42 protein-coding genes (1 of these 42 running past the window's edge) are annotated in these 42,874 nt (G+C 40.2%); 9 read left to right on the plus strand and 33 right to left on the minus strand.

All coding sequences use genetic code 11. The features are described from left to right. Positions 1-264 carry the 5' portion of a cell division regulator GpsB gene (gpsB, locus tag HMPREF1519_RS00995; protein ID WP_002889860.1) on the minus strand. Its footprint begins 69 nt before the window's first position, so 264 of the gene's 333 nt are visible here — the first part of the coding sequence; the start codon lies at positions 262-264; its stop codon lies beyond the left edge, outside the window. A gap of 108 nt (positions 265-372) precedes the next feature. Continuing rightward, positions 373-888 (minus strand): DUF1273 domain-containing protein, encoded by a 516-nt coding sequence (locus HMPREF1519_RS01000; RefSeq protein ID WP_002889858.1) that lies wholly within the window; start codon positions 886-888, stop codon positions 373-375. Between the two features lie 76 nt (positions 889-964). On the opposite strand from HMPREF1519_RS01000, the gene recU reads away from it, so the two are divergent. Then, positions 965-1,561 (plus strand): Holliday junction resolvase RecU, encoded by a 597-nt coding sequence (recU, locus tag HMPREF1519_RS01005; protein ID WP_002883653.1) that lies wholly within the window; start codon positions 965-967, stop codon positions 1,559-1,561. Next, the gene (gene pbp1a / locus HMPREF1519_RS01010) at positions 1,561-3,852 is read left to right on the plus strand and encodes a penicillin-binding protein PBP1A (protein WP_037610669.1); all 2,292 of its coding nucleotides are present in this window, start codon (positions 1,561-1,563) and stop codon (positions 3,850-3,852) included. The genes recU and pbp1a overlap by 1 nt, the downstream gene beginning before the upstream one ends. A gap of 106 nt (positions 3,853-3,958) precedes the next feature. On the opposite strand, the gene pepC is transcribed toward pbp1a, so the two are convergent. The 14 genes from pepC to leuS all read right to left on the minus strand — a co-directional run bounded on the left by pepC (position 3,959) and on the right by leuS (position 18,600). Continuing rightward, positions 3,959-5,296: an aminopeptidase C gene (gene pepC, locus HMPREF1519_RS01015; RefSeq protein WP_037610671.1), complete on the minus strand. Its 1,338-nt coding sequence runs from the start codon at positions 5,294-5,296 to the stop codon at positions 3,959-3,961. A gap of 100 nt (positions 5,297-5,396) precedes the next feature. Next, positions 5,397-5,840 (minus strand): DUF805 domain-containing protein, encoded by a 444-nt coding sequence (locus tag HMPREF1519_RS01020; RefSeq protein WP_022495779.1) that lies wholly within the window; start codon positions 5,838-5,840, stop codon positions 5,397-5,399. A 15-nt stretch (positions 5,841-5,855) separates the two neighbouring features. Beyond that, on the minus strand, positions 5,856-6,677 hold the full coding sequence (gene nadE / locus HMPREF1519_RS01025; RefSeq protein ID WP_022495778.1) for an ammonia-dependent NAD(+) synthetase: 822 nt from the start codon (positions 6,675-6,677) through the stop codon (positions 5,856-5,858). An 11-nt stretch (positions 6,678-6,688) separates the two neighbouring features. Beyond that, positions 6,689-8,143, minus strand: coding sequence for a nicotinate phosphoribosyltransferase (locus HMPREF1519_RS01030; protein ID WP_037610673.1), 1,455 nt, complete (start codon positions 8,141-8,143; stop codon positions 6,689-6,691). A gap of 184 nt (positions 8,144-8,327) precedes the next feature. Continuing rightward, positions 8,328-9,629, minus strand: coding sequence for an ABC transporter permease (locus tag HMPREF1519_RS01035; RefSeq protein WP_080978423.1), 1,302 nt, complete (start codon positions 9,627-9,629; stop codon positions 8,328-8,330). Beyond that, a complete protein-coding gene (locus tag HMPREF1519_RS01040) occupies positions 9,598-10,281 on the minus strand; it encodes an ABC transporter ATP-binding protein (RefSeq protein WP_021143517.1) in 684 nt (227 codons plus the stop codon). The genes HMPREF1519_RS01035 and HMPREF1519_RS01040 overlap by 32 nt, the downstream gene beginning before the upstream one ends. Positions 10,282-10,492: 211 nt before the next feature. Next, entirely contained in the window at positions 10,493-11,203 is a 711-nt protein-coding gene (locus HMPREF1519_RS01045; protein WP_021143516.1) for a MerR family transcriptional regulator, read from the minus strand. Positions 11,204-11,284: 81 nt separating this feature from the next. Next, complete coding sequence (locus HMPREF1519_RS01050; protein WP_037610676.1) at positions 11,285-11,716, minus strand: DUF3021 family protein; 432 nt, start codon at positions 11,714-11,716, stop codon at positions 11,285-11,287. A 9-nt stretch (positions 11,717-11,725) separates the two neighbouring features. Further along, a complete protein-coding gene (locus tag HMPREF1519_RS01055) occupies positions 11,726-12,181 on the minus strand; it encodes a LytTR family DNA-binding domain-containing protein (RefSeq protein WP_037610678.1) in 456 nt (151 codons plus the stop codon). An 18-nt stretch (positions 12,182-12,199) separates the two neighbouring features. After that, positions 12,200-13,042 (minus strand): ABC transporter permease, encoded by an 843-nt coding sequence (locus HMPREF1519_RS01060; protein WP_037610680.1) that lies wholly within the window; start codon positions 13,040-13,042, stop codon positions 12,200-12,202. After that, positions 13,042-13,908: an ABC transporter ATP-binding protein gene (locus tag HMPREF1519_RS01065; RefSeq protein ID WP_037610682.1), complete on the minus strand. Its 867-nt coding sequence runs from the start codon at positions 13,906-13,908 to the stop codon at positions 13,042-13,044. The genes HMPREF1519_RS01060 and HMPREF1519_RS01065 overlap by 1 nt, the downstream gene beginning before the upstream one ends. 231 nt (positions 13,909-14,139) lie before the next feature. Further along, positions 14,140-15,405 (minus strand): acyl-CoA thioesterase/BAAT N-terminal domain-containing protein, encoded by a 1,266-nt coding sequence (locus tag HMPREF1519_RS10545; protein ID WP_037610684.1) that lies wholly within the window; start codon positions 15,403-15,405, stop codon positions 14,140-14,142. A 56-nt stretch (positions 15,406-15,461) separates the two neighbouring features. Next, the gene (locus tag HMPREF1519_RS01075; protein WP_037610686.1) at positions 15,462-15,917 is read right to left on the minus strand and encodes a MarR family winged helix-turn-helix transcriptional regulator; all 456 of its coding nucleotides are present in this window, start codon (positions 15,915-15,917) and stop codon (positions 15,462-15,464) included. Between the two features lie 181 nt (positions 15,918-16,098). Then, positions 16,099-18,600: a leucine--tRNA ligase gene (gene leuS, locus HMPREF1519_RS01080; protein WP_037610688.1), complete on the minus strand. Its 2,502-nt coding sequence runs from the start codon at positions 18,598-18,600 to the stop codon at positions 16,099-16,101. A gap of 193 nt (positions 18,601-18,793) precedes the next feature. On the opposite strand from leuS, the gene HMPREF1519_RS01085 reads away from it, so the two are divergent. After that, complete coding sequence (locus tag HMPREF1519_RS01085) at positions 18,794-19,561, plus strand: DeoR/GlpR family DNA-binding transcription regulator (RefSeq protein WP_037610690.1); 768 nt, start codon at positions 18,794-18,796, stop codon at positions 19,559-19,561. Continuing rightward, positions 19,554-20,363, plus strand: a complete 810-nt coding sequence (locus HMPREF1519_RS01090) for a Cof-type HAD-IIB family hydrolase (protein ID WP_037610692.1) — start codon at positions 19,554-19,556, stop codon at positions 20,361-20,363. The genes HMPREF1519_RS01085 and HMPREF1519_RS01090 overlap by 8 nt, the downstream gene beginning before the upstream one ends. A gap of 198 nt (positions 20,364-20,561) precedes the next feature. Here HMPREF1519_RS01090 and HMPREF1519_RS10750 read toward each other — a convergent pair whose 3' ends face one another. The 5 genes from HMPREF1519_RS10750 to pbp2a all read right to left on the minus strand — a co-directional run bounded on the left by HMPREF1519_RS10750 (position 20,562) and on the right by pbp2a (position 24,634). After that, positions 20,562-21,050 carry a phosphatase PAP2 family protein gene (locus HMPREF1519_RS10750; RefSeq protein ID WP_037610694.1) on the minus strand — a complete coding sequence of 163 codons (489 nt, stop codon included), beginning with the start codon at positions 21,048-21,050 and terminating at the stop codon, positions 20,562-20,564. A 130-nt stretch (positions 21,051-21,180) separates the two neighbouring features. Beyond that, on the minus strand, positions 21,181-21,720 hold the full coding sequence (gene nusG / locus HMPREF1519_RS01100) for a transcription termination/antitermination protein NusG (protein WP_002883644.1): 540 nt from the start codon (positions 21,718-21,720) through the stop codon (positions 21,181-21,183). A 200-nt stretch (positions 21,721-21,920) separates the two neighbouring features. Further along, on the minus strand, positions 21,921-22,097 hold the full coding sequence (gene secE / locus HMPREF1519_RS01105) for a preprotein translocase subunit SecE (RefSeq protein WP_002883656.1): 177 nt from the start codon (positions 22,095-22,097) through the stop codon (positions 21,921-21,923). A gap of 8 nt (positions 22,098-22,105) precedes the next feature. Further along, on the minus strand, positions 22,106-22,258 hold the full coding sequence (gene rpmG / locus HMPREF1519_RS10175) for a 50S ribosomal protein L33 (RefSeq protein ID WP_002886472.1): 153 nt from the start codon (positions 22,256-22,258) through the stop codon (positions 22,106-22,108). 48 nt (positions 22,259-22,306) lie between these two features. Next, on the minus strand, positions 22,307-24,634 hold the full coding sequence (gene pbp2a / locus HMPREF1519_RS01110) for a penicillin-binding protein PBP2A (protein WP_037610697.1): 2,328 nt from the start codon (positions 24,632-24,634) through the stop codon (positions 22,307-22,309). Between the two features lie 65 nt (positions 24,635-24,699). On the opposite strand from pbp2a, the gene HMPREF1519_RS01115 reads away from it, so the two are divergent. The 4 genes from HMPREF1519_RS01115 to HMPREF1519_RS01125 all read left to right on the plus strand — a co-directional run bounded on the left by HMPREF1519_RS01115 (position 24,700) and on the right by HMPREF1519_RS01125 (position 27,338). Continuing rightward, positions 24,700-25,569 (plus strand): RluA family pseudouridine synthase, encoded by an 870-nt coding sequence (locus HMPREF1519_RS01115; RefSeq protein WP_037610699.1) that lies wholly within the window; start codon positions 24,700-24,702, stop codon positions 25,567-25,569. A gap of 184 nt (positions 25,570-25,753) precedes the next feature. Further along, positions 25,754-26,086, plus strand: coding sequence for a TM2 domain-containing protein (locus HMPREF1519_RS01120; RefSeq protein ID WP_002889819.1), 333 nt, complete (start codon positions 25,754-25,756; stop codon positions 26,084-26,086). Then, on the plus strand, positions 26,086-26,391 hold the full coding sequence (locus tag HMPREF1519_RS10180; RefSeq protein WP_081721211.1) for a DUF2752 domain-containing protein: 306 nt from the start codon (positions 26,086-26,088) through the stop codon (positions 26,389-26,391). The genes HMPREF1519_RS01120 and HMPREF1519_RS10180 overlap by 1 nt, the downstream gene beginning before the upstream one ends. 101 nt (positions 26,392-26,492) lie before the next feature. Continuing rightward, complete coding sequence (locus HMPREF1519_RS01125) at positions 26,493-27,338, plus strand: superinfection immunity protein (RefSeq protein WP_037610702.1); 846 nt, start codon at positions 26,493-26,495, stop codon at positions 27,336-27,338. 84 nt (positions 27,339-27,422) lie between these two features. On the opposite strand, the gene groL is transcribed toward HMPREF1519_RS01125, so the two are convergent. The 12 genes from groL to HMPREF1519_RS01185 all read right to left on the minus strand — a co-directional run bounded on the left by groL (position 27,423) and on the right by HMPREF1519_RS01185 (position 41,603). Continuing rightward, complete coding sequence (gene groL, locus HMPREF1519_RS01130; RefSeq protein ID WP_014633644.1) at positions 27,423-29,042, minus strand: chaperonin GroEL; 1,620 nt, start codon at positions 29,040-29,042, stop codon at positions 27,423-27,425. Positions 29,043-29,086: 44 nt separating this feature from the next. Continuing rightward, positions 29,087-29,374 (minus strand): co-chaperone GroES, encoded by a 288-nt coding sequence (groES, locus tag HMPREF1519_RS01135; protein WP_002883604.1) that lies wholly within the window; start codon positions 29,372-29,374, stop codon positions 29,087-29,089. Positions 29,375-29,541: 167 nt separating this feature from the next. Beyond that, entirely contained in the window at positions 29,542-30,345 is an 804-nt protein-coding gene (locus HMPREF1519_RS01140) for an ABC transporter ATP-binding protein (RefSeq protein WP_002883592.1), read from the minus strand. Next, positions 30,345-32,285, minus strand: a complete 1,941-nt coding sequence (locus HMPREF1519_RS01145; protein WP_037610705.1) for an ABC transporter substrate binding protein — start codon at positions 32,283-32,285, stop codon at positions 30,345-30,347. Before HMPREF1519_RS01145 ends, HMPREF1519_RS01140 begins: the two co-directional genes overlap by 1 nt. Before the next feature lie 481 nt (positions 32,286-32,766). Beyond that, positions 32,767-34,629 (minus strand): proline--tRNA ligase, encoded by a 1,863-nt coding sequence (locus HMPREF1519_RS01150; RefSeq protein ID WP_156024865.1) that lies wholly within the window; start codon positions 34,627-34,629, stop codon positions 32,767-32,769. Between the two features lie 70 nt (positions 34,630-34,699). Beyond that, on the minus strand, positions 34,700-35,962 hold the full coding sequence (gene rseP / locus HMPREF1519_RS01155) for an RIP metalloprotease RseP (protein WP_002883638.1): 1,263 nt from the start codon (positions 35,960-35,962) through the stop codon (positions 34,700-34,702). A 16-nt stretch (positions 35,963-35,978) separates the two neighbouring features. After that, positions 35,979-36,773 carry a phosphatidate cytidylyltransferase gene (locus HMPREF1519_RS01160; RefSeq protein ID WP_037610707.1) on the minus strand — a complete coding sequence of 265 codons (795 nt, stop codon included), beginning with the start codon at positions 36,771-36,773 and terminating at the stop codon, positions 35,979-35,981. A 12-nt stretch (positions 36,774-36,785) separates the two neighbouring features. Further along, positions 36,786-37,535, minus strand: coding sequence for an isoprenyl transferase (locus HMPREF1519_RS01165; protein WP_002886457.1), 750 nt, complete (start codon positions 37,533-37,535; stop codon positions 36,786-36,788). A gap of 128 nt (positions 37,536-37,663) precedes the next feature. Beyond that, entirely contained in the window at positions 37,664-38,002 is a 339-nt protein-coding gene (locus tag HMPREF1519_RS01170) for a preprotein translocase subunit YajC (RefSeq protein ID WP_037610709.1), read from the minus strand. 125 nt (positions 38,003-38,127) lie between these two features. Continuing rightward, the gene (locus tag HMPREF1519_RS01175) at positions 38,128-38,844 is read right to left on the minus strand and encodes a YebC/PmpR family DNA-binding transcriptional regulator (RefSeq protein ID WP_002883635.1); all 717 of its coding nucleotides are present in this window, start codon (positions 38,842-38,844) and stop codon (positions 38,128-38,130) included. A gap of 155 nt (positions 38,845-38,999) precedes the next feature. Then, positions 39,000-40,577: an ATP-binding cassette domain-containing protein gene (locus tag HMPREF1519_RS01180; protein ID WP_037610711.1), complete on the minus strand. Its 1,578-nt coding sequence runs from the start codon at positions 40,575-40,577 to the stop codon at positions 39,000-39,002. A 153-nt stretch (positions 40,578-40,730) separates the two neighbouring features. Continuing rightward, on the minus strand, positions 40,731-41,603 hold the full coding sequence (locus HMPREF1519_RS01185) for a helix-turn-helix domain-containing protein (protein ID WP_037600167.1): 873 nt from the start codon (positions 41,601-41,603) through the stop codon (positions 40,731-40,733). 314 nt (positions 41,604-41,917) lie between these two features. Here HMPREF1519_RS01185 and HMPREF1519_RS01190 point away from each other — a divergent pair. After that, on the plus strand, positions 41,918-42,874 hold a 957-nt coding region (locus HMPREF1519_RS01190), incomplete at its 3' end, for an ISL3 family transposase (RefSeq protein WP_037610725.1).

Here is a 42,874-nt window from a genome sequence, read left to right on the forward strand (position 1 = left end):
TGAAGCCGAAGCAACATTAGCATTCGCACGTGATGGCTCACTTGTCGCACTTGCGTATGCTGGGCGACTAGCAGGAGCTGATGAAGTCTTAGCCTTCAGTTTTGCATTTTCTTCTTGCAATTCCTTAACCAAAGCAATATAGACACCGTAATCTTTGATTACATCGTCTAGAAACTCATCAACTTCTTTTTTATCGTATCCACGCATGCTTGTTTTAAATTCTTGTTCGTAGATTTTCTTGGGCGTTAAATTAATCTTAGCCATTTTTATTCTCCAATACTTGTCTTATCTAACTTACTAATACTTTACTGTCTAATGTTTTTATGATACAGAAAAAAAGATAAAAATGCAAGTTTAAAATTCAATTATATCCTATTCCGACATGACTTCATTGAGGTCATCAAAAGTCAGTCTAGATACGGGATAACCCCTTGCTTCTAACATCATACCGTAAAAATATTTCAGATTTGTTTCATTTTCAGGTTCATAAAATAAATAAGCCTGATCTGTATTGTCAATGAGAAACTGATTAAATTGTTTAAACTGTGCTGGAGATTGGTAAGCGGGGAAGCTGTACTTGACAAAATCAACCTGCTTAAAGGCTGCTAGTTTTGTTTGATTCGCTTCGTTCCAATTCTGACCATGCGTTTCAAAAGGGAAGAGGGTCGCTAACTTCAAAGGATAGTCTTTTTGAAGTTCTTTGGCTACTTCTAGTGCCCAAAATTCAAAACCGAGGTTCCCAGTAAAAATCATCCAATCCACACCATCATCCAAGAAACGCTTCAAATCACGTTTTATTGCTTTCTTGATAATGGTTACTTTAGGGTCCTTGTCTTTAAAAATACCGAGTTCAAAGCTCTTATAGCCAGTTACCAGTAGTGATGTCATTTGTTGTTTTCCTCGTTCATTTTATGGTATAATGAAATAGTCTTTATGCATATCTTATAAAGAAGAAGGGAAAGAAATGGTAAACTATCCCCATCAGATATCTCGTAAGATAGCACAAGTACGTCCTAAAAAATCAAATAGAGTTGACTTTGCCAATCGGGGGATGAGCTTTGAATCTGCTATTAACGCGACTAATGATTACTATTTGTCGCGTGGTTTAGCCGTTATTCATAAAAAACCTACCCCTGTTCAAATTGTCAAAGTCGATTATCCCAAACGCTCACGGGCGAAGATTGTAGAAGCTTACTTTAGACAAGCTTCTACTACCGACTACTCCGGCGTTTACAAAGGATACTACATTGATTTTGAAGCCAAAGAGACACGACAAAAGACATCCATGCCTATGAAAAACTTTCATGCGCATCAAATTGAGCACATGTCTCAGGTCATCAGTCAAGATGGGATCTGCTTCGTGCTACTTCACTTCTCGACGCTTAAGGAAACCTACCTTCTGCCTGCCAAAGACTTAATCGCTTTTTATCAAATTGATAAAGGGACGAAATCAATGCCTCTTGATTATATCAAAAAAAGAGGCTATGCAATTACAGAAGCAGCTTATCCTCAAGTTCCTTATTTAGAAATCATTGAAAAATTATTAGGTGGTAACACATAATGGCTAAATTTAATTTCAGCAACTTTAAAGAATCACTTAACGGTTTGACTAAACGTGCTAAAAACATCAAGGTCAAGCGTTCAGATTCTTCTCGCTATAGCAAAGGAAAACGCTCTGCCGCTTCAGACCAAAGTTTGGGCTGGCGTATTGCAAAATACGGATTTATTGGACTGCTCACTTTCTTTGTAGTCTGTGTCATCGCTGGTGGTAGCCTCTTTGCCTACTATGTTAGCAGTGTTCCTAAACTTACCGAGAACAAACTGCAATCAACAAACTCAAGTAAGATTTACGATGCTAACGGTAGTCTTATTGCCGACTTGGGAGCTGAGAAGCGTGAGAGTGCATCAACAGATGAAATTCCAACAACTCTAGTTAATGCCATCACCTCTATCGAGGATAAACGTTTCTTCACACACCGTGGGATTGACGTCTACCGTATCATGGGGGCAGCTGTTAATAACCTTCGTCGTAGCAGTACCCAAGGGGGGTCTACACTCGACCAACAGTTGATTAAGTTGGCTTACTTCTCAACTAACACTTCTGACCAAACCCTTAAACGTAAGTCACAAGAAATCTGGTTGTCACTCCAAATGGAGCGTCAATTCACTAAACAAGAAATCTTGACCTTCTATATTAATAAGGTTTATATGGGTAATGGTTACTACGGTATGAAGACTGCAGCCAAATCTTACTTTGGTAAGGACTTGAGCGACCTCTCTGTTGCCCAAGCAGCTCTTCTTGCTGGTATTCCACAAGCACCAACACAATATGACCCTTATGCTAATCCAGATGCTGCCAAAGAGCGTCGTAACACTGTTCTTAGTGAAATGTATGAAGACAAAAACATTTCTAAAGAAGAGTACGAACAAGCTAAAGCAACTGATGTATCAGATGGACTTCTTCCACTTACGAAGAAAGCTAGCTATGAGCTATACTTAGATAACTACATCAAACAAGTTATTGAACAAGTATCTACTGATGCCAATGCTGATATCTACTCAGCAGGTCTCGATGTCTACACTAACCTTAACCCAGATATTCAAAAATATATCTGGAACGTCTATAATACTAACGACTACGTATACTATCCAAACGATAGTCTCCAAGTTGCTTCTACTATTATTGATGTTACTAATGGTCGTGTCGTTGCCCAATTGGGATCACGTCACCAAGACGAAAACGTTGCACTTGGTACCAACCAAGCTGTTCAAACAGACCGTGACTGGGGTTCTACAATGAAACCAATCACTGACTATGCTCCTGCTATTGAAAAAGGTGTTTATACAAACACTGGTACGACTGTTTACGATAATCCTTACAATTTCCCAGGTTCTTCAACACCAGTTTACAACTGGGACCGTAAGTATTACGGAAGCATTTCATTGACTTATGCGCTTCAACAGTCACGTAACGTTACAGCCGTTAAAGCTCTCCAAGCTGCTGGTTTGGAATATGCACAATCCTTCTTGAAAGATTTGGGTATCGAGTATCCAGAAATGTACTACTCAAATGCCATCTCATCTTCAACATCATCATCAGATTCTAAGTATGGTGCATCAAGTGAGAAGATGGCCGCAGCTTATGCAGCCTTTGCAAATGGTGGTACTTACTATAAACCATCTTACATTAAATCAATCAAGTTTGAAGACGGTTCAACTAAATCATTTGATTCTAAAGGTGTCGAAGCCATGTCACCACAAACAGCCTACATGATGTCAAGTATGTTGAAACAAGTATTGACAGGTGGTACAGCAACTGAAGCTTATGTTCCTGGTACAATCAATGCTGGTAAGACTGGTACATCTAACTACGGTGACGATGAGTACTATAAAGTACAAAAAGAAAGTGGTGTCTATGCTGACCTTATGGTTCCGGATGAAACTTTCGTTGGATACAATACTAAGTATGCAATGGCGATTTGGACAGGTTACAAAAACCGTAAAACACCACTTTATGGTTCAGACCTTGATATCGCTAAACAAATCTATGGTGTAACAAGTAGCTACCTTAACCAGATGTATGGTGCAGGTTCTGAAGATTTCGATATGCCTAGCGGTGTTTATAATAATGGTAGCTATGTCTTCCTTACTGGTTCTTCAACATCAAATGTTTACTCTGGATCACTTGGAACATCTAGCTCATCATCAAGTTGGGACTCAAGCCAAAGCAGTGACTCATCAAGTTCACAAGATAGTCAACAGTACGGGCCTGATGCTTCAACAAATCCATCGACATCAGCCTCTAATGGCTCTGAACATTCAAATTCAAACACTGCTACAGCAGAAGAATAAGAACTAAAAAGGGTTATCCGAATGGATAACTCTTTTTTTACCGATAAATTTTAAAGAAGCTATGAAAAACCACTGGAATCATTTTCCAGTGGTTTCATCTATTGTCTTATTTTGAAGCAAGGGCTCCCATTGGATCCCAAGGAGCAAGTACTTGTGGCTCTGCTTCATAGGCTGCTAATTCTTCAGCTGTAAGGAAGTCTTTACGGACAACGATTTGATAAGTATATTCATCCATCCAGGCATCAGAAGCGACAAAGTAACCTTTTTGCCCAACCTTGTCTCCCCAAGAATTTTCAACCTTCCATTTAACTGGTTTGCCATCAGCATCCAAATCAACCCCAGTCAATACCATGGCATGAGTCATGAGAGATTCACTGTAGTCCAAACGTCCTGCCTTGTCTTGAGTCAAGTTAATATCCATGCTAGCTGTAAAATCGTAAACATTAGTTGCAAGAATACCTTTTTGGCGGTCTGAGACTTGACCAACATCTGAACCAAACCAAACAGTTTCTCCAGCCTTCATCTGTGCAATGGCAAGCTCTTTGAAACGATCCATTGGGAGGTTAATATAACGCACACTTGGCGCACCTACAACATTACCCAACATCTCAACAGTATAAGATTTTCCGTAAGGTTTATCAGCTGTTGGAGCGTTGATAACTGACACATAATCACTAAGTTTAAGACCCACATATTTTTCAAAGAAAGCTTGTGGTGTGATATTTTTCTCAGATTGATAGTTGTCATCTTTATCTCGGTAGGCAAAATCAAACTGACGTGGTGGTAAACCAAGAGTCATGGCAAGATAATTGAAAATTTCTTGAAGAAGCTCTTCCTTCTTAGCTTGAACAGCAGCTTGATCAGCACCACCAGCAATCAAATCACGCAAGATTTGAGCATCTTGACGAAGAAGCTTATTGAGGTATTGATTAAGCTCACGACTATTGCTTGAAGCTACAGATTCTGGATAAACTGATTTTGGCACAACACCATATTTTTCAAAAAGTGATACGACCATATCCCATTGTCCACCATCTTGTTGTGGGGTATCCAAAAGGAATTTAACCTTACGACTGCCAATCTCTTGATCTGCTGTAGCAATGATTTGTTCCAAGAACCAGTTCGATTTTTCATATTTGTCCCAGAAGAAGGTGTGGGCTTGAGAAAGCTCGAAACTTTCCAATTTAAAGTCTGAGATTAATTTATGACGGAAAGTATTTAGTGCCGCAAACATCCAGCAACGTCCTGAAGCCTTTTGGTTAGACACCTCATCTTTAGTCAAATCGATTGAGAAAACATGGTCATTCTCAACTTCTGATTGACGTGTTTCGATGGATTTGAGCAAGCCATTGTGAGTTACAGCATTTTCGATAGCACTGTACTTGGCATTGGCCTCATAGTCTGCAAATAGTTTATCTGTGAAATCTGTTGATAGTGAAGTCATAAGATTCCTCCTTTAAGCCTTATTCCTCTCTATTTTATCACTAATTTCTGAAAATTCAATTTAAAAATAACCCTAGGTAAAACCTAGGGTTATGACAATCTTATTCCACTTTATCAAACTGCGTTTCAGGTGCTGGTTTCGTTGGCTGACACGACATGATAAGGAGGACAATGCTTCCAATCAATGAGAAGATAGCCAAGATTGGTACAAGCCCTATATAACTTAGAAGTACCCAAGCCGGATGAAATCCTGCATCTCTCAAACGACGTATTTGTAGAGACAATTGAGGGATAAGTTCAATTAAGCTAAAAAGCATTAGTGGCCAAGCATAGGTAATAATTATTTTTTGCAGTTCAGTCGGATTATTCAACAGAGCTGGGTCACTAAGATCAACATTACTGAAGAAAGGAATAAGAACACAAAAAACAGTAAGAATAGTAATAATAATGACATTAACCAAGTAAGCCCACCAGTAGTCTGGACGATTCGAACGTCCGCTAAAGTCAAAGGCACGTTTCCAAAAATCAATATAAGCTTTGATCATAACTCATTTCTCCTCTTATTTCCAAAAATCATCAAAAATGGTGATTGGCAAGTGACGTTTGTGTTGACCTTTATGCCACCATGACTCAATCGTTTCCTGAGCTTTGGCTGAGACTTCCTTACCTTCAAGGTAGTCATCAATTTCACGATAGGTCACGCCAAGTGCTACTTCATCAGCAATTCCTGGTTTATCCTCTTCCAAGTCAGCTGTTGGCACTTTTTCATATAGGGCCTTGTCAGCACCAAGTTCTGCAAGAAGGGCTGCACCTTGACGCTTGTTTAGACGAAAGAGTGGCAAGATATCTGCACCACCATCACCAAATTTTGTGAAAAAGCCTGTAAGGTTTTCAGCGGCGTGGTCTGTCCCGATAACTGCTCCACTATTTTCACCAGCAACCGCATATTGGGTAATCATACGTTGACGGGCCTTGATATTTCCCTTGTTGAAGTCAGAAACAATGACACCTGCCTTGGCAAGTTCAGCAACCTGACCATCTACAGCTTCTTTGATATTAACCGCAAGACTCACATCTGGCTTTATAAAAGCAAGAGCATGTTGGGCATCATCTTCATCTGCTTGGACACCATATGGTAAACGAATGGCGATAAACTGATAGTCTTTTCCTGTCTCTGCACGGAGCTCTTCAATCGCAAGTTGTGCCAGACGACCAGCCAATGTAGAATCCTGACCTCCTGAAATCCCCAAAACATATGTTTTAAGGAATGGATGTTTGAGCATGTAGGCCTTCAAAAAATCAATGGATTTTCGAATTTCTTCCTTTGGATCAATGCTAGGTTTAACGCCTAGTTGAGCAATAATAGTTTCTTGCAAAGTCATAATTTCTCCTTTTACTCTGACAGGTCATGGGCTTTCTTACGGACATTATCAATCAAGGTCATCTTGTTATCCCAGACATCTTTAGCCAAGTCAACTGGATAATCTTGAGGGTTAAGCACGCGCTTATACTCATTCCAAAGTTCGTCCAATTCCTTAGTCGCATATGCCTTGATTTCATTAAGACTTGGTAAGTCATAGATCAGTTGACCCTTGTCGTAGATTGGAACCAAGAGTGGCACTGCATCAAAATCACGAACAGTCTTATTGATATAGGTATATGTTGGGTGGAACATATTAATTTCATCTAAAGCATTAACATCCGTATCTGCGAAAGTGATATAGTCACCTTCTGATTTGCCCTTAGCACGACTCGTAATACGCCAAACTTGCTTCTTACCTGGTGTCGAAACCTTCTCAGCATTATTGGACAATTTGATAGTATCATGCATGACTCCCTGATCATCCTCGATTGAAACAATCTTGTAGACAGCACCCAAGGCTGGTTGGTCATAGGCAGTGATAAGCTTAGTACCTACTCCCCAGACATCAATCTTGGCCTTTTGCATCTTCAAGTTGAGGATAGTATTTTCATCAAGGTCGTTTGAAGCGTAAATCTTGGCATCAGGGAAACCAGCTGCATCCAGTTGCTTACGGACCTGCTTCGATAGATAAGCCAAGTCACCTGAATCAAGACGAACACCCAAGAAATTAATCTTATCACCTAGCTCTTTAGCGACACGGATAGCATTCGGAACACCAATCTTAAGGGTGTCATAGGTATCTACAAGGAATACACAGTCCTTATGAGTAGATGCATAGGCTTTGAAGGCATCGTAATCATTGCCATAGGCCTGAACAAGAGCATGAGCGTGAGTACCAGAAACTGGAATGCCGAAAATCTTACCGGCACGAACATTTGATGTCGCATCCGCACCACCAATCACAGCTGCACGGGTACCCCAAATTGCTGCATCCATCTCTTGTGCACGACGTGTTCCAAACTCTAAAAGAGGAGCATCCTCAATGACAGAACGAATACGAGCTGCCTTAGTAGCAATAAGAATCTGGTAATTGAGGATATTTAGCAAGGCAGTCTCTACAAGCTGACACTGAGCCAAGGGACCTTCCACTTGGAAAATCGGTTCATTAGCAAATACCAAATCACCCTCAAGGGCCGAATTGATAGTCAATTCAAGTTTTAGGTTGGCTAGATAGTCCAGAAAATCCTCGGGATAACCTAAATCTTTTAGATAAGCAATATCAGTTTCTGAGAAAGTCAGACTTTCAAGATAGTTGACAATACGCTCCAGACCTGCGAACACAGCAAAGCCATTTTTAAACGGAAGTTGACGGAAATAAACTTCGAAAACGGCCTTTTTATTGTGAATACCTTGGTTAAAGTAAACCTGCATCATATTGATTTGATACAAGTCAGTGTGCAAGGTTAAACTGTCATCTTTATACATGGAATTCCTCCTATCGAATAGGTACTTCTTTTTTTGTTATTAATAGCCTGTATATGCTGACTATTATAGCATTTTTGAGCAATTGTCTCCACTTTTCAGAAAGTTAATTATTGTTTGGATTTTCCGAATTTTCTAATGCTTATTTTGACGAAAAAGAGCAGTCTAGGTAGACTACTCTTCATTTCTATTCATATCTTAGGGACTCGACAGGGTCCATTTTACTGATTTTACGGGCTGGAAGGTAGGCTGACACATAGCCCATCAAGAGTGAGAAGCCAAACATGATGAGAATTGATGTCAGATTTAGGTCAAACACCTTGCTGACACTTGGGTAGAGATGTGAAACAATCATGTTGGCCAAGCTTCCAATACCCTGCGATACAAGGAGGGCAAGAGCTAGTGAGATACCCGTAATCCAAAGTGCCTCATAAACAAAGATAGCTTTCACGTCACGATTAAGATAACCGACAGCCTTCATAACACCAATCTCTTTTGAGCGTTGCATAATATTAATATAGATGATAATTCCAATCATAACAGCTGAAACTAGGATAGCTTGTGACGAAAGGATAATCAAGAGGGCCTGGATCACACGGATGAATTTAATAATGACATCTAGGATGGCCTGCTGTGAAAGAACCAGATACTTCTTGTTTTTCTGCAATTTTTTAGTGACTTCCTTAGTCTTGGCTGGATCCTTGAGCTCCAAAAGCATGTAAGAGACTGTTTTGGTAAAGCCATTTTCTTTGAGCAATTCTTCCAATTGTTTGGCTGGCATATAGCTATTGCTCTCTTCAGCATCCTCGCTATCATCAACAATACGGACAATCTTAGTCTTGATATCCGCTACTTTAGTTCCCTCAGCAGTATTTTCAACAATCTGAGCTGAAATTTCTTTACCGATAAAGTCTTTAGCCTTGAGCTTCTTCCCTGTTTCTTGGTTGTAGCGTTTGACAAAACTCATCGGAAGGGTTAAGCCATTTTCATCTTCAGATTTAAAAGGTTTCCCAGCTGAAATTTTATCCTTATCATTGCGAGATGTAGAGATTTTTGTGTTCTTGTAAAGACTGATAACCTGAGAATAGTTAGGAAGGTCCTTACTGAAATCCATGGTCTTGCCATCAAGGGTAAGACTTGCCATGTTCATTCCAAAGGGACTCTCCAAATACTTAATGTCATCACTCTTAATCTGATTACGAATAAACTTCTCATCATCCGCATTTAGAACCCCTCTGGCTGCTGATTTAGCACTAAGACTGATCTGAATTTGGGATGGAATGTTGCCACCATCGGTACTGTCATTAATCATACCAACAATAGCATTTCCCAAACCAAAGGAAATTAGGACACCGATAAAACCAATGGAAGTTGCCGTCGCAATCAAAAGATTACGCCACTTACGTTCCATAAAGTTGTTCAATGACAATTTGAGCTTGTTCTTGAGGGTCAACCCCTTATTTTTCGATTGTTTCAACGACTTCACCATCCTTCATTTTAATGACAACATCCGCATAATCCGCCACTTCAGGGTTATGGGTTACGATAATCACAGTTTTACCTGCCTCGGCTAGCTCTTTAAAAATGTCGAGAACATTTTCCTGAGACTGAGAATCAAGAGAACCTGTCGGTTCATCAGCCACAATCATTTCTGGATTATTGACTAGGGCACGGGCAATGGCCACACGTTGTTTTTGCCCACCAGAAAGCTGCTTAACATTTTTCTTGATAAAGTCTCCGATTCCAAGACGGCTAAGCTCCCTTTCCGCAATCTCGGCCATCTCTTTATCAGTCATATTTTTAACGTAAAGAGGCATCTTGACATTTTCAAGGACTGATTGATGAGAGATAAGATTGAAATTTTGAAAGACAAAGCCAATGTGAGCCTTTCTAAAATAGGTCAAGTCACGCTCTGAAAAATCTCGCATGTTTTGATTTTTGAAATAAAGATTTCCTTGATACTGACTATCCAGACCACTAATAATACTAAGCAGACTGGTCTTACCACAGCCAGATGGACCGTAGATAGCAGTGATCTTTCCTGGTGCAATCTCAAGTGTAACATCGTTCAAAGCGCGCTCTTGGTTCGTACCGTCGAGATTATAGTACTTTGAGATGTGGTCGATGGTTAAAATGGACATGAGTTCCTCCGTAAATTTGGTTTAGATTAGAATTTGATTAGTTTCTATCTGATTACCTGCAAGAAATTTTCAAGCAAAATAACAAAAACCGTTAACTAATCGCCTTCTAAAACGATACATTAATTATAATCATTAAATGATTATAAAAATAGTGACATAAATGTCACTATGGCATGAAAAAAGCCAAAGTCCCTAAGACTTTGGCTTTAGTTTATTGACAATAAATACGAATAGCTTCTGCGAGAAAAGTGGCAGTCCCTGCTCCTCCAACTTTATCAATAAAACTAGAAAAGCGATTATCTGTTTGATACATCTGACCGAGACCAGCTAATACCGTTTGGTCACATGGATAAAAATGCTGACTAATATAGTCTTGTAACACCTTTACTTGCTCCTGAACACTATCATCCCCAGGATTATACTCCTTGAGCTGTCCAAAGGTAGACATGATTGCAGTCATCTCTTTTGTAACTTCAGGGAAGGATTCCTCTCCCTTAGCCGCAAAAGCTTGATAAGCTTCTGTCTGACCCCATCTAGCCTGAGCTTCTTCCTGAAAGGCTTCTACAGCTTTTTGATCAAATGCTTCAAATGACATTTCTTCTTCCTCCATTTGTAAGGCCTTGGCATGAGCTATGACGGCTTCTAAACGGGACCTTTTCAGCTCTAAGAGCTTAATCTGATCCCTAAGCGCTTGAACTTTGTCATAACCTGGTTGACCTACGATTTCCTTAATTTTTTTGAGAGGAAAGTCTAACTCACGGTAAAGCAATATTTCTTGCAAACGGACAACCGCATCGCGATTATAGTAACGGTAACCATTTTCAGCCACAACTGACGGTTTCAGCAAATCAATTTCGTCATAATAATGAAGGGTGCGTACACTGACACCTGATAGTTGGCTCACTTCTTTTACAGATTTCATTAGAACTCCTCTCTGATTAAGAGTATAGGCTATGACGTGGCGTGAGGGTCAAGAGGAAAAAGAGTATTTTTTTGAAGTTTACTATAATTTATTACTTTTCTTTTTCTGGCTTCGACGATGCAGTAAAGCTTGATTAATACGCTGTGTTCTCATATGCATTTGCCAAATGAGATAAAGCCAGATAATAATATAAACAAAAATGAAAACAATCCAGATAGCAGGGTTCGTTAAAGCCTCATACCAGCCTGATATCAGACAAGTCACTGTAAGTACAATCGCCGTCAACAAGAAATGCAAGACTACTCTTAATCTGTACGACATGCGGTCAAGCTCTTCCAAAATCCACGAGAGCATTCCCATTAAACCACTCATCATAAAGAGGGCTAAAATATTTCCTACACTAACTTTGGGATAGATAATCTGGGGAAATAATTGACCAAGTAAAAGGAGTGCAAGGTAAAAGAACGATCCCGTTCTCACGCCGGATACAAAATAAGCAATTAAACGTTTCATTGGTTCCTCCTACACCCCTAAATAATCCATCAAAGATTTGACATATTTTCGGCTGACACTAGACTTAACTCCACCTGTCATTTTAGCCATCATATTGCCAGAAAAACTATCCGATAGTGATTCCAAATGATCTATATTCATAACAGCATGACGTGATATCTGTAAAAAACTTCGACGATTGATGCGATGCTGAAAGTTTGTCAGTGTCTCTCTCATCGTATAGGTATTGTTTACGGTATAAATCGTTAACACATTCTTCTCAATCTCAGCTAGAATAATGTCATCAATTTTTACCATAACCAAATGATCATCCGTTTTAATAGGAATCACCACTTGATTTACAACTGAAAATTGTTCGAGATAATCCATTACCTCTCGTGCTTGATCAGACAATCGCTCTGCTTGGATGACCACACAGGGATCCTTTACCGAAATATCTGATTTTTCTTCAAAACGAAGTTTCATTCCTATTCCAACTCTCACTTATTTTTTCTGGCTAGTTCTTTTCACTAAAACAATCCAAAGAATACTTGCTAGAAGAATACCTCCTAACACTATAAGGTAAGTATTTTCCTTTGTCAACAAACCTTGCCACTTGAGCTGAACGCCCATTTTTTCTTGGAACTCTCGAAGAAGGTTATCTTGACCTTTAAAGGTCTCACTTAATGTTTCTTTCATGAGTACTTGCCGATAAAGTGATGCAATATAAGTTGCTGGAGTACATTTCATTAGTAGTTGTGCAAAATCAGGTAAAACGCCCAAAGGTACATAAGTTCCTACCAAAAAACCAGAAGCTGTCCCCACTATGGTCGCAAACTTCCCCAAACTGTCTACAGATTGGAAAAAATAAACAAAAATGGCATTCACTAAACTAGAAAGCAGGCTACTAAGCAGCATGATGAGGAGCACCTCAGGTAATAGAGAAAGGGTTGGAACTTCTCTAAAATAGCCACACATCAGTACATACATTAGGACTTGCATGGCAAAAGAAATGATGATTGCACTCGCTAGATACGAAAATGGTAACCGCCATTTCCCATGATTCGATAAATAAAGATCCTGATCTACTTGATGTTCACGGTCCTTTACCAACTGAGTCAGGGCAGCCAGACTCGTCGTTGTCCCTGTCACAGCCAGCGCCCCACTCATTAACCAATTATTTAACAAAGGACCACTATTGGGTAGCTGATTCCAAGCATCTGTTAGATTTTTTTGAAGAAAAATAATATAGAGAATAAAGGAAATCAAGGCTCCCAACAAGGAGAAGAAAACTCCTGAACGATTCCTGAAGTACAATAAAAAATTTCGCTTTAGTAAAGCTAGCATTAGCGAACCTCCCTTCCTGTAAGTGCAATAAAGGCGTCATCCATGGTCCCTGGACGAAACTCAAAATGGGCTATTCTATCTCTAACTTGTGCCAGGTAATCAATAGCTTCCCTTTCACTCTCGGGTTGAAAAACATACTCCATTTGACTTTGTTGCTCTACTGACATTCCCGAAGTTTTAAGACTTTCTATCTGCTCTATCTCCTTGAAACGAATCTTCAAGATGTTTTTTGCATACTGGCTCTTAATATCTAATGCCGATCCCTGAGCAATCACTTTCCCATGGTCCACAATATAAATCTGATCAGCTTCATCTGCTTCGTCAAGATAATGCGTGGTCAGTACAACGGTCATTCCCTCTTCTCTCTGCAATTGATAGAGCAAATCCCAAATAGACTTCCGAGTTTGGATATCTAAACCTGTCGTTGGCTCATCTAAGAACAGAATATCTGGTTGTGAGAGTAGAGCACGCGCAATGTCAACCCGACGCTTTTGGCCACCTGAAAGCGTCCCGTATCTCTGCTTTTGGAAAGCTGATAGACCTAGCCGACCAATGAGATCAGACACACGATTGGGTTTCAGTTCTTTATACTGTCTGGCACGAATGGCCAGATTTTCCCTAACAGTCAGCATCTCATCCAAAACACTAGTCTGGAAGACCACACCAATTTTAGTACCGGGTTCATAGATGATTTCACCTTGCGTTGGTTGTTTCAAACCAATCACCATGGAAATTGTCGTTGATTTCCCCGCCCCATTTGGTCCTAGAATCGCATTGAAAGTCCCTCTTTTAAATTGTAATTGAATATTATCAACAACAAGGTGGTTCCCATACCGTTTGCTTATGTTTTTAGCTTGTAATATCATGTTCTCTCTCCTTTTGATAGAACCAGTCTAGCAAAAAAGCCGTTTTTTAAACGGCTTTTGGGGATAAGTGGTCAAAATGAAGAGATGAGTGGCGAGATGGAAGAGATTAACAGTATTTTTCATAAAAATCAATTCCCCCAATAAAAAAAGACAAACTGACTTTCAATTTTAATTGCCGGTAAAACAGAACAAAATCTCTCACTATAAGAACCCATCAAAAGGGGGAATGAATTACTTTTTTATATCCTTTCCATAGGATTTGTAGCATCGCTTCTTCAAATGCCTATCAAAAAAATGAATCGTAGCCAACCAAGAATCCTTGCTCTCTTTCAGCAGTAAACGCCAATCTTTTCGATAGCGATGATTGGGTTGATAAGCCACTGTCAACATGTGACCTGTTTCATGGTATTTTTTAAATGTAATGTGGTGTCCTTTATAATGTGAAACAATATCATCAATTGCTGACGAGGCATCCCATATTTCATCAACAGTACTTCCGAGCAATAAGATTGGTGAATGCATTTGACCAATATCTATCCTAGCAGAGCAATCTTTAGGGAAGGATTTTTTTAAAAGTTTGCTGAACAGATAATCTCTAAGTCGAAACTTTTGATAAGGAAGTTCTTTTTGCAAATATGTCCAAGAAGAAGTATGAGAGTTCCATTTCCCTTTTATCCCTTCATATACCACATCAGAGGGTGAATTTAGTACCAAACATTGAACGTCATTAAAAATACTCTCCTCAGCTAAAACTAACTCTGCTCCCTTAGAACGTCCATAGAGTCCAATTTTTTCACTATCTACTTGAGGATGCTGACGTAGATAATTCTTTGCTTCCACAAGACACTCTAAAGGAATACATTCCAAATGTTTTGGCAATCCCTCTAAACCAAAGTAGGCAACTGCTAGGCAAATATAACCTCTAGAAGATAGAAGCTGAGCTATATTCTGTGTCTTTTCAATCCTTCCTTCACTACCGCTCACAATAATCAATGCTGGTGCGTTTATTGCCTTTTTATCATAAAAGAGTCTCCCTTGAAAATTTTTCCCGTAAATATCTTGATGACTAATTTGCGAACTCATGTAATGTCTTGTGAAAGTTCTCTCTGCGACGACAGTATTACCTTGTATAATTTTGATTTCCACAAAAAAGTGATCTAATAAGGGAATTTTAGAAAGAGAGTTTGGAAGTTTCTTTTTCCTATTGGTCAAAGGTTTGGCATTAAAGAATAACCCCATTGTTGCAATATCTTCATAAGAGCCAGAACAAGATGGAGTTTGTGAAATATCAATAATACCATTCTTATCTGATACAAAAGTCGCTGCTGATTTCCATAAAACATCATGAGCTAAAAGCATGGGAGCATTGATACAATAATAATCGGATAAATACATTTCGACTCGATATATTTCTCTTGGTTTTAAGCCATCGATGACAATATTAAAAGATTCGTCTGCTAAATCAGACTCTGAGATCAGTTCAATTTTTATATTCATATCTTCCTCTTTTTGTTAATGTGATTAACAATATAGTTTTTAAATTACCGTGATTTTTACCACGGTAATTCTTGCCATACCTTTTCAACATCATCCATCAATTTCATAACCATTTGAAGGTCCTCCTCACTATAGTTTTTTAAAACTGAAAAAATGGCTGTCTCAATATGTTCTTGTTGCTCTTTATGAATGTTAAAAACGTCAACCCCTTTTTGGGATAATATCAGATATTTATTTTTTTCATTATCCGGTGCAAATTCAAAAGAAACGAGGTCTTTCTTGATTAAACGTCTAACACTCTGAGTAATGGCACTCCTAGAGACTTCAAGTAACTCAGATAATTTCACTAGATTCACAGGCTGATTGCGACCTATTAGGTCAATCAAATGGACTTCATTAATAGTGATTGATTTATCAATACTGTTCCTATGCTGAGCCTTTTTCAACTGTTCAAAAGCTAAAGCAAAGCTGTTAAAACGATTATTAAACTTATGTAGTTCTTTCTTATTCATAGTGTCTCTCTTTTGTTAATGATATTAACAAAACCACTATTTCTTGTCAAGCCGAACCTAAAAAATCCTCCAGAACTAAGCTCCGAAGGATTTATTTTTATTTCACAACAATATTAACGAGTTTATTAGGCTCAAACAGTTTGGGAAACTGTTTGAGGTTGGAAATGAACAAATAAATTGGTTATTTTACAACAATGTTAACCAATTTATTTGGTACCGCAATCACCTTAACGATTTCCTTGCCATCAATCTCTGCTTCGACTTTTTCGTTAGCAAGAGCTACTTCTTGCAACTCTTCGCGTGAAAGGTCTTTAGCAACCATGAGTTTGGCACGGACTTTACCTTTGATTTGAACGACGATTTCGATTTCGTCTTCAACCAATTTGCTTTCGTCCCATGTTGGCCAAGCCACGTAAGAGATAGACTCACCGGTTGCTGCCACTGTTTGCCAGAGTTCTTCTGCCAAGTGAGGCGCAAATGGAGCGATCAATTGGATAAAGCCTTTGGCGTAGTCTACATAAAGTTTGTCTTCCTTATTGGCAGCATTGACAAAGACCATGAGTTGAGCAATGGCTGTGTTGAATTTCATAGACTCGATTTGCTCAGTAACAGATTTAACGGTTTCATTATAAACCTTGTCAAGAGCGCCATTGTTTTCCGCAACGATTTCTTTACTTGTAATCAAACGGTAAACACGGTCAAGGAATTTACGGCTTCCTTCCAATCCTTCTTCAGACCAAGCGATTGAAGCATCGAGTGGTCCCATGAACATTTCATAGACACGAAGGGTATCAGCACCGTATTGTTCCACCACATCGTCTGGGTTGACAACGTTCTTGAGGGATTTAGACATCTTAGCTGGTGCTTGCTCCAATTCTTCTCCTGTTTCCACATGGAAGAAGGAACCGTCACGTTTTTCAACCTTGTCAGTTGCCACAAGAGCTCCACGGTGGTCACGGTAGCTTGTTCCCAAGATCATTCCTTGGTTGAAGAGTTTTTGGAATGGCTCTTTAGTAGGTACAACACCAAGGTCATAGAGGAATTTATGCCAGAAACGAGCGTAAAGCAAATGGAGCACGGCGTGTTCTGCACCACCCACATAGATATCGACTGGCAACCATTGTTTGAGGAGGTCCTCGTCAGCCAATTTCTCTGTGTTGTGTGGATCGATATAGCGGAGGTAGTACCAGCTTGAACCTGCCCATTGTGGCATAGTATTCGTCTCACGACGACCTTTGACACCATCCTCACGAGTCACTTCAAGCCAGTCTGTCAAGTTAGCCAATGGGCTTTCACCAGTACCTGAAGGGCGAATGTCCTTGGTTACTGGCAAGACAAGTGGGAGTTCACTTTCTGGAACAGCTGTTGAAGTACCATCTTCCCAATGAATAATTGGGATTGGTTCACCCCAGTAACGTTGACGGCTAAAGAGCCAGTCACGAAGACGGTAAGTGATTTTTTCTTGACCAAAGTCTTTTTCTTCCAACCAAGCCACGATTTTAGCAATCGCTTCTTCTTTGTTGAGACCGTTCAAGAAGTCAGAGTTGACGTGAAGGCCATCTTCTGTGTAAGCAGCCTCTTCAACGTTCCCACCTTCCAACACTTCTACGATTGGAAGGTCAAACTGTTTTGCAAATTCCCAGTCACGCTCATCGTGGGCAGGTACGGCCATAACAGCACCTGTTCCGTAGCTGGCAAGAACATAGTCCGCAATCCAGATTGGGATTTCTTTCCCATTGACAGGGTTGACGGCATAAGCACCAGTCCAAACCCCTGTTTTTTCCTTAGCAAGGTCTGTACGAGCCAAGTCTGATTTAAGGCTGGCTTGATGTTTGTAATCAGCTACAGCCTCAGCTTGTTCAGGTGTTGTGATGGCATCTACCAAGTCATGTTCAGGCGCCAAAACAGTGAAGGTCGCACCAAAAAGAGTATCTGGACGTGTCGTAAAGACAGTGAATTCCTTGTCTGTTCCTTTTACTTTGAAAGTTACGTTAGCACCCGTTGATTTACCAATCCAGTTGCGTTGCATGTCCTTGATAGACTCTGGCCAGTCAAGGTCATCCAAGTCATTGAGCAAGCGCTCAGCATAGGCAGTGATTTTGAGCATCCATTGGCGCATTGGTTTGCGGACAACTGGATAGCCACCACGCTCAGATGTTCCATCTGGAAGAACTTCTTCGTTGGCGATAGCTGTTCCCAATTCTTCAACCCAGTTGACTGGCACTTCAGCTTCATAAGCCAAACCTTTTTCGTAAAGCTTGGTGAAGATCCATTGCGTCCACTTGTAGTAGTTTGGATCTGTAGTATTGACTTCACGGTCCCAGTCATAAGAGAATCCAAGCGCATTGATTTGGCGTTTGAAGTTGGCAATGTTTTCTGCTGTGAATTCTGCTGGGTCATTCCCTGTATCCATAGCGTATTGCTCTGCAGGCAAACCAAAGGCATCCCATCCCATTGGGTGAAGGACATTGTAACCTTGCGCACGTTTGAAACGGCTGAGGATATCAGTCGCTGTGTAGCCTTCTGGGTGTCCTACGTGAAGACCCGCTCCAGATGGGTAAGGGAACATGTCAAGCGCATAAAACTTAGGTTTTGAGGCATCTGTTCCTGTCTTAAAAGTGTGATTGTCAGCCCAGTATTTTTGCCACTTAGGCTCGATTTCTTTATGATTGTAAAAACTCATGGTTTCTCTCCAATATTCGTAATGCTTCTATTATAGCATTTTTGAAGGATTTTTAAAGATGATAAGGGAACTTTAAGAGGCAAATTCACCTGAGCCTATTTTGCATCTTTTTCATTCTTTTTAAGTTTTTTTGCGTTTTTGTGTTGCAAAAAAGCAAAAAGATGCTATACTAGTATCAGAAAGAAGGTGACACATGTATCAGGAACAACGATTAGAGAAAATATTAACACTCTTGGAAGAGCGAGGAAGCCTTTCTGTCAAGGAAATGGTTGACGCATTGGGTGTTTCCAAAGATACCGTCAGAAGAGATTTCGACTGCCTCAGCCAGAGGAATTTGGCTCAGCGTACCCATGGTGGCATTCTTCCAGTTAAAAATACCACTGTTCTTGGCTTCCAAGAACGTCAGGAAGAACTCACTGAAGACAAGAAAAAATTGGCAGACCTAGCGCTTAGCTTTGTCAAAGACCAATCTCTTCTCTTCTTCGATGTCTCTACCTTGATGCTTGAGGTTTCACAAAAATTGACTAAGAGCGTAACTGTCTACTCCCACTCTTTGGACAATGCCTTGGTCCTAAGTGGCAAAGAAGGAATCGACTTTCATCTCTTGGGAGGAAGATTTTACAGCAAAAACCGCTTCTACTATTCGCTTCACGAAACCCAGCTCTTGCAACATCTACAGTTTGACTTAGCCTTCTTCGGAGCGGCTAGTCTCAGTCAAGGAGTGGTCAGCTATGAAGATGAAGAGGACGTTGCTGTCAAACAACTGGCCATGCAAGCTGCTAGAACCAAGATACTTATTGCTGAATCTGATAAATATGAAAAGCACTCCAAATATATCTTGAGCAAAATTGAAGACTTTGACTACTGGATTACAGATAAAGAACCTGATCCTGATTTGGTCGAGTCTCTTAAAGATAAAGTAACGATTTTATACGATGGAAAGGATAGCGATTATGAGTAATATTCGTTTGATTATCAGTGACATTGATGGCACTATTCTCACTAGTAACCACCAGGTGGATGAGCAACTGATTGAGGTAATGCCAGAGCTTGAAAAGGCAAATATTCCCTTTGTTTTAGCTTCTGCCCGTTCGCCACTAGGGATGCAACCAATTGCTCATAAACTGGGACTTCATGACAATCCCATCGCTTGCTACAACGGTGCCTTAGTACTTGAGGGGGATCGTACTATCATACAGCACCCTGTGGACAAATCTGAGATTCAAGAACTTCTTAGCTACTTATCCACAGATTATCCAAGTGTCTCTGTGAATATCTACTCTGGCAAGGACTGGATCACCAACGAACTAGACAAATGGTCTCAGTTGGAAGGAAGTATCACGGGTGAATCTCCTATCATTAAGGAACTACAAGACACGGTCTCAGACTCAGAACCACCTATCCACAAGCTATTGTTGATTGATGAGCCTGAAGTTATCCAGGACCTCCACCAAAAATTCCTAAGCATGGATTTTCCACAGACAGCCTTCTACTTATCCAAAGATAACTACTTAGAAGTCACTGCCAAACATGTTTCTAAAGAACATGCTCTCCTTGAGCTTGCCAAATATTATGACCTTCCTCTTGAACAAGTCATGACCATCGGAGATAACTTCAACGATAGTCCTATGCTAGCTCTAGCTGGCCTAGGAATTGCTATGGGCAATGCACCTGAAGGGGTTAAGGAAACTGCAAACTTAGTAACTGCTTCAAATGATGAGCATGGTGTCGCTCAAGCTATTAGAAAACATGTCCTAAACTAAGCTAATATCTAATGGTGGGAACAACCTTTAATCGCCAACTCGAATTTTAGAACACATCTTATAACTAAGATAACATTTGGGGTGGGAACAGCCCTTAATTGCCAACTCGAATTTTAGAACAAAAGGAAAGGTGCCCTAGAGGTGCCTTTCCTTTTTCAACGAAAAAAGCCTTCCTCTCTCGAAGAAGACCCAAATTTTCTAAAGATAAAGAAGGAGACCTATAAGAATCCCAGTGACATAGCCTGCCAAAACATCACTAGGATAGTGAACACCACCTAGCACACGCAAAAGAGCTAGAGCGCCCGCCAGAAAAAGCATAGCCCCACCTAGCCAGGGGTTAAGCGTCAGTGCCAACATAGCAATGACAGTCGCTGAGAAAACATGCCGACTGGGAAAGGAATTACCCAAACTGTCCTTCTTAATAAGGGGTTGAATAGCCCAGGTCTGGTATGGACGTGGTCGATTATAGAGGCTACGACCAAGAGAAAGAAGGAAAAAGCCTCCCCCCATAATAAGCACCGTTGTAGAGAGAACAAACCAGTCATTCCTTAGCCAAACCCAAATAAGAAATATAGGAAAAAGCAGGTAAAAAGTCCTAGTTATAAGCTTGTTCAACCCTTCTAAAACCTTAGCGTAAGAACGCAAAGGAGCGCTAATCCTATCGTAAAATCGTTTGTAATTCATCATCATCCGTTAGAAAAAAAGAGAGTGACACAGAACTAAATTTCAAAAATCTAGCTTCTAGCCTCTCCCCTCAAGTTTAATGAGATAGTCTTCCAAGGTTGAAGTCTCTTAGTCCAACCTCTTTTTGTCTATCTTAAAGTTCAGCGATTTGGTAAAGTTCAAGTTCAGCAGCTGTTTCTGAACCAAACATATTAATCATGATTTTAACCTTGTTGTTTTCAATTTCTACAACACGGCCTTCTTGACCCATAAAGGCACCATCAATGATTTGAACCACATCACCAACCTTGATATTAGTATCAAAAACATCAACTGTTTGACCCATTGAAATCAAGATTTGACGGATTTCTTCTTCCAAAAGTGGTGTTGGTTTAGAACGGTTACCGTGAGAACCAACGAAACCAGTAACGTTTGGAGTGTTACGGACAACGAACCATGCTTCGTCTGTCATTACCATCTCAACAAGAACGTAACCAGGGAAGCGGTTTTCTTCTACTTCTTTAACTTTACCGTTTTTCTCAACATTGACCGTTTGAGTTGGGATTTCAACACGCAAGATATTTTCAAGCATGTTATAAGTTTGGGCACGTTGCAAAAGGTTTTCTTTAACTTTGTTTTCGTATCCTGAATAGGTTTGAAGGACGAACCAGCCCTTATCGAATGAATCTAGCATTTTAGGATTCCTTTCTTTTTTCTAAATGACATTTAAACACCTTTGGCTAGCTATCTTCTAGATGCGAGTGTTAAATGTAAATGAATGTCTGAGGTTTAATTCAAAGCGTAATAAAAAAGCCTGGTGGCCCTTCTTCTCGCTTTTATCTGCATTTATTATAACAAAAAAGAGCAGGCATTCCCACTCTTTTTGTGTTTTCTTTAGAAAAAGTTAATCAGTGCTGACATAGCGCGACTCAACAATTCATCAAACGCATAGATGATGACAGTGAAGAACGCAGTATACTCAAGAACTGAAATAAAATCGTGCCAGCGTTGTTTACGGTCTGGCCAAGTCGTGTCTTTCAAGACTTTGAAAATACTTCCAGTTTGTCTCACGGTGTCTCCTATCTTGTTTCCTTATGCAAGGTGTATTTTTTACAATGTTTACAAAATTTGTTAACTTCTAGTCGTGTTGGTTTGGGAGTGCTACTCACATTAATTGAGTAGTTTCGGCTCCCACATTCAGCACACGCTAGGCTTGCTTTTTTCTGTGCCATAACGCCTCCGTTCTTTTTATCTTACCACTTTTAAATGCAATTGACAAGCTATCTGAATAGACCTGAGAAGGAGTCTGTAATCTTATCCCAAAGGCTGCTTGCCTGATCTTTAACATCATTCACAACGTCTGATGCCTTGTCTGTCCATGACTTGTTACTGCTATTGCGCGAGTCATTGGGATCTGCCGTATAGTCTAGTGTTTGACCATCAGCTGCATAGGCATTTTCAACGGTAAACTCAGTACCTGGTGTATTTGGCAAAACATCCGCAGCGATGTAGCTGAAAATCGTCGAAGCTGTTCCCGAGCTAGCTCCTGTTAGGTAGTGACTCTCGTCAGTCTTATCAAAACCGATCCAGGTCGTCATAACCACATCAGGAGTATAACCAATCACCCACTGGTCACTAGTCAAATCCTTGTTAAATTCAGCCTGAACAGTACCTGTCTTACCTGCCATAGTATAACCTGTGTAGTTGGCATTCACAGCAGAACCATTTGAGAAGGTACCAAGCATCATGCTGGTCATCTGGTTAGCTACTGACTGGCTGATAACACGTTTAGACTTCTTACTATGGGTAGCAATAATGTCACCACTGGCATTTTCAATTTTAGTGATAAAATAAGCTGTGTTCATCTCACCACCATTAGCAAAGGTTGCATAAGCCTGAGCCATTTGAAGAGGACTGGCTGTCACACCACCACCAAGTGAAATTCCCAGTTCTTCTGGAACATTGTCAAAGTTGAGACCGAATTTTTGACCGTAACTGATCCCTTTTTGAATACCGATTTGATTAAAGAGGTAAACTGCTGGGATATTGTAGGAGTTGGCCAAAGCTTGATACATAGGCACATCCTCTGTCTCTACACCACCGTAGTTGGTTGGGGTATAGCCATTGTAATCAATTGGTGTATTCGGAAGGTCCTTGTTGATGCTCCATCCTGAAGCCAGGGCTGGGGCATAGACCACTAAAGGTTTGATGGTCGATCCAGGACTACGCTTCCCTTGGGTTGCATAGTTAAAGTTACGGAAGGTTGTATCACTGGTACCACCTACACGACCTACTAGACCACGGACCGCTCCAGTTGTTGGATCAAGTGCCACACTAGCTGACTGAGCTGTACTACCATCGCTTTCTGATGTAGGGAAGAGATTAGTATTTTCGTAGGTTTGCTGCATGTTAGCTTGTGAGTTGGCATCCATCTCTGTGTAGATCTTGTAACCATTTTTAACGATTTCATCCTCACTCAAGCCATAAGTTTTCGTAGCTTCTTCAATGACGGCATCAAAGTAAGACGGATACTTGTAGTCATCGCCAGTCCCTTGATAGGTATCATCCAGACGACTAGCCATATCAACTCCAGCCGCACTGTCGGCATCTGCCTGACTCAACTTCTTGTCATCAACCATATTGGCGAGGACAGTGTTTCGACGGTTGGTCGCATTTTGGATATTATCGATTGGGTTGTAAATTTCAGGTCCCTTAAGCATACCAGCGAGGGTAGCTGCTTCATCAACGGTTAAATTGGCAGCACTTGTCCCGAAGTATTTTTGACTAGCATCTTCAACACCCCAAACCCCATTTCCGAAATAGGCATTATTGAGGTACATGGTAAGGATTTCTTGCTTGCTGTATTTCTTGGTTAATTCCAAAGAGAGGAAGAATTCCTTGGCCTTACGAGTGACTGTCTGTTCTTGTGTCAAGAAGGCATTTTTAGCCAACTGTTGGGTAATGGTCGAACCACCACCAAAGCGTCCCATAGATACAATGGCCAAGAGGAATCGCTTGACGTTAACCCCGCTATTTTCATAGAAGGTACGGTCCTCGGTTGCTATGACAGCATTCTCCAAGCTATCACTAATAGCATCCAGCTCCACATAGGTCCCTTTTTGCCCTGACAAAGAACCAGCTTGATTGCCTTCTTTGTCATAGATAACCGTCGTAGCTTTCAAGGCATCTTGAAGGTCTGAAACATTGGTCGTCTTGGCAATATAGAAAAGGTAGGAACCTACTGTCAAAACCAGCACAGCTACCATGATAAAGAGAATTTTACCAATATGATAACGACGCCAGAAACGACGAATAGGATTTCTTGGCGAAAGTGTAAACTTGCTCAAGAACGCCTGAACCTTACCTAAAGGTTGGGTCGTATCAATAGGTTTCTTTTGCTTAGAACGTTGATAACGTGACGTCTCTTGACTTTCCTGAGACATATCTAAGTCTTCAACGGCTTGTTCAACCTCATCAGGTTTCTTAGCAAAGAGTCCCTTTATCTTATTTTGTAAATTCTTCGATTTTTCAGCAGGCTGGGAATCCTTGCCCTTTCCGCTATTTTCTTCTTTAAAAAGTTTGTTTTTTAGATTATCAAAAAATGTCATAACCCTATTATACCAAGTTTTTACAGATTCTGTCCTCTTTTAAACGTTCATGATATAATGAAACCATGACTTTACACGTAGAAATTATCAATCCCTATCCTGTAACAACCGTCAAAGACTTGCTCGAAACTAAGCTCCTCATTCCTCGTAAGATTCGTCATTTCCTACGCACGAAAAAGCACGTCCTCATCAATGGAGAGACTATTAATTGGCAGAGTCCTGTTGAAAAAGGTGATAAGATTAGCCTGACCTTTGATACAGAGGACTACCCTGAAAAAATTATCCCTATGGGAAATGCCAGTTTAGTAGAACCTCTCTATGAAGATCAGCATCTCATCGTGGTCAATAAACCTGAAGGAATGAAAACACATGGTAATGAACCCACAGAAATTGCTCTACTTAACCATGTTTCGGCCTATTGTGGGCAAACCTGTTACGTCGTTCATCGACTAGACATGGAAACTAGTGGGGCTGTACTCTTCGCAAAAAATCCGTTTATCCTGCCAATTCTCAATAGACTCTTGGAAGATAAGAAGATTCAGCGTCAATACTGGGCTTTGGCTGAAGGTAAATTTCAGACCAAGGAGACTGTGTACAAAGACAAGATTGGACGCGACCGCCATGACCGTAGAAAACGAGTGGTTGATCCTAGAAAAGGGCAGGTTGCCTATACAACCATCACGCGCCTCAAAGCCTTCAAAGGAGCTAGTCTGGTCAACTGTCAACTAAAAACCGGCCGGACCCACCAAATTCGTGTGCATCTGGCCCACCATGGGCATGCCATTCTAGGGGACCCTCTTTATAGCCACCGCCCCGCATCTCGACTTATGCTCCACGCTCACACCCTTAGTTTCACCCATCCCTTAACACTCGACAAAATCACTGTTAAGGCGAACTCAGACAGTTTTGAACAAGGGTTAAGAAATCACAAATAATAGAAGTAGGCTCATTCTCAAGCATAGTGCGAAAGGATTATCCTAATGATCCTCTAGTTATGACACAGTGGAAGCTTGCAAATAAGTTGCTTTTATTAACTTCAAAAGCCTTGACCACCTTGAATCTCCCTTTACAATATGTTATCCTTTACATATCATTTAAAATTTGAGGGGTATTTAATTTATGAATCCAGTCGATCAATGGCTAGCAATTAACGCCAAGTATTTCCCAACAGAACAAGTTCAGTACATCCGCCAACGTCTTGAGGCACTTCCTGAACAACAACTTTCAATGCTTTACTCAATCAGCTTCCAAGACCCTACGATGATGCTTGTCATCTCACTTTTTGGTGGTTCTCTTGGAATCGACCGCTTTATTTTGGGACAAGTTGGTCTTGGTGTTGGTAAACTTTTGACATGTGGTGGATGTGGTATCTGGTCAATCGTTGACTGGTTCCTTATCATGGATGCTACTCGCCAATCAAACGCTCAAAAACTATTTGCAGTTATTGGCTAATGAAAAACTATTTTACACGCTTGTGGGCCTACCACCAGCGTTTTTTTAGATTATATCTCTTAGTTTTAGTGGCAGTTTATGGAGTCTACCTTTTGCATCTTCCAACACCACTCAGTTTAATCTTAAGACCATTTGGACTAAATGGTTGGAGCGCAGGTCTAACACGCGCTAGTGTTAGACTCTTACACCTAGATTGGCAAGGAGCCTGGGACTATAATCCACTGATATATCCTCTAGTGGTCTATATCCTAACCTATTTCTTTCTCTTTCCCATCTTTAGTGATAAGAAGATTAAAAGGAAATAAAGTAAAGACTCCTGTCCCACTCTCATTGCAGTCCCCTTACACTATTGATATAATTGTAATCATCAACATTTTTATAATCAAGATATCTGGAGGTTATACACATGAAGCAACAAGATTGGATCGATTTTTTCCAAGCAGTTAATGGTCGTAATCCAAGTATTCAAGAAATGGCTGAAGCAGCTCAGAAAGGCGAGTTTGTCCGAGAAACTCCCAAACAAACTGTAGAAGTAACAGAACCTGTCCCACAAAAAGAGACTGTAGAAACAACGAACGGCTCAGAAGTCGTTGAGCCTACAAAACCTGCACCATCAACAGAGGTTGTAGAAACTGCCGAAAAAGATGTTGACAATTATGATGTTGCTGAAGAGCCACTCACTAACTCTACAGCAGATGAAGAAGAGACTTTCCAAGCAACTAACCTAGCTCAAGAAAATCAATCAAAGACCTTCCAGGAACAAGTTAAACCTGCTGTAGAAACGGCCAGTCAGACTGTTAACCAATTTGCGAATCCAACTGGTGAAACTTTCCAACAAGCAAGCAAAAATCTAAATGATACTTGGAAGAAACAAGACAAGAAAACCCAAACAAACCTCATCATGTTAGCCGTCGCTTCCATCCCAGCTATCCTCTGGGCTCTTGGAATGATACTCTTGGGAATTGCCAGTGATGATCTTAGTGCCGGATTGATCACGGCTCTTCTCTCCGTCATCATTAATTTCCCCTTGGTAGTACTTCTTATATTACCAGCTCTTCTAAATAAAACAGATAAAAAATGGCCAATCTTTATCCTATCCTTTCTTCTAGGCTGGACATTCATCGGTTGGATCATCCTTCTTGCTGTTTCTATCAATACGAATAAGGAAGCAGAACGCATTAGACAACAACAAATGATGATGCAAATGGCAGGTCAACAAGGAAGTTCTGATACATTTAACCCTTTTCAGTAATTAACAACAAATAATTGAAAAAAAGAAAACCCAGAAAAAGTTTCTCGACTTTTCCTAGGTTTTTTCTTTTGCTTTTTTAAACTCTTAGTAGCCCATCATTCCTGGATCCATAGCTGGTGCTGCTGGAGTTTCTGGTTCAGGTTTATTGGCAACGACTGCTTCAGTTGTCAAGATAAGACTAGCTACAGAAGCAGCATTTTGGAGGGCAGAACGTGTGACCTTAACAGGATCGATAATTCCTGCTTCAACCATATCTACCCATTCACCGTTAGCAGCGTTAAAGCCTGTACCAACTGGGCTGTTCTTCAATTTATCGATGATAACTGAACCTTCATAACCAGCGTTATAAGCAATTTGACGAACTGGTTCTTCCAAGGCACGGAGGACAATGTTACGTCCTGTAGCGTCGTCACCTTCAAGATCAAGTTCAGCAACCTTAGCAATGACGTTAACAAGGGCTGTACCACCACCTGCTACGATACCTTCTTCAACAGCGGCACGAGTAGCGTTAAGGGCATCTTCGATACGAAGTTTCATTTCTTTAAGGGCTGTTTCAGTGGCCGCACCAACCTTAACAACTGCAACCCCACCTGACAATTTAGCCAAACGTTCTTGAAGTTTTTCACGGTCAAATTCAGATGTTGTTGTTTCCAATTGAGACTTGATGAGGTTAACACGGTTAGCAATCGCTTCTGTGCTTCCTGCACCTTCAACGATAACTGTGCTATCTTTATCCACAGTTACTTTCGAAGCTTGACCAAGTGCTGCCATAGTTGCATCCTTAAGTTCAAGACCAAGATCTTCAGTAATGACAGTTGCTCCTGTCAATACGGCAATGTCTTCCAACATCGCTTTACGACGGTCACCAAAGCCAGGTGCCTTAACAGCAACGACATTGAAAGTTCCACGAATCTTGTTAAGAACAAGTGTAGGAAGAGCTTCACCATCCACATCATCAGCAATGATCAAGAGTGGACGGCTTGTCTTAAGCACTTCTTCCAAGAGTGGAAGGACATCCTGAATATTTGAAATTTTCTTGTCAGTCACAAGGATAAATGGATTTTCAAGGTCAGCGACCATTTTTTCATTATCAGTAACCATGTACTGAGAAAGATAACCACGGTCAAACTGCATACCTTCAACCACTTCGAGTTCTGTCTCCATACCACGAGACTCTTCAATAGTGATAACACCGTCATTACCCACACGTTCCATAGCTTCTGAAATGTATTCACCAACTTTTTCAGAACGAGATGATACCGCTGCGACTTGGGCAATAGCTTCTTTATTAGCAACTGGTTGTGCAATGGCTTTAAGCTCTTCCACAGCTGTAGCTACAGCTGCTTCAATCCCACGACGGATACCGATTGGATTAGCACCAGCCGTTACATTTTTAAGACCTTCACGGACGATAGCCTGTGTCAAAACAGTAGCTGTCGTTGTTCCGTCACCGGCAATATCATTCGTTTTTGAAGCCACTTCGCTGACGAGCTTAGCACCCATATTTTCAAAGTGATCTTCGAGTTCAATTTCTTTAGCAATTGTCACACCATCATTAGTGATAAGAGGTGAGCCAAAAGCTTTTTCCAAAACCACGTTACGACCTTTAGGACCAAGCGTTACCTTAACTGTATCAGCCAAAGTATCAACACCACGGACCATTGCTGCGCGTGCATCTGATGAAAACTTAATATCTTTTGCCATAGTTACTCCTTCTTTATCTTACTTTATATCTGATTAGCATAGACCTAAGCTAGTACTGCTAAAATATCTGCTTCACGGATAATTGAAACGGAATCATCTCCGTCTTTAACATTGACACCTGCACCATTTTCAACAAGGACTTTATCGCCTGCTGCAACACTAGGTGCAATCAATTCACCAGTAAGAGTACGGATTCCTTCACCTACTGCCAAAACCTCAGCAGTCTTTGTAGCTTCATGACTAGCTCCTGCCAATACAAAGCCACTAGCTGTTTTTTCTTCTGTTTCTTCAAAACGGACAACGATACGATCACCCAATGGTTTCAATGCCATACCAATTACCTCCAAATGTTATTTATTATTAGTAACGTGTGAAACGTTATTTTTAGCACTCATAAACCATGAGTGCTAATCCATATATTTATTTTAGCACTTGGTCAAAAATAGTCAAGAAAAAACTACCCAAAACCTGAACTTTGGATAGTTTCTTTTTTTGTTTGTTAACCGAGCACCAAGGCATCATCATTGAGGACTTGTCCACTATTTTTGTGGAAGAGGTCCATAAGTTCTGCAACAGTGAGATTTTTCTTTTCTTCACCTCGCACATCGACGACGATTTTACCATGATAGAGCATGACCAGACGGTTCCCATATTCGATAGCATGTTCCATATTATGGGTAATCATAAGGGTTGTCAATTCTTGTTCTTCAACAATCTTACGTGTCAAATTCATGACCATGTCACTTGTCTTAGGATCTAGTGCTGCTGTATGTTCATCCAAAAGCAAGATTTTTGGACGAACCAAGGTTGCCATAGCAAGTGTCAAGGCCTGACGTTGTCCACCTGACAAGAAATTAGCATCGGTCTTCATACGATTCTCAAGACCAAGACCAAGATCTACCAAGGCTTCCTTGAAGACTTGACGTTCGCTTTCAGTGATAGACTTTTTAAAAAAGCTACGTTTCTTACCACGACGATAGGCAATCGCCATATTTTCTTCGATAGAAAGGTTTGTCGCTGTCCCCATTCGAGGATCTTGGAAAACACGGCTAATGTCTTTAGAGCGCTCATCTACAGATGCTTTCTTAATAGATTGCCCCTCCAACAAGATATCCCCCTCATCAATGCTAAGAACACCAGCAATTGAATTCATCAAGGTTGATTTACCAGCACCATTTCCCCCAATAACAGAGATAAAATCTCCCTGTTCAATGTCGAGATCCAAACCACGAAGGACGTGATTTTCATTGACCGTGCCTTTTTCAAAGGTTTTATGAATCTGTTGTAAACTAAGTAAAGCCATTACTTGTCACCTCCTGGAGTCAAGGATTTGTTAGGTCTGATTTTCAGTTTTTGTCGTACTTCTGGCACATAAAGGATGATAGCAAGCAAGATGGCTGAAGCCAATTTCAACATTTGAGCATCAACGTTCATGGCAAGGATAATAACCAAGACCAAACGGTAGAGAACAGCTCCTACGACAATTGACCAGAGGCGTTTGCCAAGTGGTAGATACTTGACGATAACCTCAGCCAAGATGATTGCAGCCAAGCCATTTACGATTGTACCAGTACCCATATTCATATCCGCATAGCCATTGTTTTGAGCTAGGAGGGCACCTGATAGGGCAATCAAACCATTGGAAATCATGTAGCCAAGAATCTTCATACGGTCAACCTTGATACCATTGGCTTCACCCATGGCAAGGTTATCACCTGTTGCACGAAGAGCAAGTCCAACCTGTGTATTAAGGAGAACAACCAACATAAGTACTACCAGACTAACAAAAATCAGTCCTAATAGAATCACACCATTCAGCTTAGATAGACCAAGATCCATCACCATAGTCACAAGCGTATTGTGTCCTGAAAGAGAGACATTGGCACTTCCAAGAACCAAAAGGTTAACTGAATAGAGCCCTGTTAAGGTAATAATCCCCGTTAAGAGTGCTGGTATCTTCATTTTCGTATGCATAAAGCCAGACACAGCTCCAGCAAGCATACCAGCTACAAAACCACCTAGAGTCGCAAAGATTGGGTTGATCCCACGGATAATCATGATAGTTGTCGTAGCAGCACCAAGTGGGAAGGCCCCCTCAGCTGTCAAATCAGCAAGGTCCAAAATACGGAAGGTAATGAAGACCCCGATAGCCATAATAGCCCAGAGGAGTCCCTGAGAAATGGCTGTTAGCACCACATTTGAAAATCCTTTTTTAGATGACTTATTAACCTTAAGCTTAATGACACCCTTATCTTTTTTAGCAATTGGTTTGTCATCTTGTGTTGATGCCTTAGATTCCTCGTCACTAATACTAGAAACATCAATGCCAAGTTCTTTAGCCATGTCATGGTTAACCACAACATTTAGGGTTTTAGGATACTCGGCATCGACATCCTTGACCTTCTCACCTCGGAGAACACGGCCTGCCAACTTACCTGTTTGACGTCCAAGCGCTTCATAGTTAGTTCCATAAGTGAACAGGACACCTTTTTCTACACTACCAGCGTCACTACCAACAACTGGAACCTTAGTCTCTTTAGAAAGATCTACCAAGGTATTAATAGCACTAACAATGGTATTGTCAGTTGGGATGAAGATGACTTCGGTCTGACTCATCAAGCTCTTGGCTGTATCTTGGATATCATTGGTTGATGAAATTCCTTTGATAACCGTTTCAATACCAGCTTCCTTGAAGTATTTCTTGGCTTCTTCAACCTGAACTTCTGAGTTACGCTCGCTGGTCGTGTACATAATCCCAACTTTTTTAGTGTTTGGAAGGACCTTTTTCAACAACTCGACTTGTTTGTTGATTGGTGACATGTCGCTTGTCCCTGTCACATTTCCTCCAACATTGTCCATAGACTTAACCAATTTAGCTGAAACTGGATCTGTGACAGCTGTAAAGAGAATTGGCTTGTACTTTGTCAAACTACTCAAAGACTGGGCTGCTGGGGTTGCGATAGCTAACATGACATCATTATCTTCAATAAGCGACTGAGAAATCGTCTGCAAGTTAGACTGATCTCCTTGTGCATTCTGATAATCGATTTTGATGTTCTTACCGTCGACGTAACCTTCCTCTTTGAGTTCTTCAATGAACCCTTTACGTGTCGCTGACAAGGAAGGATGTTCCACATATTGGAGCACACCGACGTGAACCAAATCTTTATTAGAAGCATTGGAACATGCTACCAAGAGGACAGCTGTAATAACAGCCATCATACTGACCAAGAATTTCTTCATCTTGTATACCTCTATTTTTTATTCTATCTATTTCCAATTTTCTTTCATCTTTTTTCCGAGACGATAGAGTCAAATGAAAATTAAAAATAGACCACGGTATGAAAAAAACCAGTTAGGACAGGCCCAACTGGTTTTATGCATCTTGACTAGCACAGGCTAGCTTATGTCACCGGTTAGACCTATTCATCTAATCGGCTAATCCATCACAAAATGCTTTAGCTTCATAGATACAAACTGACTGACGCTTGTATCCTGAAACACAAACGTCCTATCTAAAGAAACTAAAGTAATAAAAAGCTTTAAGATTTCCCAAATGGGTCGCTTTGTTAAGCATGTGATGCCTCCGTAGTTATGATAGTCTTAAGTTTACACTATTTAGACAATTCTGTCAAATTGGAATTTACTCTCTTTTCTCTCAATTTATCATTGTCACTACAAAAGAAAAATCTCTTCTTGCTCCTGCAAGAAAAGATTTTTTATATTAAGCATTTTGTTCTGTTGTTAAGATAGCAAGTGTCTCAATCAAGTTATCGGCATTAACTTCAATAGTATCACCTGTTGCCTTGATTTTAACTTCGACAACACCTTCGCTGGCTTTTTTACCAACTGTCACACGGATTGGAAGTCCGATAAGGTCACTGTCAGAGAATTTAGAACCAACACGCTCATTACGATCATCTGTCAAGACATCATAACCTTCAGCCATAAGAGCTGCTTCCAAACGTTCTGTCAAAGCATTGGCTTCTTCATCCTTAGTGTTAACTGTGATCAAGTGAACATCATATGGAGCCAATTCTTTAGGGAAGTTAATTCCCCATGCATAGCGGTATTGACCTTTTGGTGTCTTGTTAACAAAGAGACGTGCATGTTGTTCAATCACAGCTGACAAGATACGGCTAACGCCGATACCGTAACATCCCATGATAATTGGAACAGCACGGCCATTCTCATCAAGAACGTTAGCACCCATACTTTCAGAGTAACGTGTCCCAAGTTTAAAGATATGACCAATCTCGATACCACGCGCAAACTGAAGGACACCTTGACCGTCTGGAGAAATTTCACCCTCTTTAACTTCACGAATATCCACGTATTCTGCCTTGAAGTCACGCTCTGGGTTAACTCCTGTCAAGTGGTAACCATCTTCGTTAGCTCCAACAACCGCATTAGCCACATCTTGAACCTTACGGTCCGCAACGATGCGAACATTTTCAGGAAGGTTAACTGGACCAAGGGAACCGAAGTTAGCACCAAAGACTTGACGTGCTTCATCTTCCGTAGCTGGTTCGAGGAAATCAGCTGCAAGGTAGTTTTTCAACTTCACATCGTTAACCTGATCATTACCAACGAGAAGAGCCACTACTGGTTCATCATCAGCGAGGAAAAGTAAAGTCTTGATGGTTTGTTCTTCTGGAACATTCAAGAAAGCAGCGACTTCATCAATTGACTTGCAGTCTGGCGTTTCAACTCGAGTCACTTCTTCTTGAGTCACAACCTTAGTCGCTGGTGTGTAGGCGTTTGTTGCCATCTCAAGGTTAGCTGCATAGCTTGACTCTGTAGAGTAGGCAATTGTGTCTTCACCAGATACCAACCATGATGTCAATTCTTTCTTGATTTCTTCCATGACATCTTCTGGGATCTCATCCAATGAAGCAATTGACTTGTCAAGAACTACCCAACGGTTGAGATCTGTACGCTCAGGAGTAACCGCCATAAATTCTTGAGAATCCTTACCACCCATGGCACCACCATCACCGATGATACCCTTAAATTCAAGGCCAGCACGTGTAAAGATAGCCTCATAAGCTTTACGGTAGTCTTCATAAGTGACATCCAAATCTTCATAGTTTTGGTGGAAACTATAAGCATCCTTCATGATAAATTCACGTGTACGAAGAAGACCGTTACGAGGACGTTTTTCATCACGGTATTTTGATTGGATTTGGTAGAGATTAAGTGGCAATTGTTTGTATGATTTAACCGCATCACGAACCAAGGCTGTAAACGTTTCTTCGTGAGTTGGACCGAGGATAAAGTCAGATTTATCACGGTTTTTAAGTTTATAAAGGTCTTCACCGTAAGTTTCATAACGGCCTGACTCACGCCACAAATCTGCTGTCAAAAGCGCTGGCGCCAACATTTCAACCGCACCGATTTTTTCAAACTCCTCACGCATGATGGTTTTGAATTTCTCGATAGCACGATTTGCCAATGGCATATAAGCATAAATACCAGCAGAAACCTGACGCACGTAACCCGCACGTACCATAAGGGCATGACTGATAACTTGAGCATCACTTGGCATTTCACGAAGTGTTGGAATCAACATTTTACTTTGTTTCATCATTTACATACTAAGGAGGCTGGCCCTTGGCTCAAGTCCCTTAGACTTCCTTTCGTTTCTTTGTTTCTAATTAAAAGAAAGCACGCATAATATCATTCCAAGTGACTGCAATCATAAGAACAACCATGATAGCAACACCTGCAAGTGTAATATAGCTTTCAATTTCTTGATTAAGTGGTTTACGACGAATGGCTTCAATAATATTCATAACAATTTTTCCACCGTCAAGGGCTGGAATTGGGATAAGATTGAAAATTCCCAAGTTAATTGAGAGCATCCCCATAAGGTTAAGAATGGAAATCAAGCCATTTTCTGAAGCCTGGGCAGACATCTGGAACATAGCAACCGGTCCACCAAGTTTATTCAAACTAAAGTTGGTGATAAGCCCCTTAAGTGCTACGAGAATTTTGAAGGCCCCTTCCCAAGCCATTTGGAAACCACCAAAAATCTTATCTTTAAGACTTGTTTTTAAAGCAGGAGAAACACCCAAAAAATAGCTACCTTGGTTCTCCTGAGGTTTAACAGAGATTGTTTCTTCCTGACCGTTACTTCTCTTAACTGTCACAGAAAGGCTGTCACCTTTGGAGAATTTTTGGGTATTCTCTGTCAATGCTTCCTTCAAGCTGTCCCAATCAGTAACCTTGTCCTTATTGATAGCCTCGATGGCATCACCATTTTTCAATCCTGCCACCTGAGCAGCGCCTCCATCGGCTACCTGGATACGGTTGGTCGATGTATCTTGAACACCACCTTGAACAAAGGCTAAGATAATAAAGACAAGCACCCCAAGAATGAAGTTATTCATAGGACCAGCAAAGTTGGTAATTAAACGTCCCCAAATGCTTGCATTTTGATATTGGACATCCTTAGGAGCGATACGAAGTTCTGTACCATCCTCCTCAACGATAGTGGCATCATGATCAACCTCATAGGTCTTGGTCTCATCTAGGACTAGACCTGTAATGGTTAACTTATCTTCCAAATCATAGGCAGTGACGTTCATAGGCAAAGCCGTCTGGTCAACCTGGCGATCCGAAAGGTTGATACGTCTTACCTTACCATCTGATCCAATCGTTAGACTGGCAGGGCTACCTGTTTTAATCTCAGTTGTATCTTCACCCCAACCAGCCATACGGACATAACCACCCAAAGGGAGGATACGGATAGTATAAACGGTACCATCCTTACCTGTATGTGCAAAAATTTTCGGTCCCATACCAATGGCAAATTCACGAACCAAAATTCCTGAGCGTTTGGCGAAAAAGAAATGACCAAACTCATGGAAGACGACAATCACACAGAAAATCAGTAAAAAGGTAATAATAGCTTTCATCTAGACACCTCCACTCTTAAAAAAGTCCTAGGAAGTGCATGATTGGGAAAACGAAGATCCAGCTATCGCAACGGTCCAAAACACCACCGTGTCCAGGAATGAGATTGCCTGAGTCTTTAACGCCAAAGTGACGTTTAATAGCTGATTCAACCAAATCACCAAATTGACCAAAGATACTAAAGAGAATCGTACAGATAAGCAACCAGAAGAAGTTATGAGGGGCATAAACGCCGTGGTTAATCAAACCAAAGATAAGAGCCACAATGATTGCGGATAAGATACCACCGACACTACCCTCAATAGTCTTATTTGGTGATACTTTTGGCAATAGCTTATTCTGACCAAATTGACGACCAAAAAGGTAAGCTCCAATATCTGTTGCCCAAATAATAAAAAGGGCAAAGAGAACTTTTTCCCAACTATCCAAACGTGCCGCAATGAGATTTTGGAAACCAAAACCAACATAAAAGGCAGATGCGATTGGATAAGCTGCATCATCAAAAGAATAATGGTCGCTATTAAGGACAGTCCCCGCTAGAATCAAAAATGAAATAACAGCGAAACCTGTCACACTAGCATTTGTTGGAAGACTGATAAAATACTGATCAATCGGCACAGCCAAGATAAAAGCTGCCACCATTGATAAAATACCCTCGATAGAGAAAATCTCCAAGTGCTTCATGCGAAGCATCTCAGACACTGCAACCATGGCCATGGCTCCAACCAAAAGTTGGAAAGGAAGACCACCGATAAAGAGCAATGGGAGGAAAATGGCTGCTGCCACACCCCCACCAATTAAACGTTCTTGCATGAGAGGTCCTTTCTAGACACCACCGAAGCGACGGTGACGTTTATTGTAGTCAGAGATGGCTTGACGTAGCCCTTGTTGGTCAAAGTCTGGCCAGAAAACATCTGTGAAGTAAAACTCACTATAGGCAGATTGCCAAGGCAAGAAATTACTAAGACGAAGCTCGCCACTCGTACGGATAATCAAATCTGGATCACGGTAGAGGTAAGGCAATTTATCTGTCATCAAATGCTTAGCAATGAGATCTTCATCAATAGCTTCAGGACTGAGTTTGCCTGCTTCAACCTCTTTAGCAATCGCTTGAACTGCAGATACAATCTCCGCACGACCACCATAGTTCAGTGCAAAGTTGAGAACCAAACCGGAATTATGTTTTGTCTGCTCAACTGCCTTTTCAAGAGCATCTAAGGTTTCCTTAGGCAGACGACTGTTATCTCCGATTGTCAAAATACGAACATTGTTTTTGTCTAATTCTGGTACATACTTGTTAAAAAATTCAACTGGTAAATTCATGATGAATTTCACTTCATCTTGTGGGCGTGACCAGTTTTCAGTTGAGAAGGCATATACTGTCAATACCTTAACTCCAAGTTGTGACGCTTCGATAGTTACCTTTTGCAAGGCATCCATCCCAGCCTTATGCCCCATCACACGTGGTTGTAGACGTTTTTTAGCCCAACGGCCATTTCCATCCATAATAATACCGATATGGTTGGGAATATTGTCTAGAACCTCTTGATGAGATTTTTTTCTAAATTTAAACATGGAATATCCTCTAAATATAGTTTACCCTTTATTTTACCACATTTTCAGGGGTTCTGAACAGCTTTTAATACCGATAAGATTAGAAAACGCAAAAAGACCAGGATTTAACCTAGTCTCAAATACACATCTTAGTTTTCATCAGCAGACTCAATTGCTGAATCTTCTTCGATAATTGTCTTTTCAGTTGTTTCTGCTGTTTCTGTAGTTGGTGCTGGTGTGATCACTTTCATGATTGAACGACTCAAATCAAAGGTCAAGAAGACACCTTCTGCATCCAAAACAATACGGTTATTTTCTTTGTCAATCTCATCGACAATAGCAATCAAACCACCGATTGTTTCAACCTCAGCACCCTTAGCAAGACCTGCAAAACGATCTTCCTGTGCCTTTGCTTGGCGACGACGGCTGAAAGCTACATAAGCAACAATTGCGACCACATAAATGGCCAAAACTAGCATCATATTCATATTTCGTATTCCTCCAATAATTCACTTGGCTACTACTATATCAGATTAAGTCAGGACAAGCAAGACAAATCCTTAGGCAGACCACATAAAAACACTTTCCATAAGACGGAAAGTGTTGAATGAGATTACATATCTGCTACGTTGTGATATACCTTTTGAACATCATCGTCTGCTTCAAGCGCATCAATAAGTCCTTCGAAAACTTCAAGGTCTTCACCTTCAAGAGTAACCTCAGTTTGTGGAATCATTTCAAGTTCAGTCACTTGGAACTCTTCTTGTCCGTTAGCACGGAGAGCTTCCAAAGCTTTGTGAAGATCTGTTGGCTCAGTGTAAACAGTGATAGTACCATCTTCTGCTTCTACATCTTCAACTTCTACATCTGCTTCAAGCAATTGTTCAAAGATTGCGTCTGCATCTTCACCTGCAAATACGATAACACCTTTTTTATCAAACATGTATGAAACAGAACCTGATGCACCCATGTTACCACCGTTTTTACCAAAGGCAGTACGTACGTTAGCAGCTGTACGGTTAACGTTTGAAGTCAAAGTATCTACGATAATCATAGAACCATTTGGTCCAAACCCTTCATAACGTCCTTCAACGAAAGTTTCATCAGTGTTACCTTTAGCCTTATCAATGGCCTTATCAATAACGTGTTTTGGCACTTGCGCTTGTTTAGCACGCTCCAAAACAAATTTCAAAGCTGAGTTTGATTCTGGATCTGGTTCACCTTGTTTAGCAGCCACATAAATCTCAACACCAAACTTAGCGTAAACCTTAGAGTTTGCACCATCTTTAGCAGTTTTCTTAGCAACGATATTAGCCCATTTACGTCCCATGGGATTCACCTCTTCTAAGAGATTTGTATCTCTGATTTGTTTTTTCTTTTTTGAAAATAGCAAAGCTTGCTAAATTCACAATCCCTTACATTATAGCACTTTGACTGCCGTTAGTAAAATTGAAATAAATCCTAAGCATTTATCATATGAAACATTTACTCAGTCCCCTCTCCCAAACGAATAATCTTATCAAAATATGATTCATTTTCCTTTATAAGATGGTGGGTAACCGTGATATAAGTGATATTGGGATCGCTTAATAATAGGTGCTCAATACGAGTAGCGTTATTATGGTCAAGATTTGCAGTGGCTTCATCAAAAATCACAACAGAACTTCCTTTTAAAAATGCTCTTATCAGGCCTATTCTTTGTTTTTGACCCTCCGAAAAGCTACCGTCGCTTACTTGCTCATCTATACGACTTAAGAAAGATAAAAGATTAACTCTTTCAAGAACTTCCTTGATGTGCGTATCAGTAATAGCTTCATTCCAAAGGGTTAGATTGTTCCTCAAGGTATCATTATAGATATGAGTTTGACTTCCTACATAGGCACATTCAGACACGATTGAGTTCTCATCAATCTCTTTTGACTCCAATTTTCCAAACAAGATTTTTCCCTCATAATCTTTAAGATTTCCTAGGAATATATTAAGCAAGGTTGACTTCCCACTACCTGAGCATCCAGTAATAGCATACTTGCCTCCTTTTTTAAAGGTTTGGGTGAATCCCTCAAAAATAGCCTTCTCTCCAAAATGATAACTTACATTCTCAAAATGAACATCCTGAATTGTCGCTATACAAGTCTTTGGACCCTCTGGAAAATCGTGAAATTTTTTTAAGATAGGATTGACAGACTTAATGGTCACTTGCAGCTGATTAATGGTGGATAGAGAGTTAAAAATATTACCTGATATCTGTCCTACTGAGGTAATGGTTCCAACAGTAATATTTCCAAAAATAATTAACAAGCCAGTTAGAAGAAGTATCAACATCTGGGCGATAACTGAAAATAAAGCCATCAGCGTCTCAGTGCTAGTCTTTCTTTTTGTAAAAATAATTTTTTGTACAATATATTTCTCAACAATGGACCTCACTTGTCTAAGAAATATCTGTTTACGACTAGCGTAATAAACATCCGCATATCCATATAACTGATCGCTTATTCCAGAAACAAGCTCCTCATTCGCTTTGGAAAATATCTCCATTGATTTCTGCATTTTATTGGTAAATGGTTTGGGAAGATAAGTCAGACACAAAGTTAAAAAAATGGCTAGCAGAACAATCCTTACATCATAACTTAATAAGGCGATAATTGAAAACAAAGTGGTGAATACTGTTGAACAAAGAGTATAAATACTTGAAAAGCCATTTGATTCAATCAATTGGATATCATTATTTAATACTGAGAGATGCTCTCCAATATCACTCTTTCTAAATTCACTAAAAGAATGGTGAATAATTTTACTAAGATAAGACTGACGAATAGACAAAGTCATTTTTTGGATTAATTTTGTTTGATGTACCGCAATAATATAATTCAAAACTAAATAAATAATGTAAAGACCTACCTCTAGACCTAAGAGAGCTAAAAAAGATTGGATTCGCTTAGATACCAGCTGATTCGTCATTAAAGCTAAGGTTACCGAGGCACTCACGAAAATAGCAGCATTCAGTGCTAACAGTAGGATATGAACTAAATTGTCATACTTGTATTTAAGAATATAGGTTCTCATAGATTTCCTCACAATCTAAATCACCTTGGTATATAATCAGTTGGATAAATTGAAGACATTGGAATACCATATATCCATTGAAAATTAAAAACCATAGTGATGTCGTACTATGGTCTTAGTTTATTCTATTTTTTAACTCACTCTATAAAATTGTCATATAGTGGAATTTAACAACTCTTGATACTCTGATTCCTTAGCAAGCAATAACTTTTCCGCACCTAAAGTCCTAAGAGTTTCTAAACACCCCTCAATTAGATTTCTCCCTTCAGCAACTTCACCCGACTTTATCAAGTAAGACCCCATTACAAATATCAACTCATGTCTTTCATATAAGAGGACCTCAGGAATTCCACTATCATTGACTAAATCTAAATAGTATTTCGCTGAATCTAGTTCATCACGTCGTAAAAATTCATAAGCTGCATTAATAAGAAGACTAATTCGGATTCTTTGATTTGAGTCGCTATTTCCAAAAAGTCTAGTTCTATACACAATCTCCTTGGTCAAAACATTAAGTGTCTGGGTGGAAATAAACGACATACTATTTCCTAATATGATTAACTCTCTTTTTCCCCATTGTTCAATGCTAAAAAGATAGTCTGTTAATTCCCTTACCTTATTTTCATCAACCTCTTTATTTGAAACACTTGCCAAAAAAGATTCTAGCATAATACTGTTATAGAGAAATGATTTGTCTTGTGTGAGCTCAAATTTACGACGCTCTTCTCCAGCGTACTTCTGTAACGATAAACTATCGTTTTGATAATAAGCCTTACTAGCACTTTCTAATAACTTTTCAGTATGAGTCGGATTATCTTGAGATAAAATACCATAGAACTCTTCAATACTGACATCCAATTTATCTAACAAAAGAAAAAATCTAGATAATGAGATATCAGATTCTCCACGTTCAAATTTTGATAAGAAAGATACTGATAAATAATCACTAGCAAGTTCTTTCAATGTCAAATTCTTTGATAAACGAATTTTTTTCAACAAAGCACCCATTTCCACAGGTCCAATCATGATTCATCCTCCTATGCTTGAACTAATTATAGCAACAATCATCCCTAAATTAAAGAGCCACAAAACCCAACTAGCCCGTCCGAAACGTTTAGAATAAAAGTTCGTAAATTAAGCTACAAGAAATCATTAATGGAGAGTTTTAGCCTACAAATGGTTAAAAAAAGACCAGCCAAAGCTGATCTTATCTGATTACGGCTCTATAATTTCTGTAGTGGGTAAAACCACTATAGAGATTATAGAGCTTTTTGAGTATACACAAAAAGTCCCATAAGAACTATAATGAAAAGCGACGAAACTACCATTAGGAAGAACTTATGAGACCTATTAAGAATACCACAGAATTAATCGGAATTAAAGACCCTAACATCATTATTTCTCTTGTTTTTGAAACTGATACTCATATCGAAATTCATGCAAAACTGGATTACCCTGCACCACCATGCCCACATTGCCAAGGAAAGATGATTAAATATGACTTTCAAAGACCTTCTAAAATCCCTCTTCTAGAGCAAGCTGGAACTCCGACACTACTACGTCTGAAGAAACGTCGCTTCCAGTGTAAAAGTTGTAGGCGAGTCACGGTCGCTGAGACATCAATCGTTGAGAAAAATCACCAAATCTCAAACCTTGTCCGACAAAAGGTTGCTCAACTTCTAACTGAAAAGCTATCATTAACGGATATTGCCAGAAGACTTCGTGTATCGACATCCACTGTCTATCGTAAACTTGACCAGTTTACTTTCAAGGAGCATTATGACAAACTCCCAGCTGTTATGTCCTGGGATGAGCTTGGGTTCAAGAAAGGTGAACTCGCTTTTGTGGCGCAAGACTATGAGACCAACAAACTCATAACTATCCTCGATAATCGCCGTCAAACCACTATTCGAAACTACTTTTTGAAGTATCCGTTGAAAGCTCGCCAAAAGGTACAGTTTATCACGATAGATATGTCAGGAACTTATATGCCACTAGCTCGAAGACTTTTCCCTAACGCCAAAATTGTTCTTGATCGATTTCACATTATCCAGTACCTTGGACGTGCCTTTTTAAAGACAAGAATTGCGATTATGAACCAGTTCGATAAGAAGTCACTACCTTATCGAGCCTTGAAAAATCACTGGCGACTTTTTCAAAAGGACAGTCGTAAGCTATCTTGTAACTCATTTCACTCGAAGACATTTTGTCAAACCTTAAGCCCACATGAAGTCATTGAGAAGACATTGGTCTTTTCAGAAGAGCTCACCGACTACTATACTCTTTATCAGCTTTTG

This window comes from Streptococcus sp. SR4 (assembly GCF_000517725.1).
GTDB lineage: Bacteria > Bacillota > Bacilli > Lactobacillales > Streptococcaceae > Streptococcus > Streptococcus salivarius_F.

Bases quoted from the DNA above. Each gene is read 5' to 3' on its own strand.
- HMPREF1519_RS01140 (WP_002883592.1), bottom strand. From the start codon at position 30,345: ATGGCTTTACTTAGTTTACAACAGATTCATAAAACCTTTGAAAAAGGC.
- rseP (WP_002883638.1), bottom strand. From the start codon at position 35,962: ATGAAAGCTATTATTACCTTTTTACTGATTTTCTGTGTGATTGTCGTC.
- recU (WP_002883653.1), top strand. From the start codon at position 965: ATGGTAAACTATCCCCATCAGATATCTCGTAAGATAGCACAAGTACGT.
- HMPREF1519_RS01055 (WP_037610678.1), bottom strand. From the start codon at position 12,181: ATGAAACTTCGTTTTGAAGAAAAATCAGATATTTCGGTAAAGGATCCC.
- nadE (WP_022495778.1), bottom strand. From the start codon at position 6,677: ATGACTTTGCAAGAAACTATTATTGCTCAACTAGGCGTTAAACCTAGC.
- HMPREF1519_RS01045 (WP_021143516.1), bottom strand. From the start codon at position 11,203: ATGAAATCTGTAAAAGAAGTGAGCCAACTATCAGGTGTCAGTGTACGC.
- HMPREF1519_RS01180 (WP_037610711.1), bottom strand. From the start codon at position 40,577: ATGAGAACCTATATTCTTAAATACAAGTATGACAATTTAGTTCATATC.
- HMPREF1519_RS01170 (WP_037610709.1), bottom strand. From the start codon at position 38,002: ATGAATATGATGCTAGTTTTGGCCATTTATGTGGTCGCAATTGTTGCT.
- HMPREF1519_RS01060 (WP_037610680.1), bottom strand. From the start codon at position 13,042: ATGCTAGCTTTACTAAAGCGAAATTTTTTATTGTACTTCAGGAATCGT.
- HMPREF1519_RS01000 (WP_002889858.1), bottom strand. From the start codon at position 888: ATGACATCACTACTGGTAACTGGCTATAAGAGCTTTGAACTCGGTATT.
- HMPREF1519_RS01150 (WP_156024865.1), bottom strand. From the start codon at position 34,629: ATGAAACAAAGTAAAATGTTGATTCCAACACTTCGTGAAATGCCAAGT.
- groES (WP_002883604.1), bottom strand. From the start codon at position 29,374: ATGGCATTGAAACCATTGGGTGATCGTATCGTTGTCCGTTTTGAAGAA.
- pbp2a (WP_037610697.1), bottom strand. From the start codon at position 24,634: ATGACATTTTTTGATAATCTAAAAAACAAACTTTTTAAAGAAGAAAAT.
- HMPREF1519_RS10545 (WP_037610684.1), bottom strand. From the start codon at position 15,405: ATGAATATAAAAATTGAACTGATCTCAGAGTCTGATTTAGCAGACGAA.
- HMPREF1519_RS01040 (WP_021143517.1), bottom strand. From the start codon at position 10,281: ATGTCCATTTTAACCATCGACCACATCTCAAAGTACTATAATCTCGAC.
- HMPREF1519_RS01030 (WP_037610673.1), bottom strand. From the start codon at position 8,143: ATGTATAAAGATGACAGTTTAACCTTGCACACTGACTTGTATCAAATC.
- pbp1a (WP_037610669.1), top strand. From the start codon at position 1,561: ATGGCTAAATTTAATTTCAGCAACTTTAAAGAATCACTTAACGGTTTG.
- groL (WP_014633644.1), bottom strand. From the start codon at position 29,042: ATGGCAAAAGATATTAAGTTTTCATCAGATGCACGCGCAGCAATGGTC.
- HMPREF1519_RS01115 (WP_037610699.1), top strand. From the start codon at position 24,700: ATGACTTTACACGTAGAAATTATCAATCCCTATCCTGTAACAACCGTC.
- nusG (WP_002883644.1), bottom strand. From the start codon at position 21,720: ATGCTAGATTCATTCGATAAGGGCTGGTTCGTCCTTCAAACCTATTCA.
- HMPREF1519_RS01085 (WP_037610690.1), top strand. From the start codon at position 18,794: ATGTATCAGGAACAACGATTAGAGAAAATATTAACACTCTTGGAAGAG.
- HMPREF1519_RS01185 (WP_037600167.1), bottom strand. From the start codon at position 41,603: ATGATTGGACCTGTGGAAATGGGTGCTTTGTTGAAAAAAATTCGTTTA.
- pepC (WP_037610671.1), bottom strand. From the start codon at position 5,296: ATGACTTCACTATCAACAGATTTCACAGATAAACTATTTGCAGACTAT.
- HMPREF1519_RS01120 (WP_002889819.1), top strand. From the start codon at position 25,754: ATGAATCCAGTCGATCAATGGCTAGCAATTAACGCCAAGTATTTCCCA.
- HMPREF1519_RS01145 (WP_037610705.1), bottom strand. From the start codon at position 32,285: ATGAAGAAATTCTTGGTCAGTATGATGGCTGTTATTACAGCTGTCCTC.
- HMPREF1519_RS01160 (WP_037610707.1), bottom strand. From the start codon at position 36,773: ATGCAAGAACGTTTAATTGGTGGGGGTGTGGCAGCAGCCATTTTCCTC.
- HMPREF1519_RS01035 (WP_080978423.1), bottom strand. From the start codon at position 9,629: ATGGTGAAGTCGTTGAAACAATCGAAAAATAAGGGGTTGACCCTCAAG.
- HMPREF1519_RS01020 (WP_022495779.1), bottom strand. From the start codon at position 5,840: ATGATCAAAGCTTATATTGATTTTTGGAAACGTGCCTTTGACTTTAGC.
- rpmG (WP_002886472.1), bottom strand. From the start codon at position 22,258: ATGGCACAGAAAAAAGCAAGCCTAGCGTGTGCTGAATGTGGGAGCCGA.
- HMPREF1519_RS01050 (WP_037610676.1), bottom strand. From the start codon at position 11,716: ATGAAACGTTTAATTGCTTATTTTGTATCCGGCGTGAGAACGGGATCG.
- HMPREF1519_RS01075 (WP_037610686.1), bottom strand. From the start codon at position 15,917: ATGAATAAGAAAGAACTACATAAGTTTAATAATCGTTTTAACAGCTTT.
- HMPREF1519_RS01090 (WP_037610692.1), top strand. From the start codon at position 19,554: ATGAGTAATATTCGTTTGATTATCAGTGACATTGATGGCACTATTCTC.
- HMPREF1519_RS01065 (WP_037610682.1), bottom strand. From the start codon at position 13,908: ATGATATTACAAGCTAAAAACATAAGCAAACGGTATGGGAACCACCTT.
- HMPREF1519_RS10180 (WP_081721211.1), top strand. From the start codon at position 26,086: ATGAAAAACTATTTTACACGCTTGTGGGCCTACCACCAGCGTTTTTTT.
- HMPREF1519_RS01125 (WP_037610702.1), top strand. From the start codon at position 26,493: ATGAAGCAACAAGATTGGATCGATTTTTTCCAAGCAGTTAATGGTCGT.
- HMPREF1519_RS01175 (WP_002883635.1), bottom strand. From the start codon at position 38,844: ATGGGACGTAAATGGGCTAATATCGTTGCTAAGAAAACTGCTAAAGAT.
- HMPREF1519_RS10750 (WP_037610694.1), bottom strand. From the start codon at position 21,050: ATGATGAATTACAAACGATTTTACGATAGGATTAGCGCTCCTTTGCGT.
- leuS (WP_037610688.1), bottom strand. From the start codon at position 18,600: ATGAGTTTTTACAATCATAAAGAAATCGAGCCTAAGTGGCAAAAATAC.
- HMPREF1519_RS01165 (WP_002886457.1), bottom strand. From the start codon at position 37,535: ATGTTTAAATTTAGAAAAAAATCTCATCAAGAGGTTCTAGACAATATT.